This is a genomic window from Psychrobacter sp. Ps7 (assembly GCF_022129225.1).
In the GTDB taxonomy this organism is placed as follows: Bacteria; Pseudomonadota; Gammaproteobacteria; order Pseudomonadales; family Moraxellaceae; genus Psychrobacter; species Psychrobacter immobilis_A.
This window is the reverse complement of the sequence record NZ_JADQAH010000016.1, coordinates 1-57,671: the sequence shown is the minus strand read 5'-3', so window position 1 is coordinate 57,671 and position 57,671 is coordinate 1. Positions and strand designations below refer to the sequence as shown.

General features: G+C 43.6%; 48 protein-coding genes (1 of these 48 running past the window's edge). 22 read left to right on the top strand and 26 right to left on the bottom strand.

Going from position 1 to position 57,671, the window contains the following annotated elements; all coding sequences use genetic code 11:
• The 3 genes from I3257_RS07555 to I3257_RS07545 all read right to left on the bottom strand — a co-directional run.
• Positions 1-814 carry the 5' portion of a VOC family protein gene (locus I3257_RS07555; RefSeq protein ID WP_346014811.1) on the bottom strand. It extends 656 nt beyond the left edge of the window, so 814 of the gene's 1,470 nt are visible here — the first part of the coding sequence; the start codon lies at positions 812-814; its stop codon lies beyond the left edge, outside the window.
• A gap of 130 nt (positions 815-944) precedes the next feature.
• On the bottom strand, positions 945-2,216 hold the full coding sequence (locus tag I3257_RS07550) for an aspartate aminotransferase family protein (protein WP_238049292.1): 1,272 nt from the start codon (positions 2,214-2,216) through the stop codon (positions 945-947).
• A gap of 228 nt (positions 2,217-2,444) precedes the next feature.
• Positions 2,445-3,392 carry a LysR substrate-binding domain-containing protein gene (locus tag I3257_RS07545; protein ID WP_060491374.1) on the bottom strand — a complete coding sequence of 316 codons (948 nt, stop codon included), beginning with the start codon at positions 3,390-3,392 and terminating at the stop codon, positions 2,445-2,447.
• 576 nt (positions 3,393-3,968) lie between these two features.
• Between I3257_RS07545 and I3257_RS07540 the strand changes: the two genes are divergently transcribed.
• A complete protein-coding gene (locus I3257_RS07540; protein ID WP_201565330.1) occupies positions 3,969-5,168 on the top strand; it encodes a sugar transporter in 1,200 nt (399 codons plus the stop codon).
• A 120-nt stretch (positions 5,169-5,288) separates the two neighbouring features.
• Here the strand turns inward: I3257_RS07540 and arfB are convergent, their stop codons facing one another.
• From arfB to I3257_RS07510, 6 genes are all read right to left on the bottom strand, one after another.
• A complete protein-coding gene (gene arfB / locus I3257_RS07535; RefSeq protein ID WP_201502253.1) occupies positions 5,289-5,702 on the bottom strand; it encodes an alternative ribosome rescue aminoacyl-tRNA hydrolase ArfB in 414 nt (137 codons plus the stop codon).
• A 75-nt stretch (positions 5,703-5,777) separates the two neighbouring features.
• Positions 5,778-6,617 carry a CoA ester lyase gene (locus tag I3257_RS07530; protein ID WP_238049291.1) on the bottom strand — a complete coding sequence of 280 codons (840 nt, stop codon included), beginning with the start codon at positions 6,615-6,617 and terminating at the stop codon, positions 5,778-5,780.
• 217 nt (positions 6,618-6,834) lie between these two features.
• A complete protein-coding gene (locus tag I3257_RS07525) occupies positions 6,835-7,599 on the bottom strand; it encodes an SDR family oxidoreductase (protein ID WP_238049290.1) in 765 nt (254 codons plus the stop codon).
• A 171-nt stretch (positions 7,600-7,770) separates the two neighbouring features.
• Positions 7,771-8,553: an SDR family NAD(P)-dependent oxidoreductase gene (locus tag I3257_RS07520; RefSeq protein WP_238049289.1), complete on the bottom strand. Its 783-nt coding sequence runs from the start codon at positions 8,551-8,553 to the stop codon at positions 7,771-7,773.
• A 3-nt stretch (positions 8,554-8,556) separates the two neighbouring features.
• On the bottom strand, positions 8,557-9,564 hold the full coding sequence (locus I3257_RS07515) for an NADP-dependent oxidoreductase (RefSeq protein ID WP_238049288.1): 1,008 nt from the start codon (positions 9,562-9,564) through the stop codon (positions 8,557-8,559).
• Positions 9,565-9,586: 22 nt separating this feature from the next.
• On the bottom strand, positions 9,587-11,392 hold the full coding sequence (locus I3257_RS07510) for an acyl-CoA dehydrogenase (protein WP_238049287.1): 1,806 nt from the start codon (positions 11,390-11,392) through the stop codon (positions 9,587-9,589).
• A 201-nt stretch (positions 11,393-11,593) separates the two neighbouring features.
• On the opposite strand from I3257_RS07510, the gene I3257_RS07505 reads away from it, so the two are divergent.
• Positions 11,594-12,616: a helix-turn-helix domain-containing protein gene (locus I3257_RS07505; RefSeq protein WP_238049286.1), complete on the top strand. Its 1,023-nt coding sequence runs from the start codon at positions 11,594-11,596 to the stop codon at positions 12,614-12,616.
• Between the two features lie 47 nt (positions 12,617-12,663).
• Here I3257_RS07505 and I3257_RS07500 read toward each other — a convergent pair whose 3' ends face one another.
• Entirely contained in the window at positions 12,664-13,941 is a 1,278-nt protein-coding gene (locus I3257_RS07500) for an LD-carboxypeptidase (RefSeq protein ID WP_238049285.1), read from the bottom strand.
• Between the two features lie 245 nt (positions 13,942-14,186).
• Here I3257_RS07500 and I3257_RS07495 point away from each other — a divergent pair, with 245 nt between their 5' ends.
• Positions 14,187-14,597 (top strand): YkvA family protein, encoded by a 411-nt coding sequence (locus I3257_RS07495; RefSeq protein WP_201554138.1) that lies wholly within the window; start codon positions 14,187-14,189, stop codon positions 14,595-14,597.
• 107 nt (positions 14,598-14,704) lie between these two features.
• Here the strand turns inward: I3257_RS07495 and I3257_RS07490 are convergent, their stop codons facing one another.
• Positions 14,705-15,010 (bottom strand): hypothetical protein, encoded by a 306-nt coding sequence (locus tag I3257_RS07490; RefSeq protein ID WP_045445540.1) that lies wholly within the window; start codon positions 15,008-15,010, stop codon positions 14,705-14,707.
• Positions 15,011-15,101: 91 nt separating this feature from the next.
• On the bottom strand, positions 15,102-15,656 hold the full coding sequence (locus I3257_RS07485; RefSeq protein WP_095849322.1) for a hypothetical protein: 555 nt from the start codon (positions 15,654-15,656) through the stop codon (positions 15,102-15,104).
• Positions 15,657-16,079: 423 nt separating this feature from the next.
• Between I3257_RS07485 and dnaQ the strand changes: the two genes are divergently transcribed.
• The 9 genes from dnaQ to I3257_RS07440 all read left to right on the top strand — a co-directional run bounded on the left by dnaQ (position 16,080) and on the right by I3257_RS07440 (position 25,921).
• Positions 16,080-17,696, top strand: a complete 1,617-nt coding sequence (gene dnaQ, locus I3257_RS07480; RefSeq protein WP_238049284.1) for a DNA polymerase III subunit epsilon — start codon at positions 16,080-16,082, stop codon at positions 17,694-17,696.
• A 160-nt stretch (positions 17,697-17,856) separates the two neighbouring features.
• Positions 17,857-19,539 carry a hypothetical protein gene (locus tag I3257_RS07475; RefSeq protein ID WP_238049283.1) on the top strand — a complete coding sequence of 561 codons (1,683 nt, stop codon included), beginning with the start codon at positions 17,857-17,859 and terminating at the stop codon, positions 19,537-19,539.
• A 248-nt stretch (positions 19,540-19,787) separates the two neighbouring features.
• Positions 19,788-20,795 (top strand): NAD(+) diphosphatase, encoded by a 1,008-nt coding sequence (gene nudC / locus I3257_RS07470; RefSeq protein ID WP_238049282.1) that lies wholly within the window; start codon positions 19,788-19,790, stop codon positions 20,793-20,795.
• 123 nt (positions 20,796-20,918) lie between these two features.
• Positions 20,919-21,767: an RnfABCDGE type electron transport complex subunit B gene (locus I3257_RS07465; RefSeq protein ID WP_198330846.1), complete on the top strand. Its 849-nt coding sequence runs from the start codon at positions 20,919-20,921 to the stop codon at positions 21,765-21,767.
• A 111-nt stretch (positions 21,768-21,878) separates the two neighbouring features.
• Entirely contained in the window at positions 21,879-22,574 is a 696-nt protein-coding gene (gene nth / locus I3257_RS07460) for an endonuclease III (protein WP_238049281.1), read from the top strand.
• Positions 22,575-22,899: 325 nt separating this feature from the next.
• The gene (locus I3257_RS07455) at positions 22,900-23,496 is read left to right on the top strand and encodes a DJ-1/PfpI family protein (protein ID WP_238049280.1); all 597 of its coding nucleotides are present in this window, start codon (positions 22,900-22,902) and stop codon (positions 23,494-23,496) included.
• 162 nt (positions 23,497-23,658) lie between these two features.
• Complete coding sequence (gene metK / locus I3257_RS07450; RefSeq protein ID WP_045451444.1) at positions 23,659-24,825, top strand: methionine adenosyltransferase; 1,167 nt, start codon at positions 23,659-23,661, stop codon at positions 24,823-24,825.
• Positions 24,826-24,912: 87 nt separating this feature from the next.
• Positions 24,913-25,269, top strand: coding sequence for a DUF3144 domain-containing protein (locus I3257_RS07445; RefSeq protein WP_109590904.1), 357 nt, complete (start codon positions 24,913-24,915; stop codon positions 25,267-25,269).
• Positions 25,270-25,588: 319 nt separating this feature from the next.
• Entirely contained in the window at positions 25,589-25,921 is a 333-nt protein-coding gene (locus I3257_RS07440) for a hypothetical protein (protein WP_201540283.1), read from the top strand.
• 137 nt (positions 25,922-26,058) lie between these two features.
• On the opposite strand, the gene I3257_RS07435 is transcribed toward I3257_RS07440, so the two are convergent.
• The 8 genes from I3257_RS07435 to I3257_RS07400 form a co-directional block, all read right to left on the bottom strand.
• Complete coding sequence (locus I3257_RS07435) at positions 26,059-27,714, bottom strand: BCCT family transporter (RefSeq protein WP_060491392.1); 1,656 nt, start codon at positions 27,712-27,714, stop codon at positions 26,059-26,061.
• 236 nt (positions 27,715-27,950) lie between these two features.
• Entirely contained in the window at positions 27,951-29,603 is a 1,653-nt protein-coding gene (locus I3257_RS07430; protein WP_238049279.1) for a BCCT family transporter, read from the bottom strand.
• A 176-nt stretch (positions 29,604-29,779) separates the two neighbouring features.
• Entirely contained in the window at positions 29,780-31,033 is a 1,254-nt protein-coding gene (locus tag I3257_RS07425) for a PQQ-dependent sugar dehydrogenase (RefSeq protein ID WP_238049278.1), read from the bottom strand.
• A gap of 175 nt (positions 31,034-31,208) precedes the next feature.
• Positions 31,209-33,806, bottom strand: coding sequence for an ATP-dependent chaperone ClpB (gene clpB, locus I3257_RS07420; RefSeq protein ID WP_045445524.1), 2,598 nt, complete (start codon positions 33,804-33,806; stop codon positions 31,209-31,211).
• 433 nt (positions 33,807-34,239) lie between these two features.
• Positions 34,240-34,830: a L,D-transpeptidase family protein gene (locus tag I3257_RS07415; protein ID WP_201560708.1), complete on the bottom strand. Its 591-nt coding sequence runs from the start codon at positions 34,828-34,830 to the stop codon at positions 34,240-34,242.
• Positions 34,831-34,973: 143 nt separating this feature from the next.
• Positions 34,974-35,765 carry an SDR family NAD(P)-dependent oxidoreductase gene (locus I3257_RS07410; RefSeq protein WP_238049277.1) on the bottom strand — a complete coding sequence of 264 codons (792 nt, stop codon included), beginning with the start codon at positions 35,763-35,765 and terminating at the stop codon, positions 34,974-34,976.
• An 87-nt stretch (positions 35,766-35,852) separates the two neighbouring features.
• Positions 35,853-37,577: an AMP-binding protein gene (locus tag I3257_RS07405; protein ID WP_238049276.1), complete on the bottom strand. Its 1,725-nt coding sequence runs from the start codon at positions 37,575-37,577 to the stop codon at positions 35,853-35,855.
• A gap of 231 nt (positions 37,578-37,808) precedes the next feature.
• On the bottom strand, positions 37,809-38,951 hold the full coding sequence (locus I3257_RS07400) for a DNA topoisomerase IB (RefSeq protein WP_238049275.1): 1,143 nt from the start codon (positions 38,949-38,951) through the stop codon (positions 37,809-37,811).
• A gap of 181 nt (positions 38,952-39,132) precedes the next feature.
• Between I3257_RS07400 and I3257_RS07395 the strand changes: the two genes are divergently transcribed.
• Positions 39,133-39,585, top strand: coding sequence for a GNAT family N-acetyltransferase (locus tag I3257_RS07395; protein ID WP_238049274.1), 453 nt, complete (start codon positions 39,133-39,135; stop codon positions 39,583-39,585).
• A 111-nt stretch (positions 39,586-39,696) separates the two neighbouring features.
• Here the strand turns inward: I3257_RS07395 and I3257_RS07390 are convergent, their stop codons facing one another.
• From I3257_RS07390 to I3257_RS07380, 3 genes are all read right to left on the bottom strand, one after another.
• Positions 39,697-39,981 (bottom strand): pyrimidine/purine nucleoside phosphorylase, encoded by a 285-nt coding sequence (locus I3257_RS07390; protein WP_238049273.1) that lies wholly within the window; start codon positions 39,979-39,981, stop codon positions 39,697-39,699.
• A 61-nt stretch (positions 39,982-40,042) separates the two neighbouring features.
• Positions 40,043-41,138 (bottom strand): peptide chain release factor 2 gene (prfB, locus tag I3257_RS07385; protein WP_157292386.1). Its coding sequence is split into 2 segments (ribosomal slippage): positions 40,043-41,065 and positions 41,067-41,138, totalling 1,095 coding nucleotides; the frame shifts between segments, so codons are not numbered across the junction.
• A 116-nt stretch (positions 41,139-41,254) separates the two neighbouring features.
• Positions 41,255-41,956, bottom strand: coding sequence for an HAD family hydrolase (locus I3257_RS07380; protein ID WP_238049272.1), 702 nt, complete (start codon positions 41,954-41,956; stop codon positions 41,255-41,257).
• 211 nt (positions 41,957-42,167) lie between these two features.
• Here I3257_RS07380 and I3257_RS07375 point away from each other — a divergent pair, with 211 nt between their 5' ends.
• On the top strand, positions 42,168-42,674 hold the full coding sequence (locus tag I3257_RS07375; protein ID WP_238049271.1) for a hypothetical protein: 507 nt from the start codon (positions 42,168-42,170) through the stop codon (positions 42,672-42,674).
• Between the two features lie 102 nt (positions 42,675-42,776).
• Here the strand turns inward: I3257_RS07375 and I3257_RS07370 are convergent, their stop codons facing one another.
• Positions 42,777-43,313: a gamma carbonic anhydrase family protein gene (locus I3257_RS07370; protein WP_087813762.1), complete on the bottom strand. Its 537-nt coding sequence runs from the start codon at positions 43,311-43,313 to the stop codon at positions 42,777-42,779.
• A gap of 438 nt (positions 43,314-43,751) precedes the next feature.
• Here I3257_RS07370 and carA point away from each other — a divergent pair, with 438 nt between their 5' ends.
• The 8 genes from carA to I3257_RS07330 all read left to right on the top strand — a co-directional run bounded on the left by carA (position 43,752) and on the right by I3257_RS07330 (position 55,377).
• Positions 43,752-44,984, top strand: coding sequence for a glutamine-hydrolyzing carbamoyl-phosphate synthase small subunit (gene carA, locus I3257_RS07365; protein WP_238049270.1), 1,233 nt, complete (start codon positions 43,752-43,754; stop codon positions 44,982-44,984).
• A gap of 198 nt (positions 44,985-45,182) precedes the next feature.
• Positions 45,183-48,437 carry a carbamoyl-phosphate synthase large subunit gene (gene carB, locus I3257_RS07360; protein WP_238049269.1) on the top strand — a complete coding sequence of 1,085 codons (3,255 nt, stop codon included), beginning with the start codon at positions 45,183-45,185 and terminating at the stop codon, positions 48,435-48,437.
• A gap of 394 nt (positions 48,438-48,831) precedes the next feature.
• On the top strand, positions 48,832-49,308 hold the full coding sequence (greA, locus tag I3257_RS07355; RefSeq protein WP_045445504.1) for a transcription elongation factor GreA: 477 nt from the start codon (positions 48,832-48,834) through the stop codon (positions 49,306-49,308).
• Between the two features lie 485 nt (positions 49,309-49,793).
• Positions 49,794-50,762, top strand: a complete 969-nt coding sequence (locus tag I3257_RS07350; protein WP_238049268.1) for a hypothetical protein — start codon at positions 49,794-49,796, stop codon at positions 50,760-50,762.
• 238 nt (positions 50,763-51,000) lie between these two features.
• The gene (locus I3257_RS07345; RefSeq protein ID WP_087813758.1) at positions 51,001-51,561 is read left to right on the top strand and encodes a hypothetical protein; all 561 of its coding nucleotides are present in this window, start codon (positions 51,001-51,003) and stop codon (positions 51,559-51,561) included.
• 118 nt (positions 51,562-51,679) lie between these two features.
• Positions 51,680-52,948, top strand: a complete 1,269-nt coding sequence (locus tag I3257_RS07340) for a putative DNA modification/repair radical SAM protein (protein ID WP_238049267.1) — start codon at positions 51,680-51,682, stop codon at positions 52,946-52,948.
• Between the two features lie 57 nt (positions 52,949-53,005).
• Positions 53,006-53,878 carry a TIGR03915 family putative DNA repair protein gene (locus I3257_RS07335; protein ID WP_238049266.1) on the top strand — a complete coding sequence of 291 codons (873 nt, stop codon included), beginning with the start codon at positions 53,006-53,008 and terminating at the stop codon, positions 53,876-53,878.
• 149 nt (positions 53,879-54,027) lie between these two features.
• Positions 54,028-55,377, top strand: coding sequence for a glycosyltransferase (locus tag I3257_RS07330; RefSeq protein WP_238049265.1), 1,350 nt, complete (start codon positions 54,028-54,030; stop codon positions 55,375-55,377).
• A gap of 165 nt (positions 55,378-55,542) precedes the next feature.
• Here I3257_RS07330 and I3257_RS07325 read toward each other — a convergent pair whose 3' ends face one another.
• On the bottom strand, positions 55,543-56,298 hold the full coding sequence (locus I3257_RS07325) for a cupin domain-containing protein (RefSeq protein WP_238049264.1): 756 nt from the start codon (positions 56,296-56,298) through the stop codon (positions 55,543-55,545).
• Positions 56,273-57,013: a gamma-glutamyl-gamma-aminobutyrate hydrolase family protein gene (locus I3257_RS07320; protein WP_238049263.1), complete on the bottom strand. Its 741-nt coding sequence runs from the start codon at positions 57,011-57,013 to the stop codon at positions 56,273-56,275. Before I3257_RS07320 ends, I3257_RS07325 begins: the two co-directional genes overlap by 26 nt.
• Between the last annotated feature and the right edge of the window lie 658 nt (positions 57,014-57,671).

Here is a 57,671-nt window from a genome sequence, read left to right as displayed (position 1 = left end):
GCCTTAATAAGATAGGACACGCTCTACGCGGTGGCCCTTCGATGATGGCTTTTGAGGGTATGCCTCTTGCTTGCATGCCTTGTTGTACGGCATCAATATCCAATGTTCTAGGCGTTAAATGATTGATATGTGGACCCTTAAAGCCGACCACATCAGCGACGAGCGGATGCTGATTTAATAGACGCTGATAGAGCGCTTTTGCCACCGGCGTTTTATCATGCCAGCGAAATGTCTCTAGCGCTTCTTGTACAAATTGCTCTGCTTGCGCAGCAGTCAAGCCACCTTGCGCCTCAAAAATCTCAATGAGCTCAATAACGCCAGTAGTGAATATCTGACGCTGCGCCAGTGTGGCCGTGGCTTCTTGTTGTAAATTTTCATCGGCAATCAAATCTAAACGCAATAATGAGGTAAAAACGCGAAAGGGACTTTTATGTAAAGAATGCGAGTCAAGCGCGCGAAAAGCTGTTGAATGCACCGGCACGCCAGCAGGCGCTAAATCGTAGTAGCCGACAGGGTGCATACCCATCACGGCAAAAAGACGGCGCATCATGCTCAGCTCTGCTGCGGTACCCACTCGAATCGCCCCGTGACGCTCCATGCTTAGACGTTCAATCTCACCCGTATGTAGCAGTTGTGATTTAATATCGGGATGTGAGGTTAATACTTCGGCATTGACATCACTGACCAAATCAACCAAGTCGCCGTATAGCGGCACCTCATCTTGGTACATCGCTGACATGGCCATAGAGAAATGATGGCGGATATCATCGCTGCAGATAAAATCCTTATCTGGACTGACGCTACTATTTTTCACAAATAAACATCCTTGTAATAGAGTTAATAAATTTTTAGCTTAATAATAAGTATTTTATTTCGAGCATTTGGTTATGACGATGCGCTATCTATCCTAAGCACGCCTAAACATGCCTAAGCACTCCTAAACATTAAGCGGCAGGCAATCCATCAGGAAGCGCGATGAGCACCTCTTTTAGAATATCCAACCCTTCTTTTAGGGTGTCAGGCTCTATGGTGAGTGGCGGCAATAAGCGAATGATATGGCGATATTGCCCACTTGGCATCAGCAATAGACCACGCTCGCGTGCTTTGGTTAATACTTGCGCCATCACACTTGGATGCACATCATGCTCAGGATGGCGCAGCTCGATACCGCGCATCGCACCGATACCGGTAAGACCAAATAACCAAGGTGAGATACCTTCTTGCTGCCATTGGCTGATGGTCATCTCAATTGTCTGGGCATAATGCTTGGCTGACTGCCAAACGTCATCGGCTTGCATGATATCAAGCGTGGCATTGGCAGCGGCGCAAGCAACTGGATTGCCAGAATAGGTACCGCCCAAACTGCCTTTAGGCAAACCATTGACCACACTAGCCTTTCCTATGACTGCGCCTAATGGCAAGCCGCCTGCGATACTTTTGCCAAGTAAAATAAGGTCAGGCTCAATCCCTAAATGGGTAAAAGCAAACGGCGTACCCGTACGACCGTAGCCAGATTGGATTTCGTCCATGATGAGTAACATGCCGTGCTCATCACAAAACTTACGTAGATACTGCGCAAAGGTGGGCGATAACAACTGAAAGCCGCCTTCTCCTTGTACAGGTTCGACGATGATGGCACCGATATTATTGATATCGGTTTCTACCATAAATAAACGCTGGAGCGCATCAATCCCTTGCTCGTCGCTGATATTGTTATCGGGACTGGGGAAAGGAATGTGATAAACGCCGCTCCCTAATGCACCAAGCCCGCGCTTATAAGGCGCGACCTTACCATTGAGATTGACGGCAGCCAGTGTGCGCCCATGAAAGCCACCATCAAAGGCAATGACACCCGTGCGCCCTGTCTTTAGACGAGCGATTTTTATGGCGTTTTCAGTCGCTTCTGCACCGCAGTTAGTCAGCATGCCTGCCAGTTCGCCGTTGATAGACACCAGCTCACATAATCGCGGCATAAAGCTTTGATACGGCTGATGCGCTGCCGCATTGTAGGCATAGTGAATCAGCGCCTGGGCTTGCTGAATGATGGCGTTAACGATGTGAGGGTGGCAATGACCAAAGTTTAAAACACCAATACCACCGACAAAATCGATATAGCTCCGGTCATTGTCGTCCCAAACTCTGGCGTTTTTGCCCTTGATGAGCGTGAGCGGATGCACCATCGTAAAGGCATCGGTCACGTTATAAAGCTTGTCCATGATGAATCTCTATCTCTTCCTTGAGTTAGACTCATTTCAACAAAACATCATTCCGGCAGCAAACGAATAATAGTTGTGGTGGCATTCCTTTTTGTCATTACCAGTAAATTAACTCCCTAAACGAATCTTTTAAAAACAAAAAAACTGCGTATTAAGGCAGTTTTTTTTGTTTAGCTTGTTAAATTCTCACAGCAGATAACTTTGTAGGATAAAATAATAAGATATAAATTATAAAGCAAGCCCTAACGCCTTTTCACGCTGATCTGAGATTGTTAAATAAGCCGTAATCCATTCTAAAACTGCTTTGACCTTATGCGATTGTCCCGAAGAAACAGGATAAGTCACATAATAGCTGCCGCGACCCTTTGCCGCATAATCCCACGCCATGACTAAAGCGCCTGATTGTAGCTCAGGCTCAACCAAACGCAACGGCACCAAGGCTATACCATAGCCCAGTAAGGCGGCAGAGATGCAAGCATGAAAAGTCTCAAAACGTGGTCCTACAAAGGTGCCGTCGACGCTGATATCTTGTTGCTTAAAGTACTCATACCACGCACTTAAACGCGAGCTTATTTGCAATAGGACATAGTCATCTAAACACTCGGTACTCAGTGTTTTATCTCGCAAATACTGCGGCTGACAGACCGCAACGCAATATTCATCGAACAATTTTATGGCCTCCATATTGCCCCACATGCCATCGCCATATAAAAAAGCAATATCAACATTTTGGTCTTCAGAAAAAAACGGCCCTACCAGCTCTTTGATATCTAGGTTGATAAGCCGATATTTTTGACTAAAGCCACTGAGTGCTGGAATCAACCAACGGGCACAAAATGTCGGATGCGAGACAATTTTTAGCAGCTCAGTATTACTACTATGCGACATCAAATTGGTGGTTGCCACCTCGATATGTTTTAAAATCTCTAACACTTCAAGATAATATGACTTGCCAGCAGGGGTCAATGAAATCCGGTGCGGCGTCCGATAAAACAAAGACAGGTTTAGCATCTCCTCCAACTGCGCCACTTGCTTACTGATGGCGCTTTGGGTCATGTGCATCTCTTGCGCGGCATTGGTAAAACTCAAATGACGAGCAGCGGTCTCAAAACATTGCAGCGCCGTTGTTGAAGGATATCTTCTAAAGGCTAATGGTTTATTGGTGTCTGTTTTCATAGATTGCTTTTCTTTTATTCCATATTAGGGCGTGTCCTTAATTCACTCGATAGTCATCTAAATGGGTTAAAAATGGCTAAATCTTGCCAAACATCGTCAAATAGCTTGTTAATATCTCGATATTATCTACGCTATTCTTCTTGTTTGACGGCAATTTATCTCATTTTTATCGCCATTTTTGAAATGAAGACACGCCCTAGTAAAATATCAATGATTATTTAAAATCACGTTATCAGGCATTCCTAGCCTATGGCGTCATCATACCTATATTCAAGCGTAAATAGCGATACCTCACTATAAGCACTATGTAACTGACACTGATGTCATCATTAGATTTACTTAACCATTCAACCAATTATTCGGTCGCTAATTTTAAAGACTCTCCTACAAAAAACACCGTCGATTCCTGATAAAATAGTAGGGTCTGATGATAGGCTCTGACATACCGCAACTGATTTGCTATCTTGCCCTCCTCTTTTTCATCATTACGACCTATGCCGCCGTTATTCTTAAACTCATGAATTATTTTTCAGCTAATTTGCACTATTAGCGCCTTCTTTATTTGTATTGGATCATATGAAACATAACCTTGAGGTGAGCGCAAATGCTCGCCGAACTCAGTATTTCCAAGTATTCTTAATGGGCGTCAGCGCCTTTATTATGAATACCACCGAATTTGTCCCCGTTGCCCTATTAAGTGATATTGCCCAAGATTTTTCCATCACTACAGCAGAAACTGGCTGGATGTTGACGCTGTATGCGTGGATTGTCGCGGCGATGTCATTGCCATTGATGCTACTTACCAGCCGCTTTGAGCGCAAAAGCTTACTTTTGGGCTTGTTTGTGGTTTTTATTGCCAGCCATGTGTTGTCAGTATTTGCTTGGAGCTTTGATGTATTGCTGATTAGCCGAGTGGGTATTGCGCTATCACACGCGATATTTTGGTCCATCACCGCAGCGATTGCGATACGGGTGGCACCAGAAGGCAAAAAAGCACTGGCACTTAGTGTACTTGCGACCGGTACTTCATTGGCGATGGTGCTTGGCGTGCCACTAGGGCGCTTAGTCGGTCAATGGTTTGGTTGGCGGGCAACCTTTGGCGGTATTGGCGTGATTGCTTTTATCGTCTTTATCTTGCAAGCAAGGCTATTGCCAACATTGCCGAGTATGTTTGAAGGCTCGTTTAGAAAGATTCCAGAATTGCTTAAAAACCCTTTATTGGTTTGTTTGTATCTGCTTATTTTACTGGTCTTTACCGCTCACTATACCGCTTACTCGTATATCGAGCCTTTTATGCGGCAGGTTGGCGCAATCAGTGAAAACGCCGCGACTGTTGTCTTGCTATTATTTGGAGTGGCAGGGATTGCCGGCAGTGTGATATTCAGCCGCTGGGGCGATCGTTTTAATACCAGATTGATGCTGATATCGATCATATTAATGCTGATATCTATGCTGGTGCTATTGTTTGCCGTGACCTCTATCTGGGCACTGAGTTTCATTGCGTTACTGTGGGGCGCGGCGCTTATGCTGCTGATTATTTCTATGCAAGCAAAGGTCATCATGGTCGATGTCACGGCGCAAGACATGCTGATGTCGATGTTCTCAGGGATTATCAACTTAGGCATTGGCGCAGGTGCGCTGTTTGGTGGTTATGCAGTAACGCATATTTCCATATCGAGTGTGGGCTATGTTGGCGCAGCTATCGCCAGTGTGTCGCTGCTGTTGATGTTATTTATGATAAAGCGCTTTCCTGAGTTAAGTAGAAGGCTTGGTTAAGCAAAAGACTGAGATAGCTAAAAACCTAATAGTAAATAAGACTATAAAAAATGCCAGCTATTTAAATGGGCTGGCATTTTGCTTTCTCGTTCATTTAAAAATAAGAAATAAGCCACCCATTTAAAAATTCACTTTACCGCGTAAGGCTTTTGTTTTACCGCGCTGAATCTTTGCATCAACGCGTTTACGCTTGGCATTTCTGCTTGGTTTGGTTGGTCTACGAGTTTTATTGACGTAGGTAGCTTTGGTGATAAAGCTTTGCAGCCGCTCAAAGGCATCTATCTTATTGCGCTCTTGCGTACGAAACTGCTGCGCTTTAAGCACAAACACGCCTTCTTTGGTGATTCGGCTGTCTTTACTGTCTAATAAACGCTGCTTGTGCTCATCACTTAGGCTTGAGGTATGGATATCAAAACGCAGATGAATCGCAGATGAGACTTTATTGACGTTTTGCCCACCTGCCCCTTGTGCCCGTATGGCACTAATCTCAACATCACTATCATTCAGACTAATGGTATTACTAATAAAAATCATAGAGCTCTTTTTAAATCATAAATAAGTATGATGAATAATAAACCATTATTTGCTTCCCTGCTACTTCGTCAATAACTAAGCTAATAGCTGGCGACAGCGCGCAATCACTGGCGCGTCTACCATTTGACCATCTATCTCAAACACTGCCTGTCCACTGCGCTCATACTCCTCAACCACACGCTGAGCAAATGATAGCTCACTCTCTGTCGGCTTAAGGGCGCGCTGCACAACAGCCACTTGTTTGGGATGAATACACAGCATTCCTGACATACCCATCTGTGACCATAAACTTACTCGGGCACTTAGTCCTATCTCATCATTAAAATCAGGATAGACCGTATCGATGGGCGCTGCTAACTTATGTACTTTAGATATCAAAACCAACTGATAGCGAATCTGATTGGCGACGATATCAGCAGCAGGCGTACCTACTTGCACGTGCAAATCATTGCATAAATCTAAAAAACCATAGCTGAATCCGACCAAGCCTGACACTTTAGCCATCGCATCAATATAGTATAACCCAACCGCACTTTCTATCAGTGCAATAATAGGTAAGCCAGTACCCAGATAGGCTTTCTGTATATCTGATGCTTGCTCCGCCTTGGCCAGTACGATTCCTACAAGATTAGGCATCTGCTGACACAGCGCGATATCTTTTATAAATGCATCACTGCCTGCTCTATTAATACGTAGCCAAATCGGCTGATAATCTACACTGTCATGATATTGTTGTAATGCTTTGCGGGCGTCTGCTTTATCTTCTGGCGCAACAGCATCTTCTAAATCGACAATAACCGCACCTGCGCCACTAGCAAAGGCTTTCGCTACTCTGTCGATGCGAGTCGCTGGCACGAATAGCCATGTTTTATTTTGAGAAATTATATTTATTTTATGATTGATCACTGAATTCATGCTTGATTCCCATATTATTCAAGTAGCTGTTAATACCTTTATTATGCCATTACACAGCCTATTTTTACTTTAAATTAATAATCTATCGATGCAATGACACTAAGCGTATTTAGACACTCGATCAAAAATCAAATCGAAAAAAAACCGCATGAAAAGAAATCTCATGCGATCTTTAATAGTAAGTTTTTCTTTCAACTTATATGCTGTAGTTTGCTGATTAAGCTAACATACCACCATCGACGACGATGGTCGCGCCCGTGGTATAACTTGATGCATCAGACACTAGATATAATACCGTGCCAGCCATCTCATCAGGATTCGCAACACGTCCTAGTGGAATAGCATGTAGCGCCATTTTTAACACTTTATCATTGGTGGTTAAGGCCGAGGCAAACTTAGTATCGGTTAAGCCTGGCAGTAAAGCATTGACGCGGATATTAAGTGGGCCACACTCTTTGGCAAAAGCTTTAGTCATGCTAATGACCGCCGCTTTGGTGATTGAATAGATGCCTTGCTTGTCGCCCGCTACTAAGCCATTGACCGATGCGGTATTTAAAATCACCCCGCCGCCCTGCTCGCGCATCATTTTTCCAGCGGCTGTTGACATAAAGAAGTAACCACGGATATTGACTTCAACGGTCTTATCAAAAGCCGCTAAATCTGTATCTAAGATATGACCATAATATGGGTTGGCTGCGGCGTTATTCACTAGGATATCGATTTGGCCAAACTCGCTTTTGATATGCTCAAAAATCGCGTCAATCTGCGCCATCTCGCCCACGTGACAAGCAAAGGCACTAGCTTTATGACCATCTGCGATGATGCTATCGGCCACTGCTTGGCACGCATCAATCTTACGGCTAGAGACGATAACATGTGCACCTCTTGAGGCCAAAAGACGAGCGATAGATTCGCCAATACCGCGGCTAGCGCCAGTGACCAAAGCAATCTTGCCCGTTAAATCAAATAAATCTTTCATCATTGTTCCTTATATTTTTATCAACTTTATATTTTCAATCATTCTTGAGCGCTGAATTCATCTATCCAAAACAGGTATCTAAAATTGGATAACTAAACGCAGGTAATCGCTGTCATATCTAACAGCGATTATTGAGCACCAACGAATTGAATAATAAGCGCTCAATTGTCACGGTTACGCTAGCATACCACCATCAAGTGTAAAGGCATGACCGTTCATAAAGGTACTCTCATCGCTTGTAAGCCATGCAATTGCGGCAGACACTTCGTTAACGTCTCCCAAACGGCGCATCGGACTGGCCTTAACCGTTGCTTGCTGCGTACGCTCATCCATCGTTGCCATGGTATTGCGTACCATTGGCGTATCGATGAAGCTTGGGCAGACCGCGTTAAAACGAATATTGGCGCGCGCGTACTCATGGGCAGCGGACTTGGTCAGACCCATAACGCCGTGTTTAGCCGCACTGTAGGCTGAGATCATCGGTGCTGAACGCAAGCCAGCAATAGATGCTACGTTGATCACATGACCACCACCATTAGGTAGCATACAGTTGACGGCGGCGCGCATACAGTGCCAAACACCTTTTAAATTCACGGCGATATTGCGATCAAAGTCATCATCGCTTAGCTCATGCATTGGCGAAGGCTTATGGTCGATACCAGCATTGTTTACCACCACATCTAGACCGCCAAGCGTTTCCACTGCAAAGTCGAACAACGCACGTACTTCATCACCGCTGGTCACGTCTACTTTTTTAAATACGACACTGTTGCCAGCGTCTTGAGCTTGCTGGGCAACCGCAGCCCCCATCTCTTCTGCCATATCACCGATCACGACTTTTGCGCCGCGACTGGCTAGTAATAGAGCGCTTGCTGCACCGATACCAGAGGCACCGCCAGTAATCAAAATTCGTTTGCCCGTTACATCTGATGCAATTCCGTTTGTATTCAGTGTCATGATCTATCCCTCTACCTTAAGTACTAGTTTGCCGAAGTTTTCACCGTTAAAGAGCATCATTAAGGTATCTGGGAACGTCTCGATGCCTTCAACGATATGGTCTTTTACTTTCATATCACCTGACTGAATCCAGCCAGCGATGTCTTTCATGGCGACTGGATATTCTTTGAGATTATCGAATACCACGATGCCTTCCATGCGGGCACGATTGACCAATAATGATAAATAGTTCGATGGGCCTTTGACTTCTGTGGTGTTGTTATACTGACTAATCGCACCGCAAATAACGATACGCGCATGCAGATTGATTTGTGTGAGCACGTCATTCAAGATATCGCCGCCTACGTTGTCAAAGTACACATCGACGCCGTTAGGACAGGTTTTCTTCAGTGCTTTTTTCACATCTTCGTTTTTGTAATCAATCGTCGCATCAAACCCAAGCTCATCGACTAAGAATTTGCATTTTTCAGCACCGCCCGCGATACCAACAACTCGGCAGCCTTTTATTTTGGCAATCTGACCAACCAAACTACCGACAGCACCAGCAGCGCCAGAAACAACCACAGTCTCGCCAGCTTTTGGCTGACCTGTTTTTAGCAAACCAAAATACCCTGTCATACCTGGCATACCGAGCACGCCCAAGTAATAAGACAATGGTGCCAATTTTGGATCAACTTTATACAGATTGACGCCATCACTGACCGCATATGACTGCACGCCATCGTGACCTGCAACATAGTCACCAACCGCAAATTTCTCATGCTTGCTTTCAATCACTTCGCCCACAGTACCAGCACGCATGACGTCACCAATCTGTACCGGTGCAATATAAGATTTGGCAGCGTTCAACCAACCACGCATCGCCGGATCGATAGAGATGTATTCAACCTTAATCAGTAGCTGACCATCGGTGATAGTCGGTATTTCTGTTTCGGTATAATCCCAAGTCTCGGCACTAGGCTCGCCTACCGGTCTTTCTTTTAATCGCCACTGTTTATTAATTTTTGTCATGTCTCTTTCCTTAGAGTTATCCTTAGAACCATTCTGTTTGCATGTCAGTGCAAACCGAGTTGGTGTTGGTTAATAATTCGATGTCGCGTTTGACCAAAGGTAATTCCCAATCGATAAAATACTTTGCTGCTTGTATCTTGCCTTTGTAGAAGTTCTGCTGCTCAGAATCTTGCGTGGTGCTTAGTAACTGCTCCGCTTTACTCGCTTGACGAATCCAAATCCAGCTCAGCACAATTGAGGCAAAGATATTCATCAGTGCTTGCGCGTTGCCCGTCAATGTCACGGCTTCTTCAGTTTGTAAAACTTTGCTGAGATGCACAAGCACTTCATGCAAGTGACCCATATAAGGCATCAGCTTACCTGCAAGTTGGGCGCTCTCAGTTGTAGTGATATTTTCTAGATCTTTTGTGATTTCACGTTTGAGGATTTGGATGCCTAACCCACCTTTTTGCCACAACTTACGAAATGACAAATCCAATGCCTGCACGCCATTCGTGCCTTCATGAATAGGATTTAGGCGATTGTCACGCCACAACTGCTCAGCCTGATACTCACGCGTATAGCCTGCACCGCCCAATACTTGGATACCCAAATCATTAGCTTTTGGCCCATACTCAGATGGCCATGCTTTTAATACTGGCGTGAGCAGGTCTAATAATTCTGTTAGCTCATTTTTTAAAATTTCGTCTTCACAAGTGTTGATACGGTCAATCAGGTTTGAGCCATATAGACATAATGAAATGCCGCCTTCAGAGTACGTTTTTTGCGCCAGTAGCATTCGCTTTACGTCACCATGATTAATGATGGCAGTTGCCGCATCTTCAGGCTTGTTGTTCGGGGCGATTCTGCCTTGCGTTCTGTCTTTGGCGTAATCTAGCGAATACTGATAGCCACGATAGCCAATCATCGCTGCACCAAAACCAACAGCGATACGTGCCTCATTCATCATTTTGAACATATAGCGTAGGCCGAAATGCTCTTCACCGATCAGATAACCATGGCATGCGCCTTCATCGCCAAAGCTCAATGCCGTCGATGTCGTGCCTCTATAGCCCAGCTTATGAATGAGTCCTGTTAAATGTACATCGTTGCGTTCGCCGACCGATGCATTATCATTTAGACGATATTTAGGTACCGCAAATAAGGAGATGCCTTTGACGCCGCCTGGACCACCTGGCACCTTTGCCAATACGAGATGGACGATATTGTCAGACAGTTCGTGATCGCCGCCTGAGATATAAATCTTGCTGCCTTTGACGCGGTAAGAACCATTGTCTTGTTTTACCGCAGTGGTTTTGATATCAGCAAGTGACGAACCTGCATGTGGCTCTGTTAATGCCATCGTTCCGGTGAATTCACCTGTCAGCATGCGCGGCATAAAGGCGGCTTTAATCTCGTCACTGGCAAAGTGTGAAATCACATTAATTGCAGCAGTGGTCAAAAATGGATAAGCAGTGGTTGAGGGATTGGCAGCCATAAAGTAGCCTGCCACGGCTGTCATGACTGTTTCGGGCAGCTGCATGCCGCCGTCTTCAAAACTATAACGACCTGCAATAAACCCTGACTCACGGAATGCATCAAAAGCGACTTTTACATCACTTATCATGCTGACTTTTTTGCCATCAAACTGTGGCTCGTTCTTATCTGCTACATGGTTATGCGGCAAAAACAATTGGGTCGCAATTTTATTGGCCGTATCCAATACGGCGTCAAACGTTTCGCGGCTATGTTCTGCAAACTTAGCATGCTTGGTTAAATTTTCAGTGCCCAATACATCATATAATTGGAACGGTAACTCAAAGTCATTGATGAGCGTATCTGCTGCCATAGTATTCTCGTTAACTGATTAAATTTGGTTGTCAATCGATATTAATCTAATTTAACGTCTTACCGTATTGTCATTTATGACATAATTATGGTCAAATACGACATAAATACTACTTGTATTCAGAAAATTCAGATAAAAAATCGGTATTTTTGTTCAGAAAAATAAAATTTAGTCAACGAAGTAACAGGAGAATAGACATCTATGCCTTATTTCAAACCCTTTAAAGTCATTATTATCGGATTCGATGGTGTGCTCGGCAGTGCATTGACAGGTGCGTTAGATTTGTTTTCATTTACGGGTGTCAGTTGGCAACGATTTTTAGATGAGCCAGTAGAGCCACGGTTCAATGTGCAGATAGCAAGCGTTGGTGGCGTAGATATCAGATGTAGCAACCGCTTAATCATGCAAGCACATTGCGATATTCAGGACGTGGCGGAATGCGACTTGCTATTGATTCCAACGATTGGTGATTCAATCGATAAGGTACTGAGCCGAAATGCAGGGTTAATACCCCATCTAACGCGGTTGGCAGACACTAAATCAGATATTGCCAGCAACTGTAGCGGTGCTTTCTTTTTAGCAAAAGCAGGCTTGCTCGATGGCAAAGTAGCGACAACTCATTGGGGCTATGCTAGTAAATTCAAAGCAGATTTCCCACTCGTTGATTTACAAGAGAATCAGTTTGTCACTCATTCAAAAAGCAACTCAACAAACCTATCAGGCAATATATTTTGTGCGGCAGGCGGTAGTGCCTTTTATGACTTAGGATTGTTATTAATAGAGCGCTATTGTGGGCGGGAGATTTCTACACAAGTAGCAAAAACTCAGATTATTGATAGTAAGCGAGGCAACCAAAACAGCTACACCAATGTGACCTTGCATAAGCCGCATTCAGACCAACTGATCAAGCAGGTACAAGAGTTCATTGAGGAAAATTTTTATCAGACTATTCAGGTGAGTAAATTGGCTGCCATGGTCAATATCACCCCGCGGACATTAAACAGACGCTTTCAGTCTGCTGTTGCTATGCGCCCGATTGAGTATATTCAGGCCGTCAGAATTGAGCAGGCAAAACGCCTGCTAGAATTGGGTGATGTGACCATAAAATCGCTTGCCGAACAAGTGGGATATGATGATATTTCATCGTTCACACGCCTATTCAAACGTGCAACAGAGCTAACCCCCAAAGAGTATCAAGATAAATTTTCGCGGTTAGCGATTTAGTCATGGCAATGCATAGTAGTTAGAGATTAGTGCTTAATGTTTAGCGTTTAAGCAGTTTGCCACAAGCCTTCTACTTGGATAGCATCAGCCTTAATGGTTGGATAATCGGTAAATACTAGCTGATACCCACCATCAGTATTAGGTGTTAGCTGACAAGTCGCTCCGAGTGGAAAGCTGTGTTTTTGTCCAATATGACCAAAGCGCATGCCGCTGTAAATTGGTAATCCGGTCAATTTATGCAGCTGGCGAATGACTGTCGCGACATCATAACGCTTGTCATAACTGTCCTCACCTGCACCTGACAATGCCCCAAATACAATCGCTTGTTGATTTTTAAAGACACCGGCGAGATATAAGTCATACAACATGCGCTCAATACGATAGGCCTGCTCGCCCACGTCTTCTAAGAATACAATACCGCCATCAATACGCGGCAAATACTCACTACCTGCCAGCGCTGACACCACGCTTAGATTACCACCCCAAATCGTGCCCGTTATTGCTTTGGGCTCAGTACTTGTTAGAATACTGGGTAAATTGGGACTGGTTAAGGTAGCGTCTGATATATCAATAACCAGATTGGGATTGGTGAGCGCTTCAACAAACTGTCGACAGCTGACTTGATCAGGGACAGTTTTTCCAAATTCACTATAGAGCATCGGTGCTGCAAGCGAACTCATATCACCTTTTGCCAATAATGCGCACTGAATAGCGGTCACATCACTAAAGCCAGTCAGTATCGTGCCGTGCTCCTTCATAATCCGTCCTAGCGTTGTCCAGTCAACCATGGGTAATATACGCATCGCACCATAGCCGCCGCGCACACCCAACAACAGCTTTGGAGCGGCTATCGCACCCGTAGCGATATTCTGTAAGTCACTCGCTCGCTGCGAATCCGTACCAGCAAACCGTAAATACTGACGATTGGTAATTGCAGGATTGTTTACTTTAAAACCCGCACAGGCCATACGCTCCAATGCCAATTGATTGCGGTCATCGCTACCCCCAACATTGGAGCTGGCAAACAGCCGCGTCTCAATCGTTGGCGTAATACAGCGTGTCTGCGTGAGTGACGGCTGTGAGGATGAACGCTCACCCAATAACGCGGTCGGCAAATCATCCTTGGTGAGCTGCGGACTATTATTAGGGTCGATAGGGCTGGCGGCAAATACCTGAGAAACACCTTGCGTGGCCAATGCCGCAGTACCCGCACTGACACCTACTCGACGCAAAAACTGCCGACGACTTAGCCCAGATGGCGTTTCAACCGTTGCATGACCATTTTTGTTTCTATCATCTGTTAATAACTGACTCTTAAAAACCATCTCTCTCTGCCACCTTATCATTTTTATTTTGATATATTTTTAACCCATCTTTATTTTTGTAATCTACTTGCTTAAACCACACAGCAGCATATTGTAAACACTTTTTTGGCTATGATAGTTGCCTAACCCTTGCCACTATTTAATTTTTCACGATGATACATACCAGAAACCTAGCCTTATTGGCACATTTCGCGACTTTGTTGTAGTATGAGAATACCGATTTCGTTTAAATAAGGATAATAATAATGGCTGAGAAAGCGACTGATAAACAGAAAAAAGAGGACATATTGGATACTGATTTAGAGTACCTCATTAACGAAGAGGAAAAACTGCAAGAAAAGCTAAAAGACAGTAGCCATCTTGAGCGTTTTGCCAAAGATTTGATGCTATTCATGAGCTTGATTAAAGACTACTATCAAGGAAACTATCGCGATATTCCCTACAAGACCATTTCAGCAGGTGTGGTTGGACTGCTCTATACTCTCAACCCAATCGATATCATTCCAGATTTCATACCCTTTATCGGTCATATTGACGATGCGCTAGTCCTCACCTTTTGCTTGAAGTTGGTCGAAAAAGATTTGCAAAAATATCAAACTTGGAAGAAAAAACAAACCGCTATCAAAACCGCTACTGACTTAAAGAAAAATAAGTAACTTTATACAAGCTATCATCCTAAAATGATCGTTATAAAAAGCCACGACTGACAATCAATGTATCAGCCGTGGCTTTTTTATTCATTAATAGCAATTATTTATATGAGTTAATCTGGAACATCATAACGCGCTTTTTCTGGATTGAGACCGAACGAATAGACAAAGGTTGCAACGAGGCTATTGATAATAATAAACGGCAAATCAATGGCAGCATGCCCAAGCGCATAGCGACCAATCAGCCACGAGACAATCAGCATAATAATAAAGAAACCACCTAAGTAAGCCAAAATTGCAGGATGCTTTAGATTGTAAGGTTGCTCAGGTTCAGGCTTCTTATCAAGTACATAGGTTCTGATTGCCCAACCCGCTGCATAAGAAAATCCACCCAATACCACGTAACTAAAAAAATTCATATTGCTTAACTCTAATGACATACGGTTTATAGCAAAACACTGTTTAAAATAACACTATCGATCATAAATTCTGTTTATGAGCCGTGCTTGTTTAGAGGCTCTCATTAACATTATCAATCACAATATTGGCATGTGGATTGGCTAAAATATCGGTATTAACATCATCACACTCGACACGATAGATGGTATTGGCACCGCGATAAATATAGGATAAGTATTCACTATCTAAGAGTGGATCGATATTGGCATAGGCAGGCTTCACATGAGCCAGTACTAGCACTCGATCAGGACGCCCAATGACCGCATCGACATTGTCAGGGTCAATAGAGAAAAACTGCGGAATTTCGCTATTTTCAATCACTTCTAGCGGCTCAGCGTCATCCCAAACGCGCTTCGCACTTGCCGGCTCTTTCATCTGCATCACCCACGAGCCATCCTGTTGACTCACTTTTATTTGGGCAGGCTCGTCATGACTAACCGTGTAACAACCTTCAAAAATCGATAAGTCTGTCGCCGCTTCGACCATTCCAGTATCAGCTTGAATGTTGCTATCGTTGCAAGCACTTAAAAATAGTGCGCTGCTCACCGCTATGCCGACTGGTAAGCGCATCAGCCTTTTATAAAAAATGTTTGAGCGTAAGGACATAATAGGGTTATCCTGCATTCATGCATTAAACTTTTATGAAAATTGTCTTAAAAAAACTATCTTTAAACAGTGATGACGACAATCTTAATATTAACGTGATTTTCTAGGGCATGTTTTCATCAACTATTGGCATTGTCGAATGATTTGCGCTACTAATTGACGCCAGCAAACTGCTGTTTTTTCTGCTGCGTAGTCAATACCGTTTGATACTGTGTCGCAACACAGCTCATTTTAACAGAAAATAGCAAGGTTACTATTATGATCTGTGCTTTTGGCGACTTTGTGCATTACGATTGCCCACATCAACGATAGATTTGTTATACTCATTCCCAAAATATAATGGAAGCGCTGGTGTAAAAACAACGCTAGCAAAATCCCTCCAACACTCCCTATGTTTATCAATTTTTAGGTCAATAATTTTTTATGTCAGACAATCGCACCTCAGCGCAGCCATTCAACACCAGTAACGCGATGAATCCGTTGGCCGCCAAATCAAACTCCACCGTGGCCTATACGGATGGTGCCTGTAAAGGCAATCCGGGTGCGGGTGGCTGGGGCGCACATCTCATTTTTAGTGATGGACGTACACAAGATTTGTACGGCGGTGATAAAGAGACGACCAATAATCGCATGGAGTTGATGGGCGCGATACAAGCATTGACCCATAGCCCGCATGAGCACAACCTCGAGATTTGGACAGACTCAAGCTATGTCAAAAAAGGCATCACCGAATGGATAGAGGGTTGGAAAAAAAGAGGCTGGAAAACGGCAAGTAAAAAACCTGTCGCCAATCAAGACCTTTGGCAGCAATTAGATAAGCTGTGTCAACAGCGCGATGTTGACTGGCATTGGGTAAAAGGTCACGCAGGACATGCAGGTAATGAAAAAGCGGACGAGCTGGCAAACTTGGGTGTGACGTCCAGCAGTGAAGAATTATCGAGCATAGAGCCGCAAGACACGGCTAAAAAAAAAGGGCAAATAATGCCTAATACAGCACAAAATGCTGCTCACGATGACTGGCTAAGTTTCGATCCACTGGGTCTGGATATGACAGATGATGGGCTTGACGAAGATGTCATAGACACTGATAACGATACAAACCCTGCCGATGATATGATGAGTAAAGATGCTGTAATAGAAGCCGATCGCTATCAGCATAATGCTAGCAAACCAATGAGTAAAATAGAGATGCCGGAAACCCAAACGTCTATGACTGATGCAACGATAAATGATCCTGTGCCCGCTACCGTTACTGGCATAGAAGAAGCTGATACACCAAAATTCGACGGTGACACCAGTCGTGCAAATTCGTATTTCATACCGCTGCTGCCCAAACCTATCCATCGTCATGAGTCTGATCGCCAGCTCATTATGGATACTGAAACCACAGGTCTTGATCCGTTAAAAGGCGACCGTATTATCGAAGTCGGTATCGTGGAGATGATCGGGCGTAAATTTACGGGTGAAAAGCTCCACGTTTATATCAATCCACAACGCGGCATGGATGATGAAGTCATTCGTATCCATGGTATTTCTGAGGCATTTTTGACCGACAAGCCTACCTTTGATCAAGTTGCTCAGTCGCTCTATGATTTTATGGATGGCGCAGAAATCATCGCTCATAACGCCACCTTTGATATGAACTTCTTAAACATGGAGTTTGCCAAAGTCGGTATGAACGACTTTGCTGAGCGCGTACAAGTGACTGACTCGTTGGTCATGGCAAAACAACAATATCCTGGGCAAAAAAATACCCTAGACGCTTTAGTACGTCGCCTAAATGTGGGGAAGCAAGATCGTACTTTTCACGGCGCCTTACTTGATTCAGAGATTTTAGCAGAAGTTTATCTAGCGATGACAGGTGGGCAGGTTACACTCGCCATCGAAGAAGACACGCAAACAGATGGTGGGCAGACAGCACACGCCAGTTTTGCCAATTTAGCGTCTTTATTGCTAGAATCCTCTATGGATGAAAATACCAACCAAGAGTGGTATGCCGCGCTCGCAGAAGCGTATCCTGAGCTAAAAGCCAATATGTAGTCGCCGTATAAGCTGATGATATCAATCTTTGAGCAATAACATTTGTATAATATAGGCTTGATTATTGTTATATTAAGCGTTAAAACGTTACCAGCAAGTGCTTTTTCGATCATCATTTAAACCATCGCCATTCTCATCAGTACATTATGGAAAAACACCTATGAACCAGTCTGCGCAAATGAAGTTAACGGCCCCAACGCTTAGTGTTACTGATTTCAATCTACCATCGCTACATTTGTTGCATGATGAGATCATCGTAACCTTAAAAGATACTGAGATTCATCTGAGTGAATTTAATGATGATAATAGTCAAGCCCCTTTATTATTAGATTCTATCACTGTGCTAAAGCAGCTGTCTTGCATCTTTGAGCTGATATCTTTGGTTGGTGCAGAGGCTTTGAATACCGCTATTGTCAATGGCTTACAGCGCCTCTATGATAATGGTGATAATAACGATACCAGCTTGATTATGGACTTATCAGAAGCCATTATGACACTGGATCGCTATATCGAGTTTGTGCTTTTGACAGAGTCGGTAGAGCCAACCTTGTTACTGCCTGTTATCAATAAACTCAACGCTCACGGGCAAGAAACCCCTATCACAGCAGACTATTTTGCAGCTTTTGGTAGCAGTAGTGTCATCATTGCCAACCCTGAACAAAACTTCCAACCACTTGACGAGCTTAACCTAGACACTGAACTACTAACTTATGCTTATCGTAGTGGTCTTGGGGTCGCTCTTCTCAATCAAGATAGCAACGTTAGCCCAGACGATCAGCAAAAACTTGATGCCATGAGTGCAGCGTGTGCTTTGATAGCATCAAACACCAGCAGTCTATTTTGGCAAGCGGCCACCGCAGCTATCACTGACATTGCCACGATATTACCGCTAAATCTGAGTCAAAAACACACACTGATTTATTTAGAGCAGCAATTCCAAAGCTACTTGCCTGTGATGGACAAACGTTTTGCTGATTTGGTCAGTTTTGCTTGCCAGCGTGACAGTGATGCAGCGCAACGACTGCGTGAGCAATACGCCAGCAACCACTTGGAAAGCGCGCAACTTGAGCAAATGAAGCGTTTCTTATTCGGTCCTAATCGCGCCCTGACCGATACGCTGAACACCATCATTCAGACCCAAATTAATACCATCAAAGAAAATGTGGATAACTACGCACGTGGTGATTCATTGAACCCTGTCGATATGCAAACCGCACAGATTATCGAAGAGCTAACAGAATTGAGCTCAGCGTTACGCTTGCTTGGTTTATCAAATGCAGCCAATAGTCTCAGCGTAGCAGCAGAGGCTGTTAGTCATTGGCAAACGCCCTCGCCTGAAGATTTCGATCACTTGCTGTTGGCATTAATGCATGCGGAAAACGCCACCATTGCAATGGCAGAAATGCACACACCAGGGGCCATCTATTTGCCACTGAATAACCCGCATATCTCTTTACATCAGCTCAATACGGCTAACGATACTTTGATACAAGAAAGTCGTTCCGCTATTGCCAGTGCAGAACAAGCCATTAACGATTATTTGGCTGAGCCAGAGCGCGATATGCTCAATATCCAGAACATACCTGAGATGATGCGCCAAGTGGCAGGGGCTGTGCGCTTCTTACAGCTACCAACACCTGCCAGCATGCTCAGTCAATTGGCCAATTATCTTCAGCAACGTATCGAAGGTGGACAACGTATTGAAGACAGTACGCTCGCTTGTATCGCTGATGTCATTATGGCCGTCGATCATCATCTAGATGGTTTTGAACACAATCGTCCGGTCAGCAAACAAGCATTAGATGTGGGACAGCAGAGCTTGAGTCATCTACTCGCAGCCTAATTTTTATCATACTTAAGCACTAAAATGATATTTAAATGGCGGCTTTGCTGCCATAGCCCTTCATTTATATATAGTCGATCCCATATAATCTGGATACAAGCAAGATGCGCTTAGCACTACAAATAGTAGTGCTAAGCGAGCCTGACTGACACCGTATCCGAATGATATAGGATTGACTTTACTTCAATTAAAAAAAGTCTGTATCAACACTGATGCGTACTGACCGTAACCGGTTTGGAATTTTACCTATGACCAGCGCTTTTGTATTTAGTGATGATACTGTTTTATGCCGCCAGCGACCTAATGGATGGTGGCCCGTGCAGCTTGAATTACCCCCATCCGCTACACATTTAGATGAGGAGACCCAGCTTGCTTATCAAGTTGGTCATGTCACGCTACTCGAAAGCCTAGCACCGCGTCACTGGTCGCCTGATATCAATCCTACTAGCGCGAGTGTAGATACTCTGAAGTATGCCGATATTCTAGAAAGTACCCACAGTCCGATTGATACTCCCCACACCTTTACTGCGCAAGCGGCTAGCGCCATTACTTATGACTATGCAATTGCACATCATATTGCATTGCCTATCATCGCTGAGGGCAGCGGCAATGCGTTTGTTCCTTATCGCCAGCTGATTACTCAGTTGCCAGTGGCTTTGTCCGATCAGCTTAGCCAAGCGATACAGTTATTGCGCTGGCAAACAGATACACAGTTTTGTAGTCGCTGTGCTGCCCCAACCATTCATGCCAAACGAGATGAACGTGCGATGGTCTGTCCAGTGTGCCGATTGCGCCAATACCCACGTGTACAACCCTGTGTCATCACGGCTATTACTCGCCCGAATCCGCAAACCGGTGAAATGCAGATTTTGCTAGCCCATCATCATCGTTATGGACAGCAAAAAACAGCGCCTCATTTATTACAGTCGCCACAACCGTTACTATACGGTTTGATTGCAGGCTTTGTAGAAGTGGGTGAAAGCCTAGAACACGCGGTGGTGCGTGAAGTGGCAGAAGAGGTAAATATCAGCCTATCAGATATTCGTTACGTCAGCAGTCAGCCATGGCCATTCCCGTCTAATTTAATGCTAGGCTTTCGTGCTTCTTATGCAGCTGGCGAAATTGTTATCCAAGAAGATGAGCTGTCGCACGCCGATTTTTTTGATCTGTCAAATTTGCCAAAAATACCCTCAAAAGGTAGCATTGCTTACGAGCTGATTGCACAAATTGCCAATGAGCAAGGTATTTTGCTTTAATCTATAATATCAATGCAGCATTTATCAATATCGTTATTATCCTATTATTCTAATGTCAGCGCTCAGAGCACACTTAGCACTTAGCACTTAGCACTTAGCACTGATATTAAGGTTTTAAAGCATATGCAAAGCACCACTAATAAAAATAGTACCCACATCCGTCTCACCAATTTGCCAATCTTGTTCGACACTTTGGATATAGAGCGCTTACCTGCGGACATACAAGCGAAAATCTCATATATTGATGCTTGTCTACCGCAAACACAATGTGGGCTTTGCGAGCACCCAGACGGCTGCTTACCTTATGCCGCCGCTATCGTGCTTGACAATGAGCCATACAATAAATGTGTACCCGGTGGTCAACCCGTTACCAAGGCCATTGCTCAAATTATTCATATAGATAGTCATGAAGCGATACTTAGCGCTGCGCCTTCTCAGTGGCCAATAGATGCGACCTCTGAACGTCCGACTGAGGTACGTGCGGTGATCCGTGAAGATGACTGTATCGGCTGCACCAAATGTATACCTGCCTGCCCAGTCGATGCTATTGTCGGTACTGGTAAGCACATGCATACTATCTTTACGGATTTATGCACCGGCTGCGAGCTTTGCATCGCTCCTTGTCCAGTTGACTGCATCGATTTGGTCACTGTTGAAAGGGAGCTGTCTAGCTCTGAACGTACCACAGAGCAAGAAGATTTAAGACAGCGCTATCATACTCATTTAAGACGCGTCACCGAACAGCTGGCTGATAGTAGCAATAGTAGACCTGTGGTCAGCATGGTTGAAGCAAAACTGAACAATGCCGCTAGTCAATCGTTGAATATCAGCGAAGCGCAGGCAAAAAATACTATTGCCGCAGCGAAGCTTCGTAGTAAAATTAAAAAGCTAGAAAAGCAGCTAAGTGTCCGTCCAAATGAGAGCAAACAAGTAGAGCTTGACGCGTTGCAAGTAGAGTTAAGTCAGCTTTAATAGCGTAATTATCATTTGTTAGACAGTCTACCCAACATCGCTAAAATGAATTTATTTCGATATCTTGTATCAGTTATTAACTATCAATAGCCAAAAAATAGTAAGAATACTATGAGTAAAACCGTCAAACACAAAACTGCCGATACCCCGCCATCGAGACGAATGCCCAATCGTAATGTGCGTCCATTTTTTGAAAAGCTGGCAGCGACGATTGATGAGCCGGTTACGGAATTGAATTATAAGAGTAATTTTGAGCTGCTGATCGCGGTCATCTTGTCTGCGCAGGCGACGGATGTGAGCGTCAATATTGCCACCCAGCAGTTATATCCCGTAGCAAATACACCTGAAGCAATCTTGGCATTGGGTGAAGACGGTCTAAAATCTTATATCAAAAATATTGGCTTATACAATGCCAAAGCCAAAAACGTCATCAAAACTTGCCGAGACTTAATTGAGAAATTTGACAGCACCGTCCCTGATAACCGCAAAGATTTAGAATCACTCGCTGGCGTTGGGCGCAAAACTGCCAATGTGGTGTTAAATACTGCCTTTGGTCAGCCAACCATGGCGGTCGATACCCATATCTTTCGGGTGGGTAATCGTACGGGACTTGCCACTGGCAAGAACGTCTTGATCGTTGAAAATAAGCTGGTCGAGCGTATCCCAGATGACTTCATCGTAGATGCGCATCATTATCTTATTTTACACGGGCGCTATACCTGCCAAGCCCGTACACCCAAATGCGGGGCGTGTCCTGTTTATGACGAATGTATGTTTAAAGACAAAGCCAAGTTTTTGGAGCTATAATTTTTAGAACGATCGCTTTTAGAACGATAACTGCTTTAGGGCGTGTCCTCAATTCAATCGATTACTTTCTAAATGGGCTAAAAATAGCTAAATTTTGCCAAACATCGTCAAATAGCTTCTTAATATCTCGATATTATGTGCGCTATTTTCCTTGTTTGACGGCAATTTATCTCATTTTTACCACCATTTTTAAAATGAGGACACGCCCTAGTTATAGAAGGTTTAATTTATCTACTTTATATAAATAAAACATGAATAGCGTGGTTAAAAAAGCAGTAGACACCCACTTACTTTTGTAAACATTATTTAAAAATCAGGAAGCCAGATGCAGACACTGACCGCGCTATTATTCGATGATTTTGAGACTTTGGATCTATTTGGACCTATCGAGATGTTTGGCTGCTTACCTGAGCATTATCGTCTGCAATTTGCCTCCTTAAACGGTGGCATTATTCATAGTAAGCATGGCGTTGCGATGCAGACAGTCGCTGTCAGCGAGTTAGCGCACCAGACTGATATCTTGTTGATGGTTGGCGGCATGGGTACTCGCCAGCAAATCAATCACCGACCATTTTTGCAGACGTTAACAATCTTGGTTGACCATGCTGATTGGGTACTTAGCGTTTGTACGGGTAGCGCATTGTTGGCTAAGGCTGGCGTCTTAGATGACAAGCGCGCAACGTCTAATAAACTGTCATGGCAATGGGTGATAGAGCAATCTGACAAAGTCCATTGGGCAGAGCAAGCACGCTGGGTTGTTGATGGTAAATTTTATACGTCCTCAGGTGTCAGTGCAGGTATGGACATGGCGCTTGGTTTTATCGCCGACAGACATGACATCGATACAGCGCGCCAGATCGCTCACTATACTGAATATTGCTGGCAAGAAAATAGCGAGATTGATGACTTTTACCATGGTTAATCCATGCCTAGTTACTTCTTAGTATTATCCATCGCTAGAGTTTTACCTCGATACACGGTAAAATGTGCTAATTTTTTTATTCGTTTTCGCCTTTTATTTTTATATACATTTAATAATGACTGAGTTCGTAGAATACAGTCCCTGCAATTAAGCGATCCCATTATGCGTGAATACAACTTATTTACCTCAGAATCTGTGAGCGAAGGTCATCCTGATAAAATGGCTGACCAAATATCAGATGCCATCCTTGACGCCATCTTACGTGAAGATTTGCATGCACGCGTGGCATGCGAAACCTTGGTTAAGACAGGTGCTGTGATACTAGCAGGTGAAGTCACCACGACGGCAAATATCGATGTTGAACGTATCGTGCGTGATACTGTAAACGGTATTGGTTACCACCACTCAGACTTAGGCTTTGATGGCGAAACATGCGCGGTCATCAATATGCTCGGCAAACAATCTCCTGAAATCGCTCAAGGTGTCGATCGTAGCGACCCTGAAGAGCAAGGCGCAGGTGACCAAGGTCTTATGTTTGGCTATGCCAGCAATGAAACTGATGTCTTGATGCCAGCCCCTATCGAATTTGCTCACCGCTTGATGGAACGCCAATCTGAGCTGCGCCGCGCAGGCGAGTTGCCGTGGTTACGTCCAGATGCCAAGGCGCAAGTGACGTTAAGATATGATGGTAGCAAGCCTGTTGCCATTGATGCTGTGGTGCTATCAACACAACACGATCCAAGTATCTCGCAAAAAGATCTGCAAGAAGCAATAATGGAATCTATCATCAAACAAGTATTGCCTGCTGAATTATTGCATGCTGGCACGCGCTATCATATTAACCCAACGGGTAAGTTTGTGATTGGCGGGCCTGTAGGTGATGCTGGATTGACAGGTCGTAAAATTATTGTTGATACGTATGGCGGTATGGCGCGTCATGGCGGCGGTGCATTCAGTGGTAAAGATCCATCGAAAGTCGATCGTAGTGCTGCGTACGCCGTGCGTTATGTGGCTAAGAATATCGTTGCTGCAGGACTTGCTGAGCGCTGTGAAATACAGGTCAGCTATGCCATTGGTGTCGCTGAGCCAACCTCTATCTCGGTCAATACTTTTGGCACGAATAAAATCAGCAATGATGAAATCATCCGTCTGATTCGCACCCATTTTGATCTACGCCCTTATGGCATTACCCGTATGCTAAATTTATTACAACCAATGTATCAGCAAACGGCGACTTTTGGTCATTTTGGTCGTCCTGGCTCTGAAACTGCTTTTACGTGGGAAAAAACAGACAAAGCTGAGATCTTAAAAGCAGACGCTGGTTTGTAAAAATATAACTTTGCACCACCTACAAACCCTCTTTATAAATTTAAAATTACCGACACTTATTAGGAGTCGCTTATGTCTCAAGACAATATGCAAGACAGCAACATTCAAGACAGCAATGTTGACGCTAACATTGAGATTACCCCTGAAATGCAGGCATTTTATCAACGTGCTGATGCCATTATCGGTATCGCAAACAGTCAGTTGGGTTCTGAAGCGCATTCAGGACAAGTAGGTGCTTCTTTATTATATGCAGCCGCACGTTATAGCGCGTCAGTCGCTTCTATCGGCTTTGTCAAAGGCGATGACTTTGCCAAAGAAAAAGATGATATCGTTGAATTTTATGTCAAACAATATCGCCAAATGCTGAGCGACAACCTAACTGATTATGCGCAGAACTTTGATAAATATGTTCAGCTTAATCAAGATGACAAAGCAGCCAAATAGTTCTATCGCCTTTAGCTAGCATTTATAAAACGGCTGGTATAGTCAGTTCAATTTAAAAGTAGTACAAGGCAACCGAGTGTAGATGTATATTTAATACCTCAAGCGAGGTTAACGCAGTAATATTTTTATAGTGGAATGACTATAGTGATGCTCAAACCCAAGCTTAATCATAGGCTTGGGTTTTTTATTAATCATGATTTGGTAGATGACTGCTGATAAATAGGCTACTATCAATTAAAACCACCTTGTTCATCACATGGTTGCAACCAGCTATCGATAACAGGGATTTACCGAACACTATTTATAAGGACATATGATTATGAACCACTTATTCAAATCATGGCGATCATGCCTGTCATTATTAGGGTTATCAGTCACTATTGCCTTAGCTGGCTGTAATAACATTCAAAGTATCGATACGCCTGACACTGCTCCTATTCATAGCACTGGGCACAGCCAACAGAACAGCGACAACCCTTTCATCAAGTGCCCACCTTACAACCCTGAGCAAACGATGTGCACCGCGCAATACGATCCTGTATGTGTCAAAGTAAAAACCAGCTCAGGATTTAGTTATCGCACTGCGGGCAACTCATGTTCGGCATGTGGCACAACGGCGGCAGTAGGCTATGTTAAAGGACAGTGCTCATAACCTTGCTTTATAACTTTGGCTTCATAACTTTGTGTAAATACTTTATATAAAATGAAAAAAGACAATTACATCACATAAAAAAGCACCCGCTTAATCATAAGCGGGTGCTTCTTTATGATCTTTTAGATCGATAAAATCTAACCTTCAGGTTTTTCAATATCAGGTGGACCTGTCAGCAAATCTTCATCACGAAACTCATTGGCCGAATTATGCTCTGCTGACTCTTCGGTGACAAACCATTGCTGGTTGCGATACAGTATCAAACGATCTCGACTCAAGCCGCGTAATAATGAGTACATCATAACGACTATCACAATCGCAAAAGGGAAACCTGACACAATTGAAGCCGCTTGTAGCGCACTCAAGCCACCTGCTGCTAATAGTACGGCAGCGATAACACCCTCTGTACCTGCCCAAAATAGGCGCTGAATTTTCGGTGGATTGGCATCGCCACCTGAGGTCAACATATCAATCACAAAACTGGCAGAATCCGATGACGTGACAAACCAAAGCACAATCATCACTACGATAAGCAAGTTCAAAGCTGACGTAAATGGATAAGATTCCATCAGTTTAAAGATGGCACTGCCAGTATCTGCTTGGACAGCCTCAATCAAGCCAGGACTGATGAGGTTGGGATCAGCGGCTGCCATTAATTCCATATTAACGGCTGAACCACCGAAAGCGGTGAACCATAAGAACAAGATGGTGATAGGAATTAATAACACCCCTAAGATGAACTCACGAATGGTTCGACCACGAGAGATACGAGCCACGAACACACCGACGAAAGGCGACCAGCTTATCCACCATGCCCAATAGAAAATCGTCCATGATGCTTGCCAGTTTTCTTGACCATCATACGATTCTGTCCAAAGACCTAATGGCACAATTTGATGCAAATAATTGCCAATATTTTCTACAAAGCTATTAAAGATAAACTGGGTCGGGCCTAAAATAATCACAAAGCTGAGCAATATCACAGTAAATAATATATTGGTATCACTTAAGCGCTTAATCCCTTTATCTAGCCCCATAAATAGAGACAGACCTGCCAACATAGTGATTAAGGCAATCAAAATAATTTGCACTGTAATATTATTGGGTATGCCAAATAACGTCTCAAGACCTGAGTTAATTTGCAACACCCCAAGACCTAAAGTGGTCACTACTCCAAACATCGTACCAAATACCGCTAGTGTATCGACCGTATGACCCCAGCCACCATAAATCTTTTTGCCCAATATAGGATATAGTGTCGAACGGATGGCCAGCGGTAAGCCCACTCGGTAATGGAAATAAGCCAATGACAACGCGACCATGCCATAGAGCGCCCACACATGCAAACCATAGTGCAAGAACGAGATATTCATCGCTTGCTTGGCGGCAGCCACTGTTTCAGCTTCTCCTAGCGGCGGTGCCATAAAATGATACAAGGGTTCAGCCGTACCCCAATAGAGCAGTCCAATACCGATGCCCGCTGAAAATAGCATGCCAATCCAAGATACTAGATTGTATTCTGGTTTTTCATTTTGATGACCAAGCCTGATATCGCCATAACGACTAAATATCATGTAAATACTCATCACCAACGTTAAGTTGACCACCACAATAAAGAACCAGCCAAAACGCAAAGACACGAATGCTTTTGCATGACCAAACAACAGTTCTGCTTGCTCATTAAAAAGAGCACCAAAAATAATGAACACAAGAATTAATAACGCTGAAGTTAAAAACACAGGTTTACTTACCCGCGGAAAAGGGCCTAAGCGGCCAACTTTTACATGATCCATTTAGTCATCTCAATTTTTGAAGGGGCTCACCTTAACAAGATACTGCACAACTATCAAATCGAATCAGACACTTTATAACCTTGCTATTGGTTAGCAAATAAAAAAATCCTAAGATAACGATGCATCTTAGGATTTCAAATCACAATTGTTATATTGTGTTTTTACGTAAAAAAAGAAGAAGCTAACTGCTTGATTCATTTCATGAAAACAGTATTAAAGCTGATATATAGAACCTGCTAATCACCTTTTACAATTTTAGGTGGTCCTTTCAACAAGTGCTCATCAGCAAACTCATTGGCTGAATTATGATCTGCAGATTCTTCGGTAATAAAATGCTGCTGAGCGCGATACAGTATCAAACGATCTCGGCTCAAACCACGAAGTAACGCATACATCATCGCAAATACTACTAAAACAAAGGGTAATCCTGCAACGATAGCCGCTGCTTGTAATGCACTTAGTCCACCAGCAGCAAGCAAAACAGCAGCAATGATACCTTCCGTACTTGCCCAGAATAAACGCTGGATTTTTGGTGGGTTGGTATCACCACCTGCGGTCAACATATCAATCACAAAGCTTGCTGAATCGGATGAAGTCACAAACCAAAGGACAATCATAACGACAATCATTAAGGTGACTGGTTGTGCCAATGGATAAAATTCAACCAATTTAAAAATTGCACTACCAAAATCCGTTTGCACGGCTTCTACCAATCCTGGGCTGGCCATAGCGGGATCAATAGCAGCTAAGAGCTCCATATGGATAGCAACGCCACCGAAAGTGGTGAACCAAAAGAACAAAATCAGCATGGGAATCAATAAAACACCCAATATAAACTCACGAATAGTACGACCACGACTGATACGCGCGATAAATACACCAACGAACGGTGCCCAACTTACCCACCATGCCCAATAAAATATCGTCCATGATGACTGCCAATTTTCTTGACCTTCATACGATTCACCCCACAGACCTAGCGGTACAACTACCGACAGATAATTGCCAACATTTTCAAGATAGCTATCAAAGATAAAAAGCGTCGGCCCTAAGATGACCATAAACCCGAGTAAGATTGCCGTCAGTCCGATATTAATATCGCTCAAGCGCTTAATACCTTTGTCTAGGCCCATCATGACGGAAAAAGCAGCTAAAATAGTAACGAAAACAATCAGACCGATCTGTATCGTTAGATTATTAGGAACACCAAATAATCGCTCAAGTCCTGAATTAATCTGCATAACGCCCAGACCAAGCGACGTTACCACCCCAAACATCGTACCAAATACCGCTAAAATATCAACGGCATGTCCCCACGAGCCATAGATTTTTTTGCCCAATAGAGGATAAAGCGTTGAGCGAATCGATAACGGCAAGCCACGGCGAAAATGAAAATAAGCCAAAGACAATGCAACAATCGCGTACAGCGCCCATGCATGTAATCCCCAATGCAAGAATGTAAAATTTATGGCTTGCTGAGCGGCTTCTATCGTTTCCGCTTCTCCGAGTGGTGGTGCCATAAAGTGATACAAGGGCTCAGCTGTCCCCCAATACACCAATCCTATACCAATACCAGCAGAGAACAACATCCCTATCCATGAGAACAAACTGTACTGTGGCGTCTCAGTTTGTGCACCTAGACGAATATCGCCATAACGGCTCATCGCGAGATAAATACAAAGCAACAATGCTAAATTTACTAAAATAATAAATAACCAGCCGAACTTATCCGTAATAAAGTTCTGCAAAAAGCTAAATAACACACCAGCGGTTTCAGTAAAGAAAGCACCAAAGATAATAAATCCAATAATAAGTAGCGCTGAAGTAATAAACACAGGTTTACTTACCCGTGGAAAAGGGCCTAACCTGCCAACTTTTACATGATCCATTTGTTTGTTAGCCTTAGTTTTTTAGGAAGAATACCTTAACAAGATACCTCTCAACTATCAAATCTAATTAACTATTTACGTTTTCATTATTGACAGAAATAGAGCAAAACCATTTAGCAGCCTAACCTACAATAGTGCAAACGCTCGGAAAGTTGAAGAGCAATGGCTACTAATCACTACTGCGGAATCAATTGTAATAATCCACTATTATCGCCATCTTCTAATACCCAAACTTGTCCATCTACATTTGACACACTACGAATACGCTCGCCCATATCATAGCGATAGCGCTCAGTCGCGTGGCTATTTTCATCAAAATCGACGACTATCAGCGCTTTAGATGATAAGCCACTAATGAGCGCATTACCTTGCCACGCTGAGAAATCATTATATTTTCCAGAGTTATAAATACTCATCGAGGATGGCGATATCACTGGCGTCCAACTAATTTTGGGCGACGTAAACTCAGGACGCGTCTCATGGTCAGGAATATCCGTTCCTGTATAGTTACGCCCATTTGATACGATTGGCCAGCCGTAGTTATGACCTTTTTCAATCAGATTAAATTCATCACCGCCCCGTGGTCCCATCTCATGCGCCCAAAGCCTACCTTTTTCATCGAATGCCATACCCAATACATTACGATGTCCTATACTCCAAAACTGTGCGGCAATGTCATTGCTATTATCTACAAAAGGATTGTCTGCTGGCACTGAGCCATCAAGATTTAACCTAATAATTTTGCCCAAATTGACGCTCATATCCTGTGCTGGTGTTTTTTCTTGGCGCTCGCCTGAACTGATATATAAATATTTTCCGTCAGGTGAAAAAAGCAAGCGATGACTATAATGCCCCTGCCCTTTTACTTTCGGTATTTGCTCCCAAATGGGCGTAAGATCCTGCAAACGAGGCGTGGCTGTATCCAATCCTATCAATGTCGCTTTGATGACTTTGGCACTAAACTTATTACTATCAGTGTCATTCCCTGCTTCAACGTAGCTCATATAGACATGATTAGAAGTAGCAAAATCTGGTGCAAGAACGATATCCCCAAGACCACCTTGCCCACCATAAGCCACTTTCGGTATACCACTGATGGTTGTTTTAGCCCCTGTTGCCGTATCAACAATGAATAACTCGCCTGTCTTTTGGGTGACAAGTAATTTAGGGGGCTCATTATTAACGGTAGGTAATGCTGTCATTGCCCAAGGTTCATCAAACGTGGCAATTTTTTTGGTGATAAAAGTAGGTTTTTCGGTACTTGCTAGCGATTCACTAGCAGAGACTTGCCCTTCTTTATAGTCTGTCAGGTCTTCATGGGTATTGACGGCAGTTTGATTGGAGCAAGCAGGAGCACTAAAAAGCAGTGCGCTGATCATTATCGGTAACATTAATGGCGTGCTTAGGTGCTGCATACTGATGATCGTCATTTTGTCGTCTCCGTAACTGTTAATGTCTTATTCCTAGTGCTTAGTTTATTTATAACATAGTCAAAGCACTCAAATCGTAAATAATAATAGCGCACAAAAAAACCCCTTACCTGCCTGTAGAAAAAATAGGCAAGTAAGAGGTTGGTTTTAAACCACGGTCAGTTAGGGTTAGATATTAATTCATGCTACGTTTCTCAAACACCAACTTATCATCTGCGCCGACATCGACTTTGATGATATCTCCTGCGCCAAAATCACCAGCCAATAGCTTCAATGACAATGGGTTTTCAATCTCCTGTTGGATCGCACGTTTTAGTGGGCGTGCGCCATAGACAGGATCATAACCAATCGCAACCAGTTTGTTCATCGCATCAGCTGATAACTCAATATCCATCTCACGCTCATGCAAACGCTGGCGCAAGCGATCCAACTGAATCGCAGCAATACCTGACATCTGCGACATACCGAGCGGATGGAATACCACAATCTCGTCAATACGGTTGACAAACTCTGGGCGGAAATGCTGCCCAACTGATTCCATCACCTCAGCTTTGATGTCTTCGTAACTTTCACCGACCATCTCTTGGATTTTGTGCGAACCCAAGTTACTGGTCATAATGATGACCGTGTTTTTGAAGTCCACCACGCGACCCTGTGAGTCCGTTAAGCGACCATCGTCCAATACTTGTAGCAAGATATTGAACACATCAGGGTGCGCTTTTTCAACTTCATCAAACAAAATCACACTATAAGGCTTACGGCGTACCGCTTCCGTTAATGCACCACCTTCTTCGTAGCCCACATAACCTGGAGGCGCACCCACCAAACGACTGACACTGTGCTTCTCCATATACTCACTCATGTCGATACGAACAATCGCATCCTCACTATCGAATAAGAAGTTCGCCAGTGACTTGGTCAACTCAGTCTTACCGACACCCGTTGGTCCTAAGAATAAGAACGAACCTGAAGGGCGATTCGGATCAGACAAACCAGCACGGCTACGGCGTACCGCATTGGCGACCGCTTCGACTGCTTCATCTTGACCGATGACACGTTCATGGAGCTTTTCTTCCATCGCTATCATCTTGTCACGCTCGCCTTGCATCATTTTGCTCACAGGAATACCTGTTGCCGCCGCTACGACTTCGGCAATTTCATTATCCGTGACTTTGTTACGTAGCAGTTTTACACCACTACCTTCGCCTGTCTGCTCTTTTTGTTCTGCCAAGTCAGACTCAGTAATGCGGCGCTCAAGCTGCGGAATCGTTTCATACTGCAGCTTACTCATGGTCTCGTAATCACCTTCACGACTGGCTTTGTCATAGGCGATACGCGCTTTATCCAGCTCATCTTTTAGCTGCTGACTGCCTTTGACCAATGCTTTTTCTGCTTGCCAAATCTCATTAAGGTCAGCGTACTCTTTTTCTAGCTCTTCAATTTGTGCATCAAGCACTTTACGCTCGGCTTGCGCACCAGCGTCTTCTTCATTTTTGAGCACTTCGCGCTGCATTTTCAACTGAATCAAGCGACTATCAAGCTTACCTAAGGCTTCAGGCTTGCTGTCCATCTCCATACGTAAACGACTTGCCGCTTCATCAATCAAATCAATCGCTTTATCTGGTAGCTTGCGATCGGTAATATAACGATGGCTCATCCGCGCAGCAGCAATAATCGCGCTGTCTTGGATATCAACACCGTGATGCAGCTCATAACGCTCTTTTAGACCACGCAAAATCGCAATGGTGTCTTCGACCGTTGGCTCATCGACCAGTACCTTTTGAAAACGACGCTCAAGAGCCGCATCTTTTTCGATATACTGGCGATACTCATCAAGAGTTGTCGCACCGACACAGTGTAGCTCACCACGCGCAAGCGCAGGCTTTAGCATATTACCAGCATCCATCGCACCATCGGCTTTACCAGCACCTACTAAAGTATGCAACTCATCGATAAATAAGATGACATTGCCTTCTTGCTTTGATAAGTCGCTGAGCACCGCTTTGAGTCGCTCTTCAAACTCACCACGGAATTTTGCACCCGCAATCAATGAGCCCAAATCTAACGACAACACTTCTTTGCGGCGTAGTCCTTCTGGTACGTCACCATTGATGATTTTTTGTGCCAAACCTTCAATGATAGCCGTTTTACCAACACCTGGCTCACCAATCAGTACTGGGTTATTTTTGGTACGACGCGACAGTACTTGAATGGTACGACGAATCTCTTCATCGCGACCAATCACAGGGTCAAGCTTACCAAGTTCCGCCTGCTCAGTTAAGTTAATCGTATATTTATTCAGCGCATCACGCTGATCTTCAGCATTTTGATTATTCACGGTATCATCACCTCGCAATTGCTCAATGACTGTTTTTAATTTACTCGCTGTTACGCCCGCACTCTCAAATATCTTTTTGGTTTCGCCTTGCTCAGCGAGCGCCAACATCACCCATTCAGTAGCGATAAAATCATCGCCTTCTTTCTGCGCTTGACGGTCTGCCAAGTTCAAAATTTTAACCGAATTTGGGTTTAAATTCACATCGCCTGTCGGCTCGCTAATCGTCGCTTGATTGTCGAGCGCCTTTGCCACACCATTCTTTAGCGCAGGGATAGACGCGCCTGCTTGTTGGCAGATAGATAAATTAGACTCATCCTGTAGCAATACTGCAAGCAGATGCACAGGGTCAATACCTGTATGGTCACGCCCCAATGCTAGGCTCTGTGCTTCTTGAATGGCTGATTGCAATTTCTGGGTAAATTTTTCGAACCTCATAATTGTGTCCTTTTATAATTAGTATTATCAGTCAGTGAATGCAACATAAAATACCGAACGCGCCGCATTTAAAACATAGCGCTTATCGTCAATTTTATCGTATTTCAATCACCGTTAGTTGTTATATATATAGGGTATAACATACAAGATTTCAACCTACTTGTGCAAGTTGTCAATCAATATCTATGACTTATTAGTAAATACTGAAAAATAGTAAGATTTTATATAGGTAAAAACCTTACCTATAGCAATGATATTATCACAAACTATCAATAGGCACACTAAGAGAGTATTTCAAGAGGATAAATAAAAAACAACTAAAAGAGAGGCTTGCTCAACAATGAAAGGCAAGCAAGAGACAGCTATAGCAGAGATTCTAATGCGCTGTAGCTGCTAGAAATTTACTACACGATAGTCAGCATTAACATAACACTCATTCTACAATTTCTATCGATGTACCAACCTTAACTGCCGCCATAATCTCATCCATCTCATTATCAGTGACCGCAATGCAACCATCGGTCCAATCACGTTGTTGGTTAATCCACGCTAGGTGACCGAAGCCGTTCATCTGCCCATGAATCATAATATCGCCACCAGGATGGACACCGCGTGATCGTGCCCGAGCTTTGTCAGCAGCATTGGGGTAGCTTATATGGATGGAGCGATGGGCAATAGAGTTCTCATTCTTATAATCTAAGATGTACGCCCCCACTGGTGTGCGCTCATCGCCTTGCTGCTGTTTATGACCAACCGGACTATCTCCTAGCGCAATACGATAGGACTTAATGACTTTATCACCACTCAACAGCTGCAAAATACGGTCGGATTTATCGACAAAAACTTTATCGATAACCACCGTACTAGAAATAGGCTGACCATTATTGCCTGTACTTTTTGCATCCGAGGAGGCTGTTTTGACATACCCTATCGCACTGGTGCTCATAATGGTGGTCAGTCCCAGTCCTATCACGACAAACAATCGACGCGGCTTTTTGCTGAAATGTAGAGAAAACAATGACATAGGCTTTAATAACTCCGTTTAGCGTTAGAGAGTGAAATGGCAACATACCACGCTATTAACTTACCAAAGCACCATGCCAGTTTTTGTGAAAATTTCATGGATAACATTAGGATCTTTTGGACATAAAAACTTCGTTAATACCATTACACCATACGAATCGCGCCATCTAAGCGAATGACTTCTCCATTGAGATAGGCATTATCAATGATATGCATGACCAACTTGGCAAACTCATTGGGATTGCCCAGACGCTTAGGATAAGGTACGCCCGCCTCTAGTTGTTCGCGCGCTTTTTCAGGAATGGTCTCCATCATCGGTGTGGCAAAGACGCCCGGCGCGATAGTCATGACGCGAATACCGTGACGTGCCAGCTCACGTGCTAGCGGCAAGGTCAGACCGACGACCCCCGCTTTAGACGACGAATAACTGGCTTGCCCTACTTGCCCATCAAAAGCCGCGATAGAAGCCGTATTAATAATGACGCCATTATCAGCGTTCTTCTCTATGGAGCCGTCTGCGTTATTGGCATTTGCTACACGCTTTGCAATACTGGCTGCGACCAGACGCGCGACATTAAAGGAACCGACAAGATTAATATTGACGCCGCGACTAAAAGCATCGAGATCTGCTGGGTTATTATCACGGTCCAGCAGCTTTTGTACAACGGCGATGCCCGCACAGTTGATAGATCCTTGTAAGCCGCCAAATTCTTTTTCAGCCTTATCTACAGCCGCTTGCACCTCATCACTACTGGTCACATCACAGCGTGTAAAGCGAACGTTATCGCCTAGCTCGTCTACCAGTGCTTGCCCTGCTGATTCATTAAGATCTGCGATGACGACGTTACCGCCTTGATTGACAATAGCACGAACCACTGCCTCTCCCAAACCTGATGCACCGCCTGTGACCAAAAAGCTCTGCTGTTCAATGTGCATAATTATTCCTTTTATTAATATTTTTACTGTTATTTTTATCAGTCATCGATTTTTATCTTAACCTGACGATATGAGTGCATTGCTTCATTAAGCCGCAGATAAACTGCGCAGCAAAAAGCGCTGAATTTTACCACTTGGGGTTTTTGGCAACTCTTTTACAAACTCAACCTCACGTGGATAAGCATGCGTTGATAGACGCTTGCGCACCAAGTCTTGAATCTCTTTGGCAATCTCGTCTGTGCCTTCGATACCATCTTTTAGCACCACATAAGACTTAATCGTATGACCGCGCACTTCGTCTGGCACTCCAACTGCTGCTGACTCTGCGACTGCCTCATGCTCCAGCACGGTGTTTTCAACATCGGTTGGTCCAACGCGATAACCTGCGGTAATGATAATGTCGTCATCACGCCCTGAAAACCAATAGCTGCCATCACTGTGACGCTCAACCACATCACCTGTTAAATAGTAATCATCATCGAAGGCGTCTTTTTCATTCCAGCTATAACCGCGGAAATAAAACGCGGGCGATTGACTGACCACTACGGCAAGCTGTCCTTGTTCACCATCAGCTAATATATTCATATCATCATCTAACACTACCAATGTGTGCCCCGGTAGCGCCATGCCCATCGAGCCAACCGGACATTCATGTGCTAATGCATGGTGCTCACAGCAAGTCATTCCCGTCTCGGTCTGCCCATACTGATCGCAGATTTTACAGTTTAAATAGGTTTCCACCCAATTGACCACTTCGGTATTTAAGGTCTCGCCTGCTGAATTGGCACAGCGCAGTGATAGTTTAGCCTCATTGTCATTACTATTGTCATGGTGAGATTTTTCAAACACGCCACTCGATTTCATCATCCGAAACGCTGTCGGTGAGGACGCCAAATTACTAATCTTATGACGTACCATAAAGTCGCGGGTATTGGCAGCATCAAAGCCAGCTTCATTAAAATACGTTGTTACCCCTAATAACAAAGGTCCTGTAATCGCATAATAAAGACCGTATGCCCAGCCTGGATCAGCCATGTTCCAGTAATTATCATCCGCTCGCAAGTCAATCGCATAGCGCATGTAAAGATAAAACGCTGAGAGCGCGCTTAATGGCACACTAACGCCTTTTGATTTGCCAACCGTACCCGAGGTAAACATTTGCAGAAAGGGAGCATCAGTATCTAATGAAACCACGTCTACCGTTTGCGACTGCGTTGCGACCTTTTCAACGTAGTTATCATCACCCCAGCTTTGCGCATCTACTTTGCTACCAACCAGCACCATTTTGGTTTGCTTGGCCAAGTCGTCAAACTTGCCACGATTTTCTTGATTGGTAAAAACCACTTTGGTATTGGCTTTGTCCATCCGATACTTAATCGAATCATAGCCAAAGGCGGTAAATAACGGCTGATAAACCGCACCGATCCGCCAAGTCGCGAGTACAATGGTGAGTAACTCAGGGGTACGCGGTAGCATGGTCGCCACTTGGTCACCAATTTGTACGCCATAAGACAACAATAAATTGGCGACTTGTGCGCTTGCCTTATCAAGCTCAGCAAAGCTCATGCGCGTTACATTGCCCGACGTATCTTCATGCACCAGTGCAATATTATCACCGCGACCATCACGCACATGACGACCGCAACACGCCATATAAGCATTCAAGCGATCGTCTAAATGCTCGCCAAATATTTCTGTCAATAGCGCGTTCATATCAAAGTTATGATAGTAATCGCTGTAGCTCATTGGTGGGTGTGCAGTATGATTTGAAGTGGTATTTACGACTGATAGGTCTGTAGAAGAGGTGTTCATAAGCTAATCCTTTAGCAATAGCAGGTAACGGGCGAAATAAGAGAATTGTCAGCAGAAAAACAGGCATATCCTAGCAACTGTTTTTTCTGCTTGTTCGCACATATCAATATGCATAGACTATAAATGTGCATAGACTCTATTAGTAACGCATTTTAATATTTATTTCAATACATAACGTATCATTTTTATAATTCAATCACAAACTCTTGATGGAAATTTATTTCAAAGCACTCAGCAGCCACTTAAAAATCCCAGCAGCGCCTTTTCTTCATAACTTTGATGCTGTTTAGTACGTCCACGACGCGCTTGTTTATAAGGTTCAAAGAACTGCCCCGCCAAAAAGCGCTCTATAATAATGGGATTAATATAAGAAGAGCGGCAGACAGCAGGGGTATTACCCAGCTCATCAGAGACACTTTTCACCATATCAGTCACCAGTTGCTGACGCGCTTTACTATTAGGTTCACTGGCTAATATTGCTTTGCCCTGAGCGCTCTGTAGCTCATCATGCAAGTAACTGGCGGCAAGGACACTGGCCATCCAAGTACGAAAGTCCTTTGCGCTATATAAATTACTGCTACGCATCTCACTGTCACGACCATGACCATGACCATGACCGCTAGTATGCGTGCGTAGATAGTCGTTGATATCGCTACTGTCGACGACTTGCTTGTGACCATCGTCATCCAAATATTTAAAAATCTGATAACCAGGTAACTCAGAACATGCCTGTACAATCTCAATCAAACGCTCATCTTGCAATTCAATATGATGCTCTGTGGCACTTTTACCGACGAAATCAAACGCCAGTCCGTTATCAGTTTCGCTCACATGCTTACTGCGTAGAGTACTCAAACCATAGCTCTTATTGAGCTTGGCATAGCGGCTGTTTCCGATACGAATCAAGGTCGTTTCTAATAGTTTGACCACTGCTGATAAGACATTTTCACGGGATAATGATTTAGCTTTCAAGTCTTTTTCGACTTGTGCACGTAGATTCGGCAATGCTCTAGCGAAGCCTATCATGGCATCAAACTTGGCTTGGTCACGTACGCGATCCCACTCAGGGTGATACAGATACTGTTTTCGTGCTTTGTCATCGCGCCCCGTCGATTGCAAGTGCCCTTTATCATCTTGGCATATCCAAACCTCTGACCACATCGGTGGTATCACTAGCGCATCAAAACGCTGTCGCAAGGCTTTGTCTTTGACCGTTTTGCCTGTGGCATCTTTATAAGTAAACCCGCGCCCCCAACGCCTACGCGTAAACCCAAGCTCATCATCACTGACATAGCGCAGATTAGCAAGGCGAGCGAGTTTTTCATAATCATGGCGTATGTCTTGCGTGGTTGTTTGGTCATTTAGCGTCGCCATAATACATACTCGATTGATAAAATAGTCGTTTTAGCATAATGAATTGCGATGGTTTTTGCTGTTTATTTGCCACGAGCAAAGTGTAATCGATGTGTAAAAAAACACGCTTAAAAGGGTTCTAAATAATGAGCTTTTAAGCCATAATTCGATAACAATCACAATTTAATTTAAATAAAATACAATGAAAAATACCTCTATAAAGATAGCAGCATTATCTAAAGCCGATTACGAATTTTGGTTACCTTTGTGGCAAAACTATCTAAAATTTTATGAGACCAGTTTGCCATCAAGTACCACCCAAAACACGTGGCACAGTTTGCTCGATAGTAACGTGCCGATTTATGGTTTTGGTGCTTGGCAGGACGATAAGTTAGTAGGTATCACCCATGTGGTGCTACACCCCAATACTTGGAATACCACTGAGTGTTGTTATTTAGAAGATTTATACGTCAATGAACAGGTACGCGGACAAGGCGTAGGACGAGTACTGATTGAAAAGGTATATGAGTTCGCTCGTAGTAAAAACTGCAACCGTGTGTATTGGACGACACAAGAGGGCAACACCACGGCGCGCAAACTCTATGACGCAATCGCCACTCAAACAGACATGGTGCAATATCGTAAAAACCTATGATTTGTACTACCTGTCTTATGATTTACAATGAATGAGCAAATAAAAAACGCCAAGTGTTAAACACTTGGCGTTTTCTTATCAATACGGCTTTAGATTAAAGCAGCTTAGAAATTATTTACCGTAAACACATAAATAAGCAGTCTCTACTGCCACTTTTACTTGAAACTTCTGATTGGCTTCAACGGTAAATTGCTCACCTGCATTAAAGGTTTGCCACTCATTACTTTTTGGTAATTTGACCGTCAATGCACCACTGACCACGCTCATGGTTTCAAATTCGCTGGTACCAAACTCGTACTCGCCAATTTCCATCACGCCAACTGTTGCAGGCTTAGTTGCCGTTTGAAAGGCAATAGAAGTGACTTTGTTATCAAAATAACTGTTAACGCTTGGCATAATTTTCCTTAATTAAATATTGGTTGCTATCTCAAAACGGCTGCTTATTTAAAACAGCCTTTTACAGTCCCGCTTTTAAGCTTGCTTCGATAAATTGATCGAGGTCGCCATCGAGTACCGCACCAGTATTAAAGGTTTCAACGCCAGTACGCAAGTCTTTGATACGTGAATCATCGAGTACATAAGAGCGAATTTGACTGCCCCAACCGACGTCTGACTTGCCATCCTCGACCGCTTGCTGAGATTCCATCCGTTTTTGCATTTCAAGCTCATAAAGCTTAGCACGCAGCAACTTCATCGCCGTCGCTTTGTTCCCATGCTGGCTACGCTCGTTCTGACAAGTGACCACCACGCCACTTGGCTCGTGGGTGATACGTACCGCAGAATCGGTCGTGTTCACATGCTGACCACCCGCACCCGATGAGCGATAAGTATCAATACGCAAATCTGCTGGATTGATGTCAATCTCGATATTATCATCAATTTCAGGCGATACAAAAACGGCAGCAAACGAGGTATGACGACCGTTATTGCTATCAAATGGCGATTTACGGACTAAGCGATGCACGCCGATTTCGGTACGTAACCAACCAAAAGCATAATCCCCTTTAATCTCAATCGTTGCTGATTTAATACCAGCCACGCTACCAGAAGATACCTCAATGACCTCAACTTTGAAACCATGCGATTCCGCCCAGCGGGTATACATACGCAACAGCATCTCTGCCCAATCCTGCGCCTCAGTGCCACCACTACCCGACTGGATATCTAAGTAGCAGTTATTAGGGTCCATCTCACCGCTGAACATGCGACGGAACTCTAAATCGGCAACGCGTTTCTCCGCATTGTCGAGCTCTGCTTGCACATCCGCTAGCAAGGATTCATCCTCTGCTTCTACCGCCAGCTCCAGCATGGCAGACGCATCTTCCAATGTGCTCTCAAGCGACACCACAACATCGATGACGCCATCAAGCTGGCTTTTTTCTTTATTAATCTTAGTCGCACGCTCTGGATCATTCCATAGCTCGGGGTTTTCTAACTCTAAATTGACTTCTTCTAAGCGTTCTTGCTTACCATCGAAGTCAAAGATACCTCCGCAAGTCCTGCCCACGCTCTGATAAATCTTTTATTCGTTCTTGATACGGATTGATTTCCATAAGGTTTCCTGTCTTTTTAAATAAATATCTCACTGATATGGCGCTATTTTAAATGAGATTGACGATAAATAGTTGGCTAATTATGACTGGCTTTATATTAAATAACGTTAAACAGCCTAAATCGACCAATCCTCTACTGCCCAGCGATGCGCTAAAGCATGAGCATGTAGCGCGTCATCAGGTGACACACAAATAGCCACATCCGCCCACTCAAGCAGCGGAATGTCATTTTTGGAATCTGAATAAGCATAAGTTTTATCAAACTCAACACCCGCTAATTTTCGCTTATCTAGCCATTTATTCAGATGGTAAATTTTACCTTCTTTAAAGTTTGGCTTGTCGGTAAGTTTGCCCGTATAGCGCTCATTTTTTATCTCAAGCGGTGTCGATAGCACATTGGCACCTTCGATACCGAAACGCTTGGCAATGGCTGATACTACAAAATCATTAGTCGCAGAAATAATCACCACCTCATGACCTTTTTCAACATGCTGACAGAGTACTTCCATGGCTTTTGGGCGAATGTGTGGCTCAATTTCACTTTTAATATAGTCTTCTCGTAGCTCATGCAATCTATCCATCGGCAAGCTACTTAAAAACTGCGCCACAAATTCATTATATTCCGTCGCATCAAGCGTACCTTCGATATAGTCTTGGTAAAACTTTTGATTGGCCGTGCGATATTGCGCTTCATCGACGAGGTCGTGTTTGACGATATACTCGCCCCATAGATAGTCGCTATCGACGTCGAGCAAAGTATGGTCTAAATCAAAAAGTGCCAGCTCTTTTGGAGAAAGTTGTGCTTGTGTTGCCTGCATAATGAGACCTTATTATTGTTTGTTGAAAGACAGAAGTACAACTGGTTTTTAATAACTTCTGCTTTGGAGATAGATAATGATATAAAAAATTTCTCAATAATTTTTCTTGAATACTACTGTTTACCAAACAAAATTATGGTAACTTTATTTATATAACTTGTGGTTAGGCTGTGTCCTCACTCTGAACGAAAGCGCCTAAATGGTGCTAAAAATGGTGATACGCCCTAGTATCTGTTTTGCTTACTTCATCATAAAAATAGAGAATCGCATGGAAGCGCCTGATGTCAAAACTGTTTTGCCAAGTAAAACGCGTCGCCCTGCCCGTTCAATCAAAGAAATCAGACAACGTCAGCTGGGTAAAAGCTATCAATCACCTTTCGACCGTATACTGTATGCGCTCTTAAATGGTGTCATGTACGGAGTTGGCGGTTTACTGATCGATCTTACTATCGTGGTTATTCGCTCAATAGCTGGTATAGGTAATGGCGACATTTTTTGGTTATTCACTCCATTTATGTTGGTCGTAGGCGCAATCATGGGTTTTATCGTTGGTAAAAATGCTGGCGCTGAAAGCGTCAATGCGCTCAACATCAACGAAACAGCCAATCATAACGCTTACCTTAATGACTACTCTATACGCCACGATATTTTTCGCGGACTAATTATTGGTATTATCATTTTTGCCATCATTTGGCTGGTCATGATGCTGATGACATAAATTGATAACATAAAGAGCCTCTATGTAAAAAACGTTTGCCTGATTTATTTAGAAACAATAGATCAATATCAGACAATTCAAGGATTCTTTATAAATTTCTGCTTAATCAGGCATGGCTACTTCTGTTAAGCCCGTTTTAAATTTTTGACAACGCTCCGCATAATGCATCGCTGATAATTTCAACATCGCTGCTTGCTCGTCCGTTAAGGTTTTGACCACCTTTGCAGGCGCACCCATGACGAGTGAGTTGTCTGGAATCTCTTTGCCTTCAGTGACCAAAGCTTTGGCACCAATAATGCAATTTTTACCAATCTTGGCATTATTCAATACCACTGCCCCAATACCAATCAAACTATTATCACCGACTTCGCAGCCGTGCAGCATCGCTAAATGACCAATGGTGACATAGTTGCCGATTTTGACCTCAATGCCTGCATCAGTATGAATGACGCTGTTTTCTTGCACATTACTATAATCGCCAATATGAATACGTTCATTGTCACCGCGAATCACTGCCCCAAACCACACGTTAGCTTGATGACCCAAATAGACATCACCTATCACTCGTGCTGAGTCTGCGACCCAACCATTAAAAGGTACCGCGAATTCGGGCACCTTGTCTAAATATTGATAAATCATAACGGCTCCTTGTTATATATAGTAATGAAATAGGTCAGTCATGAAAATTAGTCATGAAAGCGAATCATAAAGACCAGATATCTCGATTTGCTGTCCATTGTGGCAAAGCCAAAAGGGAAAATCCAGCGCTATTAACGGCCAATAATTAAAGGCATACTTTTCAATCTAAAAATCGACTGGCTATCTGCGGGCATATTGTATATAATGCGCAAAATCTGTGCCTAAGCGAGCGGACATGATGCAAGTTACCTATTCACTATCTAGTGGGTTTTGTAGTTTCCATCAATAATGTCTTCTCGCTTTTTTGTGGAAAAATTTTGGGTTTGGTTGTTTTTTATTCTTTATTTATAGTAATAATCAAGATATAAAAAGCTGCTTTAAATCCGAAATTTAATCATGAGAAATTACGGCACTCACCAATAACAGCGGAGGCAAACCTTGAATTCATCGGCAGAAATACAAGCAATTTTGGCATTAGCAGACGGTACGATTTTTCGCGGTGTGAGTATCGGCAGTCTCGGTCATCGTGTCGGTGAGGTGGTGTTTAATACAGCCATGACAGGGTATCAAGAAATCCTAACTGACCCAAGCTACGCGCGTCAGCTAGTGACCCTCACCTATCCGCACATTGGCAATACGGGTACCAATAGCGAGGACACAGAGTCTGGCAATGGTCATAAAGTCTGGGCAGACGGTCTTATCATCCGTGATGCTACAATGGTCACCTCAAACTTCCGTAACTCTCAATCATTAACTGACTATCTACAGAGCCATGATACCGTTGCAATCGCTGAGATTGATACCCGTCAATTGACTCGTCTACTACGTGATAAAGGTGCACAGAACGGCTGTATTATGACCGCCTCAGACGGCGAGACCATCAGCGCTGCTGATGAGCAACAAGCCATCAAATTGGCACAAGAGTTTGCTGGTATCGAAGGCATGGACTTGGCAAAAGAATGCTGTACTGAAGAGACGTTCGAATGGACGGCAGGTACGTGGGATTTATCAGATACCCTACTTAACCGTGATGCCATTGGCAGTCATGATAGCGGTACAGGCGGATTTTTCAAGCAACTAGGTACGCATATCGAAGCAAAATACAATGTCGTCGCTTATGACTTCGGTAGCAAAACCAATATCCTGCGTATGCTGGTTGACCGCGGCTGTCATGTAACCGTCGTTCCTGCACAAACGCCTATCGCAGATGTGCTGGCGATGAACCCAGATGGTATCTTTTTATCAAACGGTCCTGGCGACCCTGCAGCCTGCGACTATGCTATCGATGCCGTACGTCATATCATTGAACAAACTAACATTCCAACGTTTGGTATCTGCTTAGGTCATCAGCTGGTTGGACTTGCCAGCGGTGCAAACACTATCAAGATGAAAACAGGCCATCATGGTGCTAACCATCCAGTACAAGACTTGGCAACTGGCACGGTTATGATTACCAGTCAAAACCATGGTTTTGCGGTTGATGAAGACACGCTACCAGACAACGTTAAATCTACCCATCGCTCGTTATTCGATGGTACCAACCAAGGTATCGAGCTGACCAACAAGCCAGTCTTTAGTTTCCAAGGTCACCCAGAAGCCAGCCCTGGACCTCATGATTGCGCGCCATTGTTTGATAAGTTTGCGGACATGATGGCAGCTGCTAAAGCTTAATTTATTAATGATCAGCCATTATTGATAATTAGAAATTTGTCATAAAGCTTAAATCACTAACGGTGATTTAAGCTGACCCACGCAAAATATAATAGTACTGATTCAAATATAGATTTAATAAAATATAGCTTTGTTCACATATCGTTTTATCCAAATATAAATCAATTAAAACATCAAATAACGAAGGTAGCCCTAACTATGCCAAAACGTACCGACATAAAAAGTATTCTTATCATTGGCGCAGGTCCTATCGTCATCGGGCAAGCATGCGAGTTTGATTATTCAGGCGCACAGGCGTGTAAAGCGCTAAAAGAAGAAGGCTACCGTGTCATCTTGGTCAACTCAAACCCTGCGACCATAATGACCGACCCTGCCATGGCTGATGCGACCTATATCGAGCCGATCACGTGGCAGACGGTTGAGCAAATCATCGCTAAAGAACGTCCAGACGCTATCTTGCCAACCATGGGCGGACAAACCGCTCTAAACTGTGCGTTGGAGCTGGATAAGCATGGCGTATTGACCAAATATAACTGCGAATTGATTGGCGCGACCAAAGACTCAATTGAGATGGCGGAAGACCGCAACTTATTTGATAAAGCCATGAAGCGTATCGGTCTTGAATGTCCACGCGCTGAAACCGCTGAGACGATGGAAGAAGCATTTGCGACCCAAGAAAAAATGGGCTATCCGTGTATCATTCGTCCGTCGTTCACCATGGGCGGTTCAGGCGGCGGTATCGCATATAATCGCGACGAATTTATCGAGATTTGTGAGCGTGGTTTTGACTTATCACCAAACCATCAATTGCTAATCGATGAATCATTAATCGGTTGGAAAGAATACGAGATGGAAGTGGTTCGTGACAAAAACGACAACTGCATCATCATCTGTGCCATCGAAAACTTTGACCCAATGGGCGTGCATACGGGCGACTCCATCACGGTTGCGCCAGCGCAGACTTTGACCGACAAAGAATACCAAATCATGCGTAATGCCTCATTGGCAGTATTGCGTGAGATTGGTGTAGAAACCGGCGGCTCAAACGTTCAGTTCGGTATTAACCCTGATACTGGTCGTATGGTCGTCATCGAGATGAATCCACGTGTGTCACGCTCATCAGCATTGGCGTCAAAAGCCACTGGTTTCCCGATTGCTAAAATCGCGGCGAAATTAGCCATTGGTTACACGCTAGATGAATTGCAAAATGACATTACAGGTGGCAAAACGCCAGCCAGCTTTGAGCCTGCGCTTGATTATGTGGTCACAAAAATCCCACGTTTTAACTTTGAAAAATTCCCACAAGCAGATAGTGTTTTATCAACCCAAATGAAATCGGTTGGTGAAGTCATGGCGATTGGTCGTAACTTTCAAGAGTCGATGCAAAAAGCATTACGTGGTATGGAAACTGGCAATGATGGTTTTGATGAGCAAATTGACTTATCGAAAGTTAGCATTGAAAAGGCACGTAGCGAAATCACCAATCGCTTAACCATTCCAACGCCTGAACGCATTTATTATATTGCCGATGCTTTCCGTATCGGTATGAGCGTCGATGAAGTATTCAACTTAACCAAAATCGATCCATGGTTCTTGGTACAAATCGAAGATATCGTGAAAACTGAAGCTCAAGTCAAAGCGTTAGGTTTTGGTGGTTTAACTGAGAAGAACTTACGCAGCTTTAAACGTAAAGGTTTATCAGATTTGCGTTTAGCAAAACTCCTTGGTGTCTCACAAAAGCAGCTACGTAAAAAGCGTTGGGACTTAAACGTTTATCCCGTGTATAAGCGCGTCGATACCTGCGCAGCAGAATTTGCTACCAGTACCGCTTATATGTACTCAACGTACGATAGCGAATGTGAAGCCAATCCAACGAATAACAAGAAAATCATGGTTATCGGTGGCGGTCCTAACCGTATCGGTCAAGGTATCGAGTTTGACTATTGCTGCGTTCATGCAGCACTTGCGATGCGCGAAGACGGCTACGAGACCATCATGGTCAACTGTAACCCTGAAACGGTTTCAACCGATTATGACACCTCTGACCGTTTATATTTTGAGCCAATCACGTTAGAGGACGTGTTAGAAATCGTCCGTATCGAAAATCCTGATGGTGTGATTGTACAGTTTGGTGGTCAAACACCATTGAAACTTGCTCGCGCTCTTGAAGCTGCTGGCGTAAAAATCATTGGTACTAGCCCAGATGCGATTGACCGCGCAGAAGACCGCGAACGCTTCCAGCATATGATTCAGCAATTGAACCTTATCCAACCAACCAATGCTTTAGCGACGAGCTTAGAAGATGGTTTGGTCAAGGCAAAAGACGTTGGCTATCCGTTGGTAGTACGCCCATCATATGTACTTGGTGGTCGCGCGATGGAAATTGTCTATAACGAAGACGAGTTAAGACACTATTTGCGTACGGCGGTTCAAGCATCGAACGAAGCGCCCGTCCTACTAGATCGCTTCTTAGACGATGCGATCGAAGTCGATGTCGACTGCGTTAGCGATGGTACTGACGTCGTGATTGGCGGTATCATGCAGCATATCGAACAAGCTGGCGTGCACTCTGGTGACTCCGCGTGTTCATTGCCACCTTACTCATTGTCTGATGAGCTGTGCGATGTGATGCGCGCGCAAACGGTCGCCATGGCAAAAGAGCTTGGTGTTGTAGGTTTAATGAACGTACAGTTTGCCGTAAAAGGTGAAACGATTTATATCTTAGAAGTGAACCCTCGCGCTGCCCGTACCGTGCCGTTTGTCTCTAAATGTATTGGTACTTCTTTAGCGCAAATCGCGGCGCGCTGTATGGCTGGCACCTCATTAAAAGACCAAGGCTTTACCACTGAAATCGTTCCGGCATTTTTTGCGGTCAAAGAAGCGGTATTCCCGTTTGCGAAGTTCCCTGGCGTTGATCCAATCTTGAGCCCTGAGATGAAATCAACCGGTGAAGTGATGGGCGTCGGTAAAACCTTTGGCGAAGCATTTTATAAAGCCATTATCGGTAGTAATGAGCGTCTGCCAGGTCTACCGACCGAAGGCGAAACCAAAACTGTCTTTATCTCAGTACGTGATAGTGACAAAGCACAAATCGCCCCTATCGCTCGCCAGCTTGTTGACTTTGGTTTTAACATTGTATCAACCACTGGTACGCAAAAAATATTGAGCGACGCCGGTATTGAGTGCAAGCAAATCAATAAAGTTACCGAAGGTCGCCCGCACATCGTCGATGCCTTGAAAAATGGTAAAATCGACCTTATTATCAATACCACTGAAGGCAAACAAGCACAAGAGGATTCATTCTCTATCCGCCGTAGCGCCCTGCAAGGTAAAGTGTTTTATGTGACGACTTTAGGGGCGGCAGACGCGGTTTGTAAATCTTATGCCATTGACCTACCGTTTGAGGTCTATAAGCTACAAGATTTGCACGAACAAGCAAAGACTATTGCTTAGCTCTATTGACTTAGCAGCATAATTTCAGTAGATTAAGCATAACGGCAACGCTCGTTTAACAGCGGATGCAAAACTTGTTATCGATTTTTATATAACAGTAGTGCTTTAAAAAACGTACGGCTTAAAAAAGCAGTACTTCAAAAAAATAAAGTTTTAAAAAGATAGACCTAAAAAGCATAGTGGCTAAACTGCGACTATGCTTTTTATTACGTAAGGTTAAAGTGCCTTGTTTGTCAGTGTATCCATGCTCCCAGATAAGCGCGTGTTTAGTTGTTACGCAGTCTAAACCTCATTCTTTTTATATCTTCACATATTCATTGCAATAACACTGACACCATCTCACTATTCACTAAGAGTAGGAGATGGTGTGGTGTTATTGGTTTAAGGAAAAAACATGCAACGTTATCCCATGACTCCGCAAGGACATGCGGCTCTAGAAGCCGAATTAAAACAGTTAAAAAGTATCGACCGTCCACGCATCACTGCTTCTATCGCTGAAGCTCGTGAACATGGCGATTTAAAAGAAAATGCTGAATATCATGCAGCTCGCGAACAGCAAGGTTTTTGTGAAGCGCGTATCCGTGATATCGAAGCCAAACTTGGCGGCGCGCAAGTGATTGATCCTGCAACATTACCAAAAGATGGTCGTGTGATATTCGGCGTGAGCGTCGTTATCGAAAACATGGACACCGGAGAAGAAAAACAATACAAAATCGTTGGTGATGACGAAGCAGACTTTAAAGCGGGTAAAATCTCAGTCAATTCACCGATCGCACGTGGTTTGATTGGTAAGTCTGAAGGCGATGAAGCGCGTATTGAAACGCCAAAAGGCGTGGTCGAATACGAAATCATGAAAGTAATTTACGATTAAGTTTCCTGATTTGAGAAATATCTGGATAGAAAGCCTTTGATAGGTAATTCTTTGATAAATAAAAAGCTTTTGATGACAGCAGTATTTTAACGCGAATCAGCTGGAAATTTGCTTAGCAAATGAGCGTAGAAAGTAGTACACAACCTCATTATGAATAGAGCAGAAGTTACACAACGCTGCTTTTTTAGTCTGTTTGTTTTAGCGCATAATTGCTCGAGTATAGATGCTGAGCCTTGTGACTATTACAAGTGTCTCATTACAAGTATTAGACATCAGTGCTTAGCAACTGACTAAAATAATGATGGAGAGATAGCGAACGTTGGCTATCATTAGTATCTTTACCCTCGTTATTTGACATGGTTTACATGCTCATTTGACGGGGGTTTTTCTTTTCTAGGTGTTGTTTTCTAAGCGTTATTTTTTACGATTTGCTTTCTGCTACTACATTAGCGGCTTTATTTACTGTTATTTTAAAGGAATCTATTATGACCATACACATCGATATGCCAGCGTTACTGACTATAAATAAGAAGGCGTTTACCCAGCACAGCCTCGTCAAAAAAAGCGTGTTAAGCACTGCTATTCCAACAATTTTAGCAGGCGCTTTATTGACGGTATCTACCGCACATGCTGCGCCTGAAATCGCCATCACTTCGTCTGCTGGTAGTAGCACTACCGTCGTTGAGCAGTATTCTGACGGTAAAACCGCGACCATTACAGCGACACCGAACGGCATCACTATGCAAGACGGCATGCCTTATGCGGTGACTCAAGTAACTAACGTTCCACGCTATACGGTTCGCCAAGTCGCCAGTAATGGTGCGAGCAATACGGTCGTCACCCAAGGCAGCACCACGGTTACGAGCGTACCTGTGACTAACCAGATGACCAATCAAACAAGCAAAGTTGATGTCATAGCCGTGCCAACGACTAGCGTGACGCAAGTATTGCCTGTGACGACGGCTACCCAATTGCCAGTCATCAATACGCCAACGACAACCGTAGTGACGAACCAACCTGCAACGACGCAAATAGTATCTACGTCTTTAGATGCTCTGCAACTGACACCGACCTTTAGTACGCCTGACGTGGTGAATGCACAAACCAAAGTGATGAAAATATTAAAAAACAAAGATGGTCGCGAAGTGGCTGTACCTGCGAACCATATCGCACCTGGCGACATCATCGAATACCACACCACTTATACCAATACCACGGCACAACCCGTCACTGACATCAATGCCATGGTGTCACTGCCAAATGGCGTGCAATTGGTATCATTGAATAGCCCACTACCAACGCTTGCGACAACAGGCGGCGACAGTTATCAGACTATCCAACAAGTTGGCAATACTGTAGTCATCACGGAAAATTACTCTGGACTCAAATGGAACTTGGTAGATCTTCCTGCTAATGCACCGCAAACGGTTGTTATACGTGCGAAGGTTCAGTAAAAATTAGATTTGAAAGTTTAGATTTTAAAATATTGTTATTTAATAAATCTTAAAATTAATAAAAGGTCTTGCCGGCTAATTTCTTAGTCAGCAAGACCTTTTTGATGAGCGTACCTCATTCCTTAACAACCAACCTTTTGCTATAGTGCTATTAACTCAAAACAAATATCCGGTCATTATTTCCATGTATAAATTTACTCCTCTCTCTACATTGGTTTTTATTATTTACGGTTGTATTTTGAGTTCTATATCTTGGGCTGAAGCTGCCGAACCAGAATTTGATGCTAGCTTTTATATGTCGAAAATTTGTACTGCATATATAACTAAGAACGATAATGAATATTGTGATGATGGTTACATCCTTAAAAGCGAAACATTAAATAATGGCGAAGTGATAGAAACCGTGCTTATGGATGACATGGGTGGCTACGGCTGGAACCATACTTCGCTCAAAAGAATCGATAAAGATACTTATCATGTCTATATCGGCTGTGGTAGTCCATGCGGCACTAATATACTATTTGGTCGTGGGGATAAAAAACAAAATTTTGACCTATACTTTGACTTTGATACAAAAAGTCAGTGTAGTGTTGAGTATAACAATGACCAAAAGCTCTGGGTTGCCCGTCATTTTTTCTCCGATAAAGAGGTAGCTTTACCTTCAACTCATGGCAATAGTGAATCTGCGATTTATCCCAAGTACGATGCTGAGTTCGATGAAAAAGGACGTCTGATTATCAAAAACCACTTCTCAGAGGAAGTGGTTCAAACGTTGCCTAATCCCTGCTCTCATAATTAAAAAATCTCATAAATAGCACGACAACAGTTGTCGCATTAAATCAATATTTCTTCAATAATTCCAGTGACTTACAAGCCAATTTGCTAAAATAATAGCTAATAAATGAATTGGTAATCTTATGGCCACCATCAATTATGAACGACTACAAGGCAAGCTCAATATTTTAGCGGATGCTGCTAAATATGATGTTTCTTGCTCATCATCGAGTGGCACGCGCAAAAACCAAGGCGGTGGCCTGGGCGATGCTTCTGCAACTGGTATTTGTCACAGCTACACTGAAGATGGTCGCTGCGTCAGCTTGTTAAAAATCCTCTTAACCAATCATTGTATTTACGACTGCGCTTATTGCACCTCGCGTAAAAGCAATGACACTCCGCGCGCGGCTTTTAGTGTTGAGGAAGTCGTTGATTTAACCATGCATTTTTATCGTCGTAATTATATCGAAGGGTTGTTTCTGAGCTCAGGTATCTTTAAAAGTGGCGATTATACGATGGAGCGACTGGTTGAGGTCGCTAAGATATTGCGGACACGTGAATGCTTTAATGGCTATATCCATTTAAAGACCATTCCGGGTGCATCTAAAGAGCTGCTATTAGAAGCTGGTCTGTATGCTGACCGCTTAAGCGTTAATATCGAGATTCCGACCAAATCAGGTCTAGCACTGCTCGCCCCAGAAAAATCACATGATGAATTAAAAGCACCGATGGAAACGGTTAAAACTGAAATTATTACGATCAAAGAGAGCCGTAAAACGCATAAAAAAGCGCCGAAATTTGTGCCAGCAGGTCAAACCAGTCAGATGATTGTTGGCGCGAGTAACGAGACTGACTTGCAAGTAATTCAGTTATCGAGTCATTTTTATAAACAGTATGATTTAAAACGCGTTTACTACTCTGGCTATGTACCGATGTTGTCCGACAGTCGCTTGCCAGCGATTGGAACGCCAGTGCCGATGATACGTGAAAACCGTCTGTATCAAGCGGATTGGCTGATGCGTTTTTATGGTTTTGGTGCGCATGAAATCGTTGAACCAGACTCGCCATTTTTGGATTTGGACTGCGACCCAAAACTGGCTTGGGCAATCCGACACCGTGAGCATTTTCCGGTCAATATTCAAACCGCAAGCTATGAGATGATTGTGCGTATCCCGGGCATTGGTACTAAGACGGCTAAAAAAATAGTAAAGGCGCGCAAGTTTAATCAGTTGACGCTTTATCATCTGAAAAAGATGGGCGCGGCGGTCAATCGCGCCAAATACTTTATCGCAACGACTGGTAAAAACGAACATTTAGCGCATTTAACGCGTGATAACTTCCGGCAATATGTATTGGCACAGACTCAGACCAAGTATAAAGACCAGCGTAATGGGCAAATGGCGCTGTTTTGATAAGTGCGGTTTTAATGAGTACGGTTTTAATTGGAGCTATTTTAAATAGGAATATAGATGTCACAACTGCTGCAAAATAATGACTTCGTTGTCGGTCACTTAACGCCCAGCATCGTGCTTTATGAGCCAATTTTTGAGGGTTGGCTGAGTGCGGTATTTTATGTCTATGCCAATAAACTGCAAAACGATGATTCTCTACAGTTAATCGCTCAAGACTGCTATGTACCTTCATTAATCGCACAAGCGACTAGCGTTACTACTGATGAAGACAATGCCGAACGCGTACTCACCAAGCTGCATAAGTTATTAGGTCGTTCAGGTATGCGCAATATTCTCTGGGGATTTTTATCCGAAAAAGACAATATCGGTACGACTCTATTTCAAGTGGTCAAATATGCCATCGATTATCCTAGCCGCCATATTATGGAAGACTTGGGTAATCTCAATGTCTTAGAGCTGGTGCAAACGGTCAAGTCTGTTGGTCGTGAGAAACATCGTATGGAAGCCTTTGTACGTTTTGAGCATACTACTAACGATATCTATTTTGCGCGAGTGGAGCCTGATTTTAATGTCTTGCCTTTGATTGGCGAGCATTTTCGTCAGCGCTACCAAGACCAACACTGGGCGATTTATGATTTGTCCCGTGGCTATGGCATTTATTATGTTAAAAGCAAAAGTACGCCTAAACGCCCCGCTGCCCTGCAAACCATCACTGATTTAGATAATGACGTGCTGCGCAATCCTGCCAGCATTCATAGCGAGGATGAGCAGCGCTATCAAAAATTTTGGCAAGGTTACTTTACCAACGTCAATATCAAAGAGCGTAAAAACCCACGTTTGCATAAGCAATACTTGCCGCAGCGCTATTGGAAATACTTAAGCGAAAAACAAGTACTTCCCAATGCTGAGCATTTACAGAAACGTCGCTAATGACTTTTATCCTTCGATTCAAGCCTTTATGCGTCTCTCTCTTAGAAACTCGACCATATAACCTTATCTTTTTATCTTGATGGTTGAGTTTTGGCGGCTTTTAACTGACAATAGCCACTTGTTATTATCAACTGGTCACCAATGCCATTATGAAAGTTATGCGCTTATTATCGTCTTTAAAGCATGATGAATCCGAGCGCGGTATTTTTCATCTTGGGCGCGCATTGGTCAAAAACGGCCATACCTCCATCATCGTCTCTAGCGCCGATGAAGATAATGATCTGGTCAAACGCCTCAAGCGTGATGGCAATAACTATCATCAGCTGCATATGAATAAAAAGTCTTGGCTGTCGTTACTACAAGTCACGGCGCTGCGGCGTTTAATTGAAGAGTACGATCCTGACGTGATCCATGTGCACTCACGCACACCTGCATGGATACTGCATTTGGCATTGCGCCGCGCCCGCGTCAAGCGGATACCAAAGCTAGTGTCAACCATGTATGGTTTTTATCCGATCAATAAATACTCTCAAGCCTTACTCGATGTCGATACCATCATTACCGTCTCCGATAGTGTGACCAATTATCTAAAAAAAGGCCTGCGCCGAGAAGATGCAGACCCTAAAGTCATCAAACGCATCTACCGTGGTATCGATACGCGCCGCTATCCTTATCGTCATAATCCGTCTGTTTATTGGCTACGCCATACCTTTGCTGAATATCCTGAGCTTGAGCATAAAAAGTGGCTGGTATTTCCAACTATTATTGGTAACGAATATGGTCAGGAATGGCTGATTGATATTTTGGGCAACTTGCAAGAGCAATTCCCTAACATCCACGTCATTATCATGGATGATGATTATAGAGATAGTGATGTCGCGCATGAAGATTTCCGCCAACGCACTAATACATTAGGGTTGGCTGATCGAATTACTTATGTAGGTAGCAAACGTAATGACATGCGTGAATGGCTCTCAGCCGCCAATATCGTCATGGCGCTTGCGAATGAGCCTGAATCAATCGGCATCAACGCCTTACAAGCGATTCATTTAGGCACACCCGTTATTGGTTGGGATCAGGCCGCATTTAGTGAGATTTTACAGCCGCTATATCCTCAAGGGCTGGTCAAAAAATACAATGCCAATGCGCTATGTAAAGCCGTGAGAAATCAATTAGAAAGCATCACACGCCCTGAAATGACCAATAAATTCACCATGCGTGAGATGATTGAAGAAACCCTCGCTGTCTACCAAGGTTTATACGACGACTCGCTCGCAGAGGAACAAGCTGCGAGCGATGCCGCTGCTGTCAAAAGAATTAACAAGACGCTAAAAAAATCCTCTAAACCCACTAGTAAGAAGCCTGAGTCTGCTTATGTCGCGCTTGCACCAGCCGATAAACAAACTAAAGTAAAGCTTGTCAAAGAAAAACCTAGAGCGATGAGTACCTCAAATTCGCCTACTAACTCAGACACGCTTCAAAATCATAAAGACCTGTAAGCCTATAACTTTGTTACTTAGGCTAATATCTAACAGCTTGCTAGGGCGTGTTTTCACAATGACTCCTTTCGTGCCAAAAAAAACGCGGCTTCTATTTTTAGAAGTCGCGCGGAAAATCACTATGGTTATTTAAACATCAACTTAAATGGCTATTAAAATGCTCACCTAATAAGTCGTCGGGGTGTGCGCACTAACAATGCGAGTCACGCCATCAGTAGGGTTGATAAAAGTATGCGGGCGAATGGTATCAATCACGTAGCTATCCCCTTGGTTTAATAGATACGTCGTCTCATCGATACGGATAAGAATCTTGCCTTCAATAACGGTGCCAATCTCTTCACCTTCGTGGGCGATTTTTTCTTCCGTTGAGCTGTTCGGTTGATACACCTCAATCAAAAAACCCAAATTCTTGGTGGTACTACAGTTATATACCTGTCTTAGTGACACTCTGCTACTCGGTTCGCTCAGCTCCAACAAATCCTTTGGCGTTACTACGACTCTCGCCTTTGGTTCTTTCCATTCATCACTAAAAAACGTGGTTAAATCAGAACCCAATACCGCTAAAATCGCCTTTAGCGTATTCACTGCTGGGCTGACTTTATTGCGCTCAATGGAGCTGATAGAAGTATTGGTTAATCCTGACAATTTCGCAAGCTTACGTTGCGAGTAGCCTTTTGCGAGACGCAGCTGATTGATCTTTTTACCGATATCCTCTTCTGGCGACTCGTCATTTTCGGCTGACATCGCTGCCTCAGAGTCTGTCAGCTCATCTTCATCATCACCACTGATGTCGTCATCTGTATCGATATCAGCCTTATCGCTGGCAACATCAGCGTCAATGCTGCTATTAATATCAATGTCAGTGCTGGCATTGTCTACATTGCCTTCAGTAGTGCTATTCAGTTTGGGGTTTGCTGGCATAGTGAATGAATTCCGTGAATAGAAATTTGGACAAGTCGTCTTGTGCATAATTTAACTCAGGATGCCATTGTACACCAATCATAAATGGATGTTGCAACAAGCTGATGGCTTCGACCAAACCATCAGGCGCTAGAGCCTCAACCAATAAACGCGCGCCTACTTTATGGATTGCTTGTTTATGTAGCGAGTTAACGTGCCATTTCTCACCAAAGGCGGCAAGCCTGCCATTTGCTTGAATATTCACGTCATGAACTGGCTGATACTGCACTTCAAGTGGCTGAGTATTGTCCTCTAAATGTGGCTCATAAAACCCCTCCACTTCCCGCCAATCAGGATGTAGCGTGCCACCAAAATGCACATTCATCTCTTGCAAACCTCGGCAAACCGCCAGTAATGGAGTGCCAGTCTTGTCTGCATAATCCAACAATTTAAAGCTCAGCTCATCACGACCCAAGTCTTGTTTCGCTTCGATATGCGTCGCGCCATAGCGCGTTGGTGCCACGTTACTATAACTGCCCGTTAACAAAATCCCATCTGCGATATTCAGTAGCGCCTCAAAGTTTTCGCTATCGGCAGCAGTGTTTGGCAGCAATATGGGATTGCCACCATAAAAATTCACGGCATCGATATATTTTTGATACACCGCTTGTGCTGGCTGCCCATCAACCATCTTATGACAAGAAACAATAGCAATAATAGGTCTAGAATTTTTCATACCGTCTTCCCTAGTTATAACAAATAGACCTCATCGTCTATATTGCTCAATCCTTTATTTAGCTAAAATTTAACACAGCATCTCATAAAATGTAAACTATAAATTTCAATATTACCGATATTAATAATAAAATTGGAAAAATGCATTAATTTAAGATAATTTTAAATAAAAATTGACAACTATATTTTTCACACATATATTGGAAGTCATCAGCGAGACATTAGACAAGGGTTGACGTTTATATCTCGATGTTAAGGGCTAAGAACAGCGAAATCTAAAGAATTCATATTATTAATAAAATCGGTTTTGAGAAATATAAAGAGAAACCTAGAGAGACACATAGAGACTGTTTAAATAAAACGTAATCAATCGCTGTTTTACCAAGCATTGGTTAGAAATATCACTAAAAGACGATGCGCCAGCAGTATCCGTATTGACAATAATCCCAGTAATTCTAAAAATTCATAGGAAGAATAGACATGACGACAACCAATGGAATGGTCGAATCTGCAAACAACACAGAATACGTTTATGTTGCGGCAGGTGATATTAATGGCTTACTTCGTGGTAAGCGCATCCCTTTCAATCAAATGGAAAAAGCAGAAAACGGTGCGATACGACTGCCTTTATCTATCTTAGGCGTTGATATTTGGGGTGC

Coding starts and splice junctions, on each gene's coding strand:
- I3257_RS07550 (WP_238049292.1), bottom strand. CDS start 2,216: ATGGACAAGCTTTATAACGTGACCGATGCCTTTACGATGGTGCATCCG.
- I3257_RS07545 (WP_060491374.1), bottom strand. CDS start 3,392: ATGAAAACAGACACCAATAAACCATTAGCCTTTAGAAGATATCCTTCA.
- I3257_RS07540 (WP_201565330.1), top strand. CDS start 3,969: ATGAAACATAACCTTGAGGTGAGCGCAAATGCTCGCCGAACTCAGTAT.
- arfB (WP_201502253.1), bottom strand. CDS start 5,702: ATGATTTTTATTAGTAATACCATTAGTCTGAATGATAGTGATGTTGAG.
- I3257_RS07530 (WP_238049291.1), bottom strand. CDS start 6,617: ATGAATTCAGTGATCAATCATAAAATAAATATAATTTCTCAAAATAAA.
- I3257_RS07525 (WP_238049290.1), bottom strand. CDS start 7,599: ATGATGAAAGATTTATTTGATTTAACGGGCAAGATTGCTTTGGTCACT.
- I3257_RS07520 (WP_238049289.1), bottom strand. CDS start 8,553: ATGACACTGAATACAAACGGAATTGCATCAGATGTAACGGGCAAACGA.
- I3257_RS07515 (WP_238049288.1), bottom strand. CDS start 9,564: ATGACAAAAATTAATAAACAGTGGCGATTAAAAGAAAGACCGGTAGGC.
- I3257_RS07510 (WP_238049287.1), bottom strand. CDS start 11,392: ATGGCAGCAGATACGCTCATCAATGACTTTGAGTTACCGTTCCAATTA.
- I3257_RS07505 (WP_238049286.1), top strand. CDS start 11,594: ATGCCTTATTTCAAACCCTTTAAAGTCATTATTATCGGATTCGATGGT.
- I3257_RS07500 (WP_238049285.1), bottom strand. CDS start 13,941: ATGGTTTTTAAGAGTCAGTTATTAACAGATGATAGAAACAAAAATGGT.
- I3257_RS07495 (WP_201554138.1), top strand. CDS start 14,187: ATGGCTGAGAAAGCGACTGATAAACAGAAAAAAGAGGACATATTGGAT.
- I3257_RS07490 (WP_045445540.1), bottom strand. CDS start 15,010: ATGAATTTTTTTAGTTACGTGGTATTGGGTGGATTTTCTTATGCAGCG.
- I3257_RS07485 (WP_095849322.1), bottom strand. CDS start 15,656: ATGTCCTTACGCTCAAACATTTTTTATAAAAGGCTGATGCGCTTACCA.
- dnaQ (WP_238049284.1), top strand. CDS start 16,080: ATGTCAGACAATCGCACCTCAGCGCAGCCATTCAACACCAGTAACGCG.
- I3257_RS07475 (WP_238049283.1), top strand. CDS start 17,857: ATGAACCAGTCTGCGCAAATGAAGTTAACGGCCCCAACGCTTAGTGTT.
- nudC (WP_238049282.1), top strand. CDS start 19,788: ATGACCAGCGCTTTTGTATTTAGTGATGATACTGTTTTATGCCGCCAG.
- I3257_RS07465 (WP_198330846.1), top strand. CDS start 20,919: ATGCAAAGCACCACTAATAAAAATAGTACCCACATCCGTCTCACCAAT.
- nth (WP_238049281.1), top strand. CDS start 21,879: ATGAGTAAAACCGTCAAACACAAAACTGCCGATACCCCGCCATCGAGA.
- I3257_RS07455 (WP_238049280.1), top strand. CDS start 22,900: ATGCAGACACTGACCGCGCTATTATTCGATGATTTTGAGACTTTGGAT.
- metK (WP_045451444.1), top strand. CDS start 23,659: ATGCGTGAATACAACTTATTTACCTCAGAATCTGTGAGCGAAGGTCAT.
- I3257_RS07445 (WP_109590904.1), top strand. CDS start 24,913: ATGCAAGACAGCAACATTCAAGACAGCAATGTTGACGCTAACATTGAG.
- I3257_RS07440 (WP_201540283.1), top strand. CDS start 25,589: ATGAACCACTTATTCAAATCATGGCGATCATGCCTGTCATTATTAGGG.
- I3257_RS07435 (WP_060491392.1), bottom strand. CDS start 27,714: ATGGATCATGTAAAAGTTGGCCGCTTAGGCCCTTTTCCGCGGGTAAGT.
- I3257_RS07430 (WP_238049279.1), bottom strand. CDS start 29,603: ATGGATCATGTAAAAGTTGGCAGGTTAGGCCCTTTTCCACGGGTAAGT.
- I3257_RS07425 (WP_238049278.1), bottom strand. CDS start 31,033: ATGACGATCATCAGTATGCAGCACCTAAGCACGCCATTAATGTTACCG.
- clpB (WP_045445524.1), bottom strand. CDS start 33,806: ATGAGGTTCGAAAAATTTACCCAGAAATTGCAATCAGCCATTCAAGAA.
- I3257_RS07415 (WP_201560708.1), bottom strand. CDS start 34,830: ATGTCATTGTTTTCTCTACATTTCAGCAAAAAGCCGCGTCGATTGTTT.
- I3257_RS07410 (WP_238049277.1), bottom strand. CDS start 35,765: ATGCACATTGAACAGCAGAGCTTTTTGGTCACAGGCGGTGCATCAGGT.
- I3257_RS07405 (WP_238049276.1), bottom strand. CDS start 37,577: ATGAACACCTCTTCTACAGACCTATCAGTCGTAAATACCACTTCAAAT.
- I3257_RS07400 (WP_238049275.1), bottom strand. CDS start 38,951: ATGGCGACGCTAAATGACCAAACAACCACGCAAGACATACGCCATGAT.
- I3257_RS07395 (WP_238049274.1), top strand. CDS start 39,133: ATGAAAAATACCTCTATAAAGATAGCAGCATTATCTAAAGCCGATTAC.
- I3257_RS07390 (WP_238049273.1), bottom strand. CDS start 39,981: ATGCCAAGCGTTAACAGTTATTTTGATAACAAAGTCACTTCTATTGCC.
- I3257_RS07380 (WP_238049272.1), bottom strand. CDS start 41,956: ATGCAGGCAACACAAGCACAACTTTCTCCAAAAGAGCTGGCACTTTTT.
- I3257_RS07375 (WP_238049271.1), top strand. CDS start 42,168: ATGGTGATACGCCCTAGTATCTGTTTTGCTTACTTCATCATAAAAATA.
- I3257_RS07370 (WP_087813762.1), bottom strand. CDS start 43,313: ATGATTTATCAATATTTAGACAAGGTGCCCGAATTCGCGGTACCTTTT.
- carB (WP_238049269.1), top strand. CDS start 45,183: ATGCCAAAACGTACCGACATAAAAAGTATTCTTATCATTGGCGCAGGT.
- greA (WP_045445504.1), top strand. CDS start 48,832: ATGCAACGTTATCCCATGACTCCGCAAGGACATGCGGCTCTAGAAGCC.
- I3257_RS07350 (WP_238049268.1), top strand. CDS start 49,794: ATGACCATACACATCGATATGCCAGCGTTACTGACTATAAATAAGAAG.
- I3257_RS07340 (WP_238049267.1), top strand. CDS start 51,680: ATGGCCACCATCAATTATGAACGACTACAAGGCAAGCTCAATATTTTA.
- I3257_RS07335 (WP_238049266.1), top strand. CDS start 53,006: ATGTCACAACTGCTGCAAAATAATGACTTCGTTGTCGGTCACTTAACG.
- I3257_RS07330 (WP_238049265.1), top strand. CDS start 54,028: ATGAAAGTTATGCGCTTATTATCGTCTTTAAAGCATGATGAATCCGAG.
- I3257_RS07325 (WP_238049264.1), bottom strand. CDS start 56,298: ATGCCAGCAAACCCCAAACTGAATAGCACTACTGAAGGCAATGTAGAC.
- I3257_RS07320 (WP_238049263.1), bottom strand. CDS start 57,013: ATGAAAAATTCTAGACCTATTATTGCTATTGTTTCTTGTCATAAGATG.